The sequence below is a fragment of the Burkholderia sp. Bp9142 genome, from assembly GCF_003853415.1.
GTDB lineage: Bacteria > Pseudomonadota > Gammaproteobacteria > Burkholderiales > Burkholderiaceae > Burkholderia.
In genome coordinates this window covers 56,986-114,656 of the sequence record NZ_QTPP01000002.1, presented here as the reverse complement: position 1 = coordinate 114,656, position 57,671 = coordinate 56,986, and the positions used below count along the sequence as shown (strand labels likewise).

The window sequence follows — 57,671 nt, the reverse complement described above, 5'->3', positions numbered from 1 at the left end:
GCGTCGCGATCTCGCTTGCATTGTCCGCGCACGCCTGGGCCTCGAGCGCGTGGTCGGCGTTCTGCTTCACGGTCGCGGTCAACTGTTCCATGCTCGCGGCGGTCTCCTGCAGCGCGGATGCCTGCTCCTCGGTGCGCTGCGACAGGTCGGTGTTGCCGGCCGCGATCTGGTGCGTCGCGGTCGAGATCGCTTCGGAGCCCTGGCTGACCTGGCGCACCGTATCGGCGAGGCTGCGCTGCATGCCCGTCACGCCCTCGACCAGCTCGGCCATCTCGTCGCGCGACGACCAGCGCACCTCCGACGTCAGGTCGCCGTCCGACAGGCGACGGAAATGCGACAGCAGCCGGTTGACCGGTTGCGTGATCGCGAAATGCAGGCCGACGGCACAGCCGAGGCACGCGGCCAGGCCGAACGCAATGCCGGCGATCGCGCCCGCGCGCATCCAGCCGTAATAGGTCTGGGCGGTGTCGTAGACGTCCTTGCCGCGTGCGGCCTGATACGCGTCGAGCGCATCGGTCGCCTGCGTGAGCGCAACCGACAGCGGCGGCGCGACGGTCATCAGCAGCCGGTCGGCGTCGTCGCGACGTCCGTCGCGGATCGCGTCGACCAGCGGCTTCAATCCCTGCCCGATCAGCGCCTGGCGCGCGGCGTCGAGCCGGGTCGCGAGCGGACCTTCGTCGCCGTCGTGCGGCATGGCCGCGTAGATGCGCCACGCGGCGTCGGCCTTCGCGAGATAGCTCTCGGCCTTCTTGACGAGATCCGGCACTTCCTGCGCCTCCGGATGCAGCAGCGCGCGGTCGAGCGTCGTGCGCACGATCGTCAGGTTCAGGCTGGCGGCGGACAGCGCGTTCTTCGCGGCCAGCTGGCGCGTATAGGCCTCGTCGAGCGCACGATTCGAGCTCTGCATGCCGGTGAGGCCGATCAGGCCCGACACGACGAGCAGCACGGCGACGAGGCCGAGCGTGGAAAAAATCCGCGTACGGATCGAGAAACGGGAAAACAGGGCGTTCAGGTTCATGACGGCACGTGAGCGATGAAAAGTGCCGCGGCAATCGGTCCGCGGCATTCTGGATTACGGTTTGCCTGCAAAAAACTTGAGTCCGGCCCTCTTGCGGACTGATCGCGATCAATTTCCGCGCCGGCAATCTCCCGTTACCGATGCAACAAATCGAGGCCCGGCAGAAATTGACTGGTCAATCAATTGCCTCTATATTCCGGTCAATTCCCTGCCATGGCAGATATCTCAATGAGAACCGATACCCTCTCTGCTCCGCCGGCCGCCGACGCGGCCCGCCGCGACGCGCCGACCGGGCTGATCGTCGCCGCGCTGCTGCTCGTCATGCTGCTGTCCGCGCTCGACCAGACGATCGTGTCGACCGCGCTGCCGACCATCGTCGGCGAGCTCGGCGGCCTCGACCAGCTGTCGTGGGTCGTCACCGCGTACCTGCTGTCGTCGACGGTCGTGCTGCCGCTGTACGGCAAGCTCGGCGACCTGTACGGCCGCAAGATCGTGCTGCAGGCCGCGATCGTGCTGTTTCTCGCCGGCTCCGCGCTGTGCGGCGTCGCGCAGGACATGACGCAGCTGATCGTGCTGCGCGCGCTGCAGGGGCTCGGCGGCGGCGGGCTGATGGTCGTGACGATGGCCGCGATCGGCGACCTCGTGCCGCCCGACCGCCGGGCACGCTATCAGGGAATGTTCGGCGGCGTGTACGGCCTCGCGACGATCGTCGGGCCGCTGCTCGGCGGCTTCCTGGTCGAGCATCTGTCGTGGCGCTGGATCTTTACGATCAACCTGCCGCTCGGCTTGCTCGCGCTCGCGGTGATCGGCATCGCGTTCCGGCCGCACGCCGCGCACGTGAAGCACCGGATCGACTACATGGGCGCCGCGTTCCTCGCGACGGCCCTCACCTGCGTGATCCTGTTCACGAGCGAAGGCGGTTCGCTGCTGCCGTGGTCATCGCCGCAGCTGTGGATGACGCTCGTGCTCGGCGTGGTCGCGGTCGGCGGCTTCGTCTACGAGGAGCGGCTCGCGGCCGAGCCGATCATGCCGCTCGAACTGTTCCGCCAGCGTACCTTCGTGCTGATGAGCCTGATCGGCTTCGTCGTCGGCATCGCGCTGTTCGGTTCGGTCACGTTCATTCCGCTCTATCTGCAAGTCGTGAAGGGCTCGACGCCGTCGCAGGCCGGGATGCAATTGCTGCCGATGATGGGCGGGATGCTCGCGATGTCGGTCGCGAGCGGCCGGCTGATCTCGCGGCTCGGCACGTATCGCCCGTTTCCGATCGCGGGGACGCTGATCGGCGGCATCGCGATGGCGCTGCTGTCGACGCTGTCGCTCGACACGCCGCTGCACACGATGTACGCGTACATGGCGCTGCTCGGGATCGGGCTCGGCATGGTGATGCCGGTGCTGACGCTTGCCGTGCAGAACACGGTCGAATTCCGCCACATGGGTGTCGCGACGTCGGGCGCGACACTGTTCCGTTCGATCGGCGGCTCGCTCGGCGTCGCCGCGTTCGGCGCACTGTTCTCGCACGGGCTGCAGTCGCGCATCACGCAGGCGCTGCCGGCCGGCACGGAGCTGCCGCCCGCGCTCGGCCCGGCGGCCGTGCACCAGTTGCCGGATGCGGTGCGCGATACGTACCTGCATGCATTCGCCGGGGCGCTGCATGTGGTGTATCTGGCGGCGGCGGGCGTGATCGCGATCGCGTTCGTGCTCGCATGGTTCGTCGAGCGTGCGCCGCTGCGCACGCAGCGCTGATTCGCGGGCGGGCGGCAGCGCGGCGGCGCCTGCCCGCGAGCGAAGCCGCGCGGCGACCGATCTCGCGATCCGCAGTCGCCGCGCCGGCCGCCGTCACGGCACCAGCACCACCGCGCCCGTCGTCTGCCGCGACTCCAGCAACCGGTGCGCGTCGGCCGCCTGCCCGAGCGGCAGCCGCGCGCCGATCTCCACATGCATCCCGCCGGCGAGCCGTTCGAGCGTCGCGCGCGCCGCTTCCCGATACCCTGCCACGTCGCGCGCCATGAAGCCGAGCACGCTCGGCCGCGCCAGCGCGATCGAGCGGGCCGGGCCCAGTTCGTCGAGATCGATCGTCTGCCGCGCGCCGATCGCGGCAACCTGCCCGATGCTCGCGACCATCCCGAACGGCCGGACCGCGCCGAGCGTACGCGTCAGCACGTCGCCGCCGATCCCGTCGATCGCATAGTCGACGCCCGCGCCGCCGCCGAACGCGCGGGCCGCTTCGACGAAATCCGCCTCGCGATAATCGACCACCGCTTCCGCGCCGTGCGCGCGCACCAGCGCCGCCTTCGCGGCCGAGCCGACCGTGCCGATCACCCGCGCGCCGAGCGTGCGCGCCCACTGCGTCGCCAGCAACCCGACGCCGCCGGCCGCCGCGTGCACGAGCACGGCGTCGCCGGCGCCGACCTGCCGCACGCGGTGCAGCAGCATGTAGACGGTGATCCCTTTCAGCAGCCCGGCCGCGGCCGCGTCGTCGCTCACGCCGTCGGGCACGGCCACCACCCGCTCGGCGGGCAGCGTGCGCAGGCTCGCGTAGCTGCCGGTCGGCAGTCCCGCATAGGCGACGCGCTGGCCCGGGACGAGCGCCGTCACGCCAGGGCCGACCGCGTCGACCACGCCGGCCGCCTCGACGCCGAGCGCGTCCGGCAGCGCCGGCAACGGATGCGCGCCGGTCCTGAAATAGATGTCGACGAAGTTCACACCGATGGCGGTCTGGCGAATCCGCACCTCGCCGGCGCCGGGCGGCACGACGGGTGCATCGACGCGGCGCAGCACGCCGGCGTCGCCGTAGCGGTCGATGCCGATCCGGGTGGCGGTAACAACGTGGGGCATGACGTTCCTCACAATCGAATGAAGTGACACGATCATCTCATCGTGCATAATCGATCGGAATTCCTGTTGTGCGCCCATCTACTGTGCAAAATTCGACCGATCCGACGCCAGCATCCGCGCTGCCGATGAGCTGGGACGACCTCCGCTATTTCCTCGCGGTAATGCGCGGCGGCAGCCTGTCGGCCGCCGCGCGGGCGCTTCAGGTGCAGCATTCGACGGTCGCCCGGCGCATCGACGCGCTGGAATCCGCGCTCGGCATCCGGCTGTTCGACCGGCTGCCGCGCGGCTGGCCGCCGACCGACGAAGGGCTGCATCTCGCGGAGCACGCGGCCCGCGTCGAAGCCGACGTGCATGCGTTCGCGCGCGCCGCGCAGGGGGCGGCGGCGCTCGACGGCGTCGTGCGCGTGTCGGCGTCGCCGGTGTTTGCAAGCCACTTCCTCGCGCCGCGGCTCGCCCGCGCGCAGCGCGCATGGCCGGCACTGCGGATCGACCTGATGGGCGAGATGCACGCGGCCAACCTGTACGCACGTGAAGCCGACCTCGCGGTGCGCCTGTCGCGGCCGAGCGAGCCGGGTCTGGCCGCGCGCCGGCTCGGCACGATGCGCTTCGCGCTGTGCGCGTCGCCCGACTGGGCCGGCGCGCCGCCCGACACCTGGGCATTCCTCGGCTACGACGACGCACTCGCGCAAATGCCGCAACAGCAGTGGCTCGAACGCTTCGCGGCCGGGCGCCGCTTCGCGTTCGTCGCCAACGATCTGGCCGCGCTGCATCGTGCGTGCGTGGCCGGCGCGGGGGTCGCGTTGCTGCCGCGCTTTCTCGTCGACGCACCGGCGACGGACGCAAGCACACCGACCGCGGCCGATCCGTCGCTGCCGGCCGCCGCCGCGCTCGTCGAACTGACGTCCGTGCCCCGTTGCGATGTCGAGCGCGAGATCTGGCTTGTCGTCCACCCGGACGTGCGGCGCTCGCCGCGCGTACAGCGCGTCGCGGACGCGATCGCCGACGCAGTTCGCGACGCGGACGGCCACCTGTAGGCCCGTACGCCCGGCTCTGCAGGCGCGCGCCGCGACCAACGCCTTTACGGCGGCGCCCCACCGCCGGCATAGTAGCGATTTCATCCGCCCGCTCCGCCACCATGCCCGCCGCTCCCGCTTGCGTCGTCCGCGATGCGACCGATGCCGATCTCGCCGCCATTCACGCAATCTACGCGCACCATGTGCGCCACAGCGTCGCGTCGTTCGAGGAGACGCCGCCCGACGTCGACGAACTGCGTGCGCGCCGCGACGCCGTGCTGCGTCACGGGCTGCCCTATCTCGTCGCGCAATGCGACGGCCGCCTCGCCGGCTACGCGTATGCGACGCCGTATCGCACGCGCAGCGCGTACCGCTACACGATCGAGGACTCGATCTACATCGACGACGCGCAGCGCGGCCGCGGCATCGGCCGCGCGCTGCTCGCGGCGCTGATCGCGCGATGCGAGGCCGGCCCGTGGCGGCAGATGATCGCAGTGATCGCCGACGGCGGCACCGGCGGCTCGACGTCGCTGCACCGCGCATTCGGTTTCGAGCCCGCGGGCGTGCTGAAGGCGGTCGGTTTCAAGCACGGCCGCTGGATCGATACGGCGCTGATGCAGCGCGCGCTCGGCGACGGCGCACGCGCGCTCCCCGCCTCGCCCGAGCCTGTCGCGTCGCGCTAGAATGGCCGCATGTCAAAACAGACTCCCACCACGCCTGACGAGGCCGCAGCGGACGCCCGCAACGAGTACACGGTCGACGAACTCGCGCGCGTGTCGGACACGACCGTGCGCAACGTTCGCGCGTACCAGGATCGCGGGCTGCTCGCCCCGCCCGAGAAGCGCGGGCGCGTCGGCATCTACGACGACACGCACGTTGCTCGCCTGAAGCTGATCAACCACCTGCTCGCGCGCGGCTACACGCTGTCGAACATCCAGGACCTGATCAAGGCAATCGACGAAGGCCACGACCTGCGCTCGATCCTCGGCCTCGAAAACGCGATCGGCGGCCGCTGGTCGCACGAACTGCCGAAAACCTATTCGCTCGCCGCGCTCGCGCAGATGTTCGGCCCGCAGACGGCGTCGCAACTGTCGCGCGTGACCGAGCTCGGCCTGCTGGAACGGCGCGGCCTGTCGTTCGTCGCGAAAAGCCCCGCGCTGCTCGAGGCGGCGGCCGCGATGACGAAGGAAGGCATCCCGCCGCGCGAACTGCTCGACGTGATCAGCCTCGCGCGACCGCATTTCGACGCGATCGCGCGGCTGCTCGTCGATCTCGTCGTCAAGCGCCTCGACCGCTATGACGAAGGCACGCTGCCGCCGGTCACCGACGTGCCCGCGCTCGTCGATGCGATCTGGCGCCTGCGCCCGCTCGCGGCCGTGTTCGTCGAAGGCGAGACGAACCGCGCGCTCGAGAACGCGGCAAGCGCGTATCTCGGCGGCCGCGTCGCGACGATCCTCGACAAGAAACTCAGCGACGAAGCCGCGCGACAGGCCGGCACGTCCGATACGTCCGATACGTCCGACACGCAAGGCAACGGCGACAAAGCATAGGGCCGCCGCCGTCATATTCATATCGGCAATGCTTCGTTTGCGGGCTCGATCGCCCGTGCGACGATTCTTCCAACCGAGCGGCACGCGCCGCTCCCCGAAGACGTTTCGCATGGAGTCCGTTCGATGATTCGTTTCACCCGCTGGATCACCCGCCTCGCCGCGACGGCACTCGTCGCCGTCGCCGCCACGTCGGCCTTCGCGCAGGGCAGCGCCGACAAGGTCGTGCGCATCGGTTACCAGAAGGCCGGCTTGCTGTCGGTCGTCAAGACGCAGGGCTCCCTCGAGACACACCTCAAGCCGCTCGGCTACCGCGTCCAGTGGTTCGAATTCCCGGCCGGCCCGCAACTGCTCGAGGCGCTGAACGCGAACAGCATCGACTTCGGCTATACGGGCGCGCCACCACCGGTGTTCGCGCAGGCGGCCGGTGTGCGCTTCGTGTACGTCGGCGCGGAGCCACCGTCGCCGCACAACGAGGCCGTGTTCGTGAAGGCCGATTCGCCGATCCGCTCGCTTTCCGACCTGCGCGGCAAGAAGGTCGTGCTGCAGAAGGGCTCGAGCGCGAACTACCTGCTGCTCGAAGCGCTGAAGAAAGCCGGCGTGCGCTACGACGAGATCCGTCCCGTGTACCTGCCGCCCGCGGACGCGCGCGCCGCGTTCGAGAGCGGCAACGTCGACGCGTGGGCCGTCTGGGATCCGTACTACGCGGCCGCCCAGAATTCGCTGAAGATCCGCACGCTGTCCGACTATACGGGCCTCACGCCCGCGAACAACTTCTACGAGGCAACGCGGGATTTCGCGGAGCAGCATGCCGACGTGGTCGGCGCGATCCTGAAGCAATTGCGCGAGACCGGCCTGTGGGTCAACGGGCATCCGGCCGAGACGGCCGCGCTGATCGCGCCGAAGGTCGGCCTGCCGCTGCCGCTCGTGGAAACGTGGATCAAGCGCGTCCCGTTCGGCGCCGTGCCGGTCGACGAGAAGATCGTCGCGGTCCAGCAGGGTGTCGCCGATGCGTTCTTCGCGGCGAAGCTGATTCCGCAGAAACTGAACGTGGCCGATAACGCGTGGACCGACAAGGCCGTGGCCAGCGCGCTCGCGGCGAAGTAACGCGCGGACGCAGCGCGAAGCAGTCGAAACGGGCCGACGGGCACCCTGCCCGCCGGCCCGTCTTGTTTGTCGGAAACGCTTGTTCCCGACGGGCGCTCGACGCGCCGCCGGCGTGGTAGGTGCCCGATTTCCGCATCCCGGTCCTGGCGGGCCGCCCCCTTCCTCTTCCGCCGCAACCGTGACGAACCGCACGCAACATGCGCGGCCGGGATCGCGTCGTAGAAGGGTTCGCCGGTTTTCACCCAGCCGTTCTTCCGGATAATGGCCTGCAGCCGCGCCCACGACGGCGCGTCATCCACCGCAGACAACAACAATCCGGAGACACCCGCCTTGATCGCCACGCTTCCCGCCACCTATCGCCGGCTCTGGCCGCTCGCCGTCGCCGCCGCGCTGCTGTACGGACTGTCGCTCGCCGCCGCGCCCTATCCCGGCCAGGCCGCCGCGAAAGCCGCGATGGGCATCCTGCTGCTCGCGGCCGGCAGCACCTGCGCCGCGCCGCGCGAGCGCGCGTGGCTGTGCGCGGCACTGGCGACGGCCGTGCTCGGCGACGTGCTGCTCGCGCTGCCCGACTGGCCGCTGTCGTTCGTCCTCGGCCTCGGCGCATTCCTGCTTACGCACCTGTGCTACTGCGCGATCTTCGTGCGCTGGCGCGCGCGGCCGCAGGGCTGGCGCATCGTCGCGCTGATCGGGCTGTGGATCGCCGCGCCGGCGTTCTACGCGGCATTTCTTCCGCACCTGGGCGCGTTGCTCGCGCCGGTCGCCGTCTACCTGCTCGTGCTGTGCGCAATGGCGAGCTTCGCGCTCGCGGCCCGCACGCGCGGCCCGCTGGTCGCGCTCGGCAGCCTGATCTTCGTCGGCTCCGACACGCTGATCGGCGTCGGGCGTTTCCTCGGCGGCTTTCCCGGCATCGACTACCTGATCTGGGGCCTCTATGCGCTCGCGCAGGTCACGATCGTGGCCGGGGTTTTCCATGAGACGGCCGCCCGCTCGACCCGTCCCTGATAGCGTTTCAAACAGGCCGCCGCACGGCGGCGGCCTCGTCTCCTGCCGCTCCCGCCCTGCCGACGGCCGTTTCCGCGCATTCCGCCATGCGGAAACCACGTCGTTCCAAACCCCGCTCAGCCTTTTCCCGCGCGGCTCCCGGCCCTTAGAGCGCCGCTTCTAGCCTCTTGCGGTTTCCGGGTTCACCCACTATCGTTACATCAACCAATGTAACATTAAAAAATGAGCCAAATCGGAGACACCCGGATGAATGCTCGCACGTTGCCTTTCGGCCCGCCCGGCCACGACGGCCTGGACGAAACGACCGACATCGCCATCATCGGCACCGGCTTCGCCGGTCTCGGGATGGCCATTCGCCTGCGGCAGACAGGCGTGACCGACTTCGTCGTCCTCGAGAAGGCCGCGTCGGTCGGCGGCACGTGGCGCGACAATCATTACCCCGGGTGTGCCTGCGACGTGCAATCGCATGTCTATTCGTTCTCGTTCGCGCCGAACCCGCGCTGGACGCGCATGTTCGCGCCGCAGCCGGAAATTCGCGCGTATCTGGAAGACTGCGTGCAGCGCTTCGGCGTCGGCCCGCACCTGCGCATGAACCACGCGTTGCAGCGCGCCGAATACGACGAAGCCGCGCAACGCTGGCGCCTCACGTTCGCGAACGGCAAGCGGCTGTCGGCGCGCGTGCTGGTGTCGGGGATGGGCGGGCTGTCGCGCGCCGCGCTGCCGGCGATTCCCGGCGTCGAGAACTTCAAGGGCCGCGCGTTCCATTCGCAGCAGTGGGATCACGACTACCCGCTCGAAGGCAAGCGCGTCGCGGTGATCGGCACCGGCGCGAGTGCGATCCAGTTCGTGCCGCAGATCGCGCCGCGCGTGAAGGAACTCGCGCTGTTCCAGCGCACGCCGCCGTGGATCATGCCGAAGCCCGACCGCAACCTGACCGGGTTCGAGAAATGGCTGTTCCGCACGCTGCCGTTCACGCAGAAGGCCGTGCGCAGCAGCATCTACTGGATGCTCGAATCGCGCGTGCTCGGCTTCGCGATCCATCCGTCGCTGATGAAGAACGTGCAGAAGCTCGCACTGCGCCACATCCGCAAGCAGATTCCCGATCCGGAACTGCGCAAGACCGTCACGCCGGATTACATGCTCGGCTGCAAGCGCGTGCTGATCTCGAACGACTACTACCCGGCGCTGTCGCGCAAGAACGTCGACGTGATCACGACCGGCATCGACCATATCGAAGCCAACGCGGTCGTGACGACCGACGGCCGCCGCCACGAAGTCGACTGCCTGATCTACGGCACGGGCTTCCAGGTCGCCGATCCGTATCCGCGCGGCGCGATCATCGGCCGCGGCGGTCTCGACATCGTCGACGCCTGGCGCGACGGCGCGCACGCGTATCTCGGCACGACGCTGCCGGGCTACCCGAACTTCTTCATGATCGTCGGCCCGAACACGGGCCTCGGCCACAACTCGATGGTGTTCATGATCGAGTCGCAGATCGAATACATCCTCGGCGCGCTGCAGGCGATGCATCGAGAACGCGCGGAGGCGATCGAGGTGCGCCCGCTCGTCGAGGCGCAGTTCAACAGCGACCTGCAGGGCCGGCTCAAGAAGGCGATCTGGTCGACGGGCGGCTGCAAGAGCTGGTACCTCGATCCGCGCACCGGCAAGAACACGACGCTGTGGCCGGGCTTCACCTGGCGCTTCCGCCAGGCGACCGCGCAGTTCTCGATCGCCGATTACCACGCGTATCGCGCGCCGCAGCACGACACGACCGCGCGGCCCGTCGCCGCGCCCGCCGCTTCCGCTTCCACGTCCGCCGAAGCAGCCTGAGTCAGACAAGGAGCCACCGACATGAGAGATTTCGCCAACAAGGTCGCCGCGATCACGGGCGCGGGCTCGGGCATGGGCCGCTCGCTCGCGGTGCAGCTCGCGCAGGCCGGCTGCCAGGTGTCGCTCGCCGACAAGAACGCCATCGGCCTCGCCGAAACCGAGCGGATCGTCCGCGCGATCGCGCCGAACGTGCGCGTCTCGACGCGCGTGCTCGACGTCGGCGACCGCGACGCGATGTTCGCGTGGGCCGACGACACCGCGCAGCAACACGGCAAGGTCAACCTGATCTTCAACAACGCGGGCGTCGCGCTGTCGAGCACGATCGAAGGGATGGAATACAGCGATCTCGAGTGGATCGTGAACATCAACTTCTGGGGCGTCGTGCATGGCACGAAGGCGTTCCTGCCGCACCTGAAGGCGTCGGGCGACGGCCACGTGATCAACACGTCGAGCATTTTCGGGATCTTCGCGCAGCCGGGGATGAGCGGCTACAACGCGACCAAGTTCGCGGTGCGCGGCTTCACCGAATCGCTGCGGCAGGAACTCGACATGATGAAGTGCGGCGTGTCGGCGACCTGCGTGCATCCGGGCGGCATCCGCACCAACATCGCACAGTCGAGCCGCGTCGCGAAGAACATGGTCGGCTTCATCGTCGAGAGCGAGCAGCAGGGCAAGGACAGCTTCGAGAAATTCTTCATCACGACCGCCGACGACGCCGCGCGCACGATCCTCGCCGGCGTGCGCAAGAACAAGCGCCGCGTGCTGATCGGCCGCGACGCGAAAGGCGCGGACTGGATGGCGCGCGTCCTGCCGGCCGCATACCAGGCGCTCGTCGTGCTCGCGACGCGCCGCGAGGCCGCGAAGGCCCGCCGCGCGGCCGCCCGCCACGGCACGCCGGCGGCCGCGCCGCTGCACGCCACTTACAACAACGCAGGCAATCAGGGAGGAGAACAATCATGAGGACCCCGAACATGATGCCCGTGCGGCGCGACATCCGTTTCGCGCTGCCGCCCGAACGCGCGAAGGACTGGCACGTCCAGGGCGTGCCGGTCACGCACTTCATGAACGCGCTGTCGCTGCTGTTCCCGGCCGGCGAGCGCTTCTTCATGGATTCGGTGCGCAACTATCGCGACCGCATCGAGGATCCGGCGCTCAAGAAGCAGGTGCTCGGCTTCATCGGCCAGGAAGCGATGCACACGCGCGAGCACATCGAATACAACGACCTGCTGCAATCGTCCGGCCTGCCCGCGCACAAGCTCGACAAGCGGCTGTGGACGATCCTCGGCTTCTTCAAGAAGACGCTGCCGCATTCGATGCAGCTCGCGATCACGATCGCGCTCGAGCACTACACGGCGATCCTCGCGAACCAGCTGCTGTCGGGCCACGAGCACCGGATCGACGGGTCGGTCGAAGGCTATCAGCAGATGTGGATGTGGCACGCGATGGAGGAAACCGAACACAAGGCGGTGTCGTACGACGTATGGAACGCCGTGATGAAGCCGGGCCTCGGCAGCTACCTGCTGCGCACCGGCACGATGCTGACGACGACCGTGCTGTTCTGGACGATCGTGTTCGACTTCCACGTGCGTCTGATGCTGTCGCACCGTCGCAAGCACGGCGGGTTCGGTGGCATGTGGCGCCTCGTGAAGTACCTGTACAGCCCGAGGACCGGCGTGTTTCCGAGCATCGCGGGCGAATGGCTCGACTATTTCCGTCCGGGCTTCCATCCGTGGGACCACGATAACCATCGGTACCTGCAGGGGCTCGACACGCTGCTCGCGAACATCGACGCGACCAACGCGCGCTACGCGGCGCAGGCCGCCCCGCGCCGCGTGCCGCTGCATCCGGTTGCGCAGGCATGACGTCATGGCGCGCGCCCACGAGATGCTGACCGTCCGCTCCGGAGACGTGAAACTCGCCGTCCATGTCAGCGGCCCGCGGCGCGCGCCGCCGCTGATCCTCGTGCACGGCTATCCCGATTCGGCCGCCGTGTGGGCGCCGGTCCGCGCACGGCTCGCGCAGCGCTATCGCGTGATCGCCTACGACGTGCGCGGCGCCGGCGCGTCCGATGCGCCGCGCCGCCGCGCCGACTACGCGCTGGCGCGCCTCGCGGAGGACCTGAAGGCCGTCGCCGACGCGACCTGCGGCAACCGGCCGTTCCATCTGGTCGGCCACGACTGGGGGTCGATCCAGTGCTGGGAGGCCGTGACCGATCCCGCGTTCCGCGGCCGGATCGCGTCGTACACGTCGATCTCCGGCCCGTGCCTCGACCACGTGTTCCGCGCGAAGATGCGGCTCAAGCAGAGCCTGAAGTCGTGGTACATCGCGTTCTTCCACCTGCCGGTCGTGCCGTCGCTGGTGTGGCGGCTCGGCGGCGCCGCACTGTGGCCGCGCTGGCTGCAGCTGACCGAGCGCGTGCGGCCCGAGCGCGATCCTGCACAGTTGAAGAACGCGCTGAACGGCTTGCAGCTCTACCGCGCCAATTTCGTCGCGCGGGCGAGAAAGCCGCGCGAGCGGTATGCGCAGGCGCCGGTGCAGATCATCGTGCCGGTGCGCGACCGCTACGTGACGCCCGAGATGTCGGTCGGCCTCGATCGCTGGCTCGGCGAGCACGTGCGCGAGGAAATCGATGGCGCGCATTGGGTCGTGATGCGCGATCCTGATTTGATCGCGGCGCGGATCGACCGGTTTGCCTCGGCGCATGAACGACCGGCCGTCACGACAGCGGGCGCGGCCGTTCAGCGCAACGGCGGCAGGCGCTTGAACAGCGTTTCGTAGTCGATCACGAGCCCGTCGGCGTCGATGTCCATCTCCGCGGTGAAATTCCGGAAGATGCCTTCGTAGCGGTAGCGCCGGCCGGGCTCGATGCACGCATAGGCCTGCTTGACCGGCGTCACGGTCAGGTCCGGCGTCGAGATGTAGGCGACGTCGATCGGCCACCGCTCGCCGCGCGCGAGACCGAGGCGGCCGATCGGCAGCGAATTCGTGAACGGCGTCGCCGCGATGTCGATGTCGACGCAGCCATCCAGTTCCGGCAGCGCGCGGCCTGAACCGTCACGCCAGTGCCCGGCGCCGTCGCCATGCAGTTCGAGCGTGCCGCCGCCCATCACCCTGAGCACCGCAACCCTGACCCGCCACCGCGGATCGCACTCGACCCTGTACGCAAGCCCGTACGCGCGGCCGTACCGCTGGCCGACCACGGCGCTTTCGACGACGATGCCGGTGTCACTCCGGTCGAACGTCAGGTGTTCGATTCCGTCGCCCTCGAGCGACGCCCAGCGCAGTTCCCGCATCGTTCCGCCTCCTCGTTGCCCGACAAAACGCTAACGCGTCAGCCTGCATACGAAAGCATTAGCCTGCATACGAAAGCATTAGCGATGACCAAAATTTGCTACCAAATTGCCAAAGTCTCACGAAAACGCTAACACACGTGTTCCGAACAGGCGCCGACCGCCTCGCCGCGCCCCAATTCAGGGCACTCGCCACAAATCCCGACTATCCAGAATTCCCTATTCCGGTGCATGGGATTGTGTCCTATGCTCGCGGCTCGTCCAGTTCCGCCGCCGCCATGCCTACCGTCCGCCCCGCTTCGCCGTCGATCGACCTGCGCATCCTGCTGCGCAGCATCGGACAGATCGTGCTGCAGGCGAACGCGTTCACCGGCGCGATGCTGGTCGCCGCACTCGCGCTGACCGACCTGCGGCTCGCGTGCGCGGCGCTGGTCGGCGCGGCCGCCGCCAACCTGACCGCGGTGCTGACCGGCGCGGCGCGCCGTGACGTCGAACCGGGTCTGCACGGCTTCAACGGCGCGCTCGCCGCGCTGGTGGCAGTGCGCTTTGCGCCCGCCCCGCTGGCGGCGCTCGTGCTGGTGCCGCTCGCCGCGATCGGCGCCGCGCTCGTGCAGCGCGCGATGCGACTCCCGCTCGCGAAGTGGCGCCAGTGCCCGTATTCGAGTCCGTGCCTGGCGGCCACCGCGCTGTGGCTGCCGTTTGTCGCGGTGCAGCATGCGAGCGATACCGCGACGGGCGCGGCACTGACACTTTCCTCGGTCGCCGCAGCACTGCTGTCGGGCGTCGCACAAACCACCTTCGCACAAGGCGCGTGGGCCGGTATGCTGATCGTCGCCGGCATCGCGGCCGCGTCCCGCCGCGCAGCCGCGTTCGCACTCGGCGGCGCGATCGTGTCGACCATGCTGCTGGTTGCGCTCGGCGCAAGCGGTGCCGGATTCACCGACGGCCTGCTCGGCTTCAACGGCGCACTCGCCGCGCTCGCGCTGATGTCGCGCGGCACGCGCGCGGCGTTCGCGGCCGCGGCGCTGGCCGCACTGATCCAGTGGCTCGCGATGCGCGCGGGCCTCACCGCGCTCACGGCCCCGTTCGCGCTCGCGTCGTGGATCACGGTGGCCGTCGCGCGCCGCCTTACCCTCGGAGAACCCGATGTCGTCATTCGCACACCGTCCTGACACCGTGAAACCCGGCGGCCCGATCTCGGACGCCGAGCGCCGGCTGCGCGTCGATCTCGCCGCCGCGTACCGTCTCGTCGCGCTGAACGGCTGGGACGACCTGATCTACACGCATCTGTCCGCAACGGTGCCCGGCGAGCCCGGCCATTTCCTGATCAACCCGTTCGGCCTCGCGTTCGACGAGGTTCGCGCATCGAATCTCGTGAAGATCGACCTGGCCGGCAACCGGATCGGCGACAGCGCACATGCGGTCAACGTGACGGGCTTCGCGCTTCACGCGGCCGTCCATGCCGCGCGGCCGGACGCCGTCTGCGTGATGCATCTGCACAATACGCCCGGCATCGCCGTGTCGATCCAGCGCGACGGGCTGCTGCCCGCATCGCAGCACGCGCTGCGGTTTCACGGCGACCTCGCGTATCACGACTACGAGGCGCTCGCGTTCTCGCCGGCCGAAGGCGCGCGGCTGACCGCCAGCCTCGGCGCGAAATCCGCGATGCTGCTGCGCAACCACGGCACGCTGACGGTCGGCCGGACCGTCGCCGAGGCGTATGTGCTGATGGATACGCTGATCAAGGCGTGCGACATCCAGGTGCGCGCGCAGGCAGGCGGCGGGCCGCTCGTGCTGCCCGAGCCGGCCGTCGCCGATCGCACCGCCGAACAGTTGCGCGACGGCGGCGCGATCGAGGGCGAGCTGGAATGGCCGGCGCTGCTGCGTCGCCTCGACCGGATCGATCCGTCGTATCGCGACTGAAGTCGCCGCCCCCCAAACGAACTTCACTTTCCCCAACCATCGGAGCATCCAGTCATGCCGACTTTCAATATCCAGTTGTTCGAAGGCCGCACGGTCGAGCAGAAGCGCGCATTCGTCGAAGCGATCACGCGCGTCACGTGCGAGACGCTCGGCTGCGACCCGGGCTCGGTCGACATCATCCTCGCCGACGTGAAGAAGGAGAACTGGGCGACGGCCGGCAAGCTGTGGAGCGACGAGCGCTGATACCGGCCCGTCCGGCGGCGGCGGAACCTCCTGTGCGATACGGGCTCGAACCGCGGTGACACCCGTACGAACGCGCCACGCGATGCGGCGCTCGAAGGAGACCGCATGATCGACGACAAACGTATTGCCGCCGCACTGAACGACATGATCCTGTCGATGGGCGCGCAACTGGATCAATCGCTTCGGCAGGTCGACGAGACCTGTCCGCGACACGAATTCGTCGCCTATCGCGAATTCGTGTCGCAACTGCTGACCACGATGCTGCTCGACTTCATGAACCCGCTCTACGCGCGCCACCCCGACCTGAAGCCGCCGGACCTGGCTTGACCCTCTCCTGCAACGCCGGGCACGCGCGTTGCAGGCAGCCGCCCTTCCCTGCTCCCTGTTTTGCGCCCGCACATCGCGCCGTCACGCAACCGGCGTATCAATCGGCGCATAATGCCGAACACACGCAGCAGCCAGTGGCAAACCGACCAGGAGACCGCCATGGAAGCGAAGAACGAAGAAGTCGTCGCACACCTGCTCTCCGATGTCGTCGAATGCGCGCGCGGGCGCCTGCCCGAGGCCACGTTCCGGATCGTCGAACCGTTCCTGCGTCATTACTACGATTTCGTCGACGCCGATGATCTGCAGAATCGCAGCATCGCCGACCTGTACGGCGCCGCGATGGCGCACTGGCAGACCGCCCGGAAATTCGTGCCCGGCAGCGAGCGGCTGCGCGTATACAACCCGATCCTCGAACAGCACGGCTGGCACTCGGACCACACGGTGATCGAGATCGTCAACGACGACATGCCGTTCCTCGTCGACTCGGTGACGATGGCCGTGAACCGCCTCGGGCTCGCGCTGCACTCCGCGCTGCACCCGGTGTTCCGCATCTGGCGCGGCAGCAACGGCGGGATCGAGCGCGTCGAAGCCGGCGGCGCGACGCCCGGCGACGGCCAGTCGCAGCTCGCGTCGTTCATCCATTTCGAAGTCGACCGCTGCGGCGACGCCGCGCTGCTCGACACGCTGCGCGACGACATCGCGCGCGTGCTCGGCGACGTGCGCGCATCGGTCGAGGACTGGCCGAAGATCGTCGACATCGCGCGCGCGACGATCAAGGACATGAAAGCCCGCGAATCGACCGCGGAAGACATCGAGGCGCGCGCGTTCCTCGAATGGATGGCCGCCGACCACTTCACGTTCCTCGGCCAGCGCGATTACGCGCTCGTGTCGGACGGCACCGGCTTCGGGCTGCGCGGCGTCGAAGGCTCGGGTTTCGGCCTGCTGCGCGAATCGCTGCGCCCGCCCGGCGCGTCGGACGTGACACCGCTGCCGCCGGCCGCCGCCGAGATCATCACCGGCCCCTGGCCGATCTTCGTGACGAAAGCGAACTCGCGCGCGACCGTTCACCGGCCCGGCTACCTCGACTACGTCGGCGTGAAACTGGTCGGCGCCGACGGCAAGGTGAGCGGCGAGCGCCGCTTCATCGGTCTCTACACGTCGACGGCCTATTTCGGTTCGTACACCGAGATTCCGATCGTGCGCCGCAAGTGCGCGAACATCGTGCAGCGGGCGGGCTTTTTGCCGAAGGGGCATCTCGGCAAGTCGCTGGTGACGGTGCTCGAAACCTATCCGCGCGACGAGCTGTTCCAGGCCGACGAAGACCAGCTCTACGACATCGCGCTCGGCATCCTGCGGCTGCAGGAACACCAGCGCACGCGCCTGTTCGTGCGGCGCGACCGCTTCGACCGCTTCGTGTCGTGCCTCGCGTTCGTGCCGCGCGACAAGTACAACACCGACCTGCGCCGTCGCATCGCGAAGCTGCTCGTCGACGCGTACAACGGCGTGAACGTCGAATTCACGCCGCTGCTGTCGGAATCGGCGATCGCGCGGATTCACTTCGTCGTCCATGCGGAACCGGGCACGATGCCGGACGTCGACACGCGCGAGCTCGAAACGCGGCTCGTGCAGGTCGCGCGCCGCTGGCAGGACGATCTCGCGGACGCGCTGCTCGACGCGTTCGGCGAAGAGCAAGGCAACCGGCTGCTGCAGCACTATGCGGAATCGTTCCCGGCCGGCTATCGCGACGACTATCCGGCGCGCACGGCCGTGCGCGACATCGAGCTGATCGAGCGCGTGAAGGAGTCGGGCCAGCTCGCGATGAACCTGTACCGCCCGATCGAGGCCGGGCCGCGCGCGTTCCGCTTCAAGGTGTATCGCGCGGGCGACCCGATCGCGCTGTCGCGCAGCCTGCCGATGCTGGAACACCTGGGCGTGCGCGTCGACGAGGAGCGGCCGTACCGGATCCAGACGCAGGATGCCGCGCCCGCGTGGGTGCATGACTTCGGCCTTGAACTCGCCGACGATACCGAGTTCGACATCGAGCGCGTGAAGGGCCTGTTCGAGGATGCGTTCGACCGGATCTGGAACGGCCGGATCGAGAACGACGACTTCAACCGCCTCGTGTTGCGCGCACACCTGAGCGCGCGCGAGGTCACGATCCTGCGTGCGTATGCGAAATACCTGCGGCAGGTCGGCTCGACGTTCAGCGACGCGTACATCGAGCGCGCGCTGACCGGCAACCCGGCGATCGCACGGCAGCTCGTCGAGCTGTTCCTGCTGCGCTTCGACCCGGCCACTGGCGGCACGCGCGACGTGCAGGCCGAACGCCTGCTGAAGGCGATCGAGACAGCCCTCGACCAGGTGCCGAACCTCGACGAGGACCGGATCCTGCGCCAGTTCCTCGGCGTGATCAACGCGACCGAGCGCACCAACTATTTCCTGCACGACGCGAACGGCGAATCGAAGCCGTACCTGTCGTTCAAGTTCAATCCGGCGAAGGTGCCCGGCCTGCCCGAGCCGAAGCCGATGTTCGAGATCTGGGTGTACTCGCCGCGCGTCGAGGGCGTGCACCTGCGCGGCGGGCGCGTCGCGCGCGGCGGGCTGCGCTGGTCCGACCGCCGCGAGGATTTCCGCACCGAGGTGCTCGGGCTGATGAAGGCGCAGATGGTGAAGAACGTCGTGATCGTGCCGGTCGGCTCGAAAGGCGGCTTCGTCGTGAAGAACCCGCCGCCGCCGAGCGATCGCGAAGCGTGGATGCGCGAAGGCATCGCGTGCTACCAGACGTTCCTGCGCGGCCTGCTCGACCTGACCGACAATCTCGCCGGCAACGCGATCGTGCCGCCGCCCGACGTGGTGCGGCACGATCCCGACGATCCGTATCTCGTCGTCGCGGCCGACAAGGGCACGGCCACGTTCTCCGACTATGCGAACGCGATCTCGCACGAATACGGCTTCTGGCTCGACGACGCGTTCGCATCCGGCGGCTCGGTCGGCTACGACCACAAGAAGATGGCGATCACCGCGCGCGGCGCGTGGGAATCGGTGAAGCGGCACTTCCGCGAAATGGGTGTCGATACGCAGACGACCGCCTTCACCGTGGTCGGTGTCGGCGACATGTCGGGCGACGTGTTCGGCAACGGCATGCTGCTGTCGCCGCATATCCGGCTCGTCGCGGCCTTCGATCACCGGCACGTGTTCCTCGATCCGAACCCCGACCCGGCGGCGAGCTTCGCGGAGCGCCAGCGGATGTTCGCGCTCGAACGCTCGAGCTGGGCCGACTACGACGCGTCCGTGATCTCGGCGGGCGGCGGTGTCTACCCGCGCACCGCGAAGACGATCCCGCTGTCGCCGGCCGTGCAGGCCGCGCTCGGCATCGACGCGCATGCGCTGCCGCCGACCGAGCTGATCCGCGCGATCCTGCAGGCGCCGGTCGACCTGCTGTACAACGGCGGCATCGGCACCTACGTGAAGGCCGCGCGCGAAACCCACCAGCAGGTCGGCGATCGTGCGAACGACGCGGTGCGCGTGAACGGCGCGGACCTGCGCTGCAAGGTCGTCGGCGAAGGCGGCAACCTCGGCTGCACGCAGTTCGGCCGCATCGAGTTCGCGCAGCGCGGCGGGCGCATCAATACCGACGCGATCGACAACTCGGCCGGCGTCGACTGTTCGGATCACGAAGTCAACATCAAGATCCTGCTCGGGCTCGTCGTCACCGACGGCGAGATGACCGAGAAGCAGCGCAATGCGCTGCTCGCGGAAATGACCGACGAAGTCGGGCTGCTGGTGCTGCGCGACAACTACTACCAGACGCAGGCGCTGTCGATCGCGGGCCGCTACAGCGTCGAGCTGCTCGACGCCGAGGCGCGCCTGATGCGCTGGCTCGAACGCGCGGGCCGCCTGAACCGCGTGATCGAGTTCCTGCCGACCGACGACGAGATCGCGGAACGGCAGGCCGCACAACAGGGCCTGACGTCGCCGGAGCGCGCGGTGCTGCTCGCGTACAGCAAGATGTGGCTGTACGACGCGCTGCTCGACTCCGACGTGCCCGAGGATCCGCTCGTCGCCGCGATGCTCGTCGACTATTTCCCGAAGCCGCTGCAGCAGCGCTTCAGCGAACCGATGCAGCGCCACCCGCTGCGCCGCGAGATTCTCGCGACGCACCTGACCAACGCGCTCGTCAACCGCGTCGGCTGCGCGTTCGTGCACCGGCTGATGGAGGAAACCGACGCGAAGCCGGGCGACATCGTGCGCGCCTGCATCATGGCGCGCGACGTGTTCGATCTCGATGCGGTGTGGCGCGACATCGACGCACTCGACAACCGCGTCGCCGACGATGTGCAGGCGCGCATGTTCGTCGACGTCGCGCGGCTGCTGGAGCGCGCGGCGCTGTGGTTCCTGCGGCACCTGCAGTCGGGCGCGGTGGCCGACGGCGGCGTCGCCGGACTGATCGCGCGCTGCCGCGACGCGGTGCAGCGCATCGCGCCGCAATTGCCGTCGCTGCTGCCGGCGAGCGATCTCGAAGCGCTGTCCGAACGGCAGCGCGTATTGGTCGACGCCGGCGTCGACAGCGCACTCGCCGGGCGCGTCGCGAACGGCGACATCTCCGCCGCGCTGCTCGACATCGCCGAAGTGGCCGCGACCTGCGACCGCAGCCTCGAACTGGTCGCGGGCGTGTACTTCTCGCTCGGCACGCTGCTGAACTACGGGTGGATCGGCGAACGCGCGGCCACGCTGCCGACCCCGACGCACTGGGACATGCTGGCGCGCGCGGCCGCGCTCGCGGAAATCGCGCGGCTCAAGCGCACGCTGGCGGCCAGCGCGCTCGCCGAATCGGCCGACTCGACGGCGCCCGAGACGATCGTCCACGCGTGGCGCGAACGCCGCGAGGCCGCGCTGCAGCGCTACGAGCATCTGCTTTCCGACCTGCGTGCGTCGGGTGGCGCGAGCCTCGCGGTGCTGCTCGTGGTCGTGCGCGAGATGGCCGTGCTGGAGCGCGCGTGACGGGTAACCGCCGGGTTACACCGTCGCGACCAGCAGCTCTTCCGCGTTGTTCGGCGGGCGCAGGCCGTCGCTACGACCGGCGAAGTAGCGGCGCGTGAGCGCTGCGGCCGACACATGCCCGGCCTGCGCGAAGCCGGCGTGCGTCGCGAGCGCGCGGATCTCCGCCGGCATGAAAAAGCTGATGAACGGCGTGCCGCTCGCGCGCGCCCTTCGCGGCCATTTCGAGCCCCGGGCGCACGTCCGGATCCGCATGCTCGAGCGGCAGCAGGAAGGTCATCGCGAACGTCGAGCCCGGCGCGAGCGACGCGGCTTCGCGCAGCGCCGCCGCGTTCGCGTCGCGCGTCAGGTACATGCTGACGCCGGTGGACACGACGACCGCCGGTTTGCCCGCATCGAAGCCCGCGCGCACGAGCGCGTCGCGCCACGACTGCTTCGCCTCGAAATCGACCGGCACGAACCGCAGCCAGTCCGGCACGCCGAAGCCGAGCCCGGCAAGGCGCCGGCGCTTCCACGCCTGCGGCGCGGGCGGATCGACTTCGAACACGGTCAGCCGCGACGCCATCTCGGGCCGGCGCTGCACGAAACTGTCGAGGCCCGCGCCGAGGATCACGTACTGGCTCACGCCCCGCGCGGCCTCCGCGACGACGAGATCCTCGATGAAGCGCGCCCGCGCGACGATCGACGCGCGAAACGGCCGCGTGAAGCACGGATCCATGTCGCCGCGCTGCTGCCAGCCGGGCGCAGGCGCGAGCAGGCGCAGGCCGACTTCGTCGGCGAGCACGTGCGGCGGCGCATCGAGTTCGACGTGCAGCGCGCGCCACAGCGCGACGCGCGCGGCCGTGCTGTCGGGGGCGTCCTGATGGAGGCCGGTCATCGCCGCGGCCTCACGCGCCCGGTGTGCCCGGTGTGCCCGGCGCCTGCAGGCGCCACACGCGGCCGTCGGGATCGCGCACGGTCATGTCGCGCGTGCTCCAGTGCGTATCCTCGAACGGCGTGGCCACGTCGATGATCGGCCGCGGCCGGGCCGCCTGCCCGCAACGTATTCATATCGTGTTCGCCCGCGCCGCCACCCGCGCGAACAGCGTGTCGAGATCGAAGCCGGTCGTATCGACGCCGATCGTATCGCGCAGGCATGCGCCCCACGCGGCGGCGTCGCCGAACGTGACGGTGCGCCCCGCGCCCGCCGCGTCGCGCAGCGTCAGCGTGGTGTTGAGCAGCGCCGCGCGGCCGTCCGGCAGCACGCGGCACGCGATCAGGTCGTTCACGAAGATCGATTCGGGATACGTCGACGTGAACCAGTTCGCGGCCTCGTAATCGATCCACTCGGCCGGTTTCAGCGAGAAGCGATAGGTCGTCTGCCAGCCGTCGGGGATCTCGAACTGCATGTCGAACTCGCCGTCGACCGGCGCACCGACGACGCGAAACGCGCCATGCGGCGTCAGTTGCCGCTCGCCCGGCACGAAGCGCAGCGGCGCGGTCAGCGTCGCGCTGCCGAAGCCGATGTCCGCGAGCCACGTCGCGCCGTCGAGATCGATGCGCAGCAGCATGTGCGTCTGCGCGGTGACGACCTCGGGCGGCCGCATCCAGCGCACGCGAGCGATCAGCGGCGTCACGCGAAAACCGATCGTCGTGAGCGCGGTGTGGAAGAGTTTGTTGAGTTCGAAGCAGTAGCCGCCGCGGTGCCGCCCGATCACCTTGTCGACGATCGCGGGCAGGTCGAGCGCGACACGCGCGCCGGTCAGCGGATTGAGGTTTTCGAACGGAATCGCCTGCGGGTGCAGCAGATGCAGCCGGCGCAGCACGTCGAGCGTCGGCTCGGCCGGGCCGTCGTAGCCGATGCGGGCGAAGTAGCGCGGGAGGTCGAACGAGTCAGTCATGAACCGGCACCGGGAACGGGGAACACGCCACGATAGCATCGAGCGAAATCCCCATGTTGCGCGGGGCCATCCCGGATCGCCGCGCGCGCTGCCGGCGCCGCGGCGCGCGGGTCCGGCAACGTTACGGCAGCAGCTTCAGCGCGGACGACGCGACCGACGGCACCGAAATGCCCTGGCTCGTCGCGAACTGCACGGCCTGGCTGAGCGTCGACGCGAGCGACTGCAACTGGCCGGGCGCGCTTTGCGCGATATACGACGCGGCCTGCATGTTCTTCGGATCCAGGCCCGCCTGCAGCAGCGATGCGGCGCTGGTCGAACCGAGGCTGCCGACCCCCGACTGCAGCTGCGAGTACTGCGTGAGGCCCTGGCCGAGCGATGCAAGGCCGTTGCTGAACGCCTGCTTGTCGATCGGGCCGTGCGTCGCACCGCCGCTCGCGAACGCCTGGCCGAGCGCCTGCGACACCGACTGCTGCGCGCCGCCCATCTGCGACAGCACGGCCGGCGTCAACGCATTGCCGCCGCCGAGCAAGCCGGCGGCCTGCTGCGCCTGCCCGGCCGCGCCGGTGAGCCCCATCGCCGACGCGAGCGACGACTGGCCGGACAGCACCTGCTGGTTCGCGCCGACGTACGCCTGCATCAGTTGCGCGACCCCGCCCTGCGCGGGTGCGGCCTGTTGCTGTCCGCCGCCGAGCAGCGCCGAGCCGATCGACTGCAGGTCGAGCTGAGCATGCGCGGTGCCGTTCATGCCCAGCAGGATGCCGAATGCGATGCCCGCCGATGCCAGGTGCTTGCCCGTCGCGCGAATATGCTTCATCTGTTTCCCTCGTGCCCGAATGATTGAGGCCGATATTGTCGAAGCGCGCCGCGCGCCGCCGCAACGACTGAAACACATCGAAACGAAATCGCGTGCCGCGGCCGCTTGCAATTGCGCCGCCGTCTCGCGTCGCCACGGGCATTGATCCGCGTTTGCCGTGCGATATCAGGCGCGCGTCAGGATTCGTTCCTGTTCCGCATCAATATCGCCTGTTCCGGGTCTCGGGAATCGATGCCGCACCGCACGCTACGCAGCCATCCAGTCCGGCAGCCGCTGGCCGACCCAGTCCGCCGCCTGCTCGTAGCCGCGCGCGAGCTGCAGCACCGCCAGATCCGCGCGCGGCCGGCCGATCAGCTGCATCCCCATCGGCAGCCCGGCATCGTTGAAGCCGACCGGCACGCTGATCACCGGGCAGCCGGCCAGCGTCCACGGCACGACCGTTTCCATCCAGCGGTGATAGGTGTCCATCGTGCGGCCCGCGATTTCCTTCGGCCAGCGCTGGTCGACATCGAACGGGAACACCTGCGCGGTCGGCGCCGCGATGAAGTCGTAGCGATCGAAGAAACTCAGCACGGCCTGGTGCCACGCGGTGCGCTCGACGCTCGCGTCGAACACCTCAGCACCCTGCATCGCGAGCAGCCCTTCGACCTCGTAGATCGCCTCGGGCTTCAGCAGCGCACGCCGCGCCGGGTCGCGATAGTGCGCGAGCAGCCCGCCGCCGGACAGCAGGTGCCGATGCGCGAGCCACAGGCGCCAGATTCGGTCGGGCGCGAACGCCGGCAGCGCCGCATCGACGTCGCAGCCGATCTCGCGCAGCGTCGCGAGCCCCTGTTCGCACTGCGCGAGCACGCCCGGCTCGGTCGCGAGATAGCCGTTCCAGTCGCCGACCCACGCGATGCGCTCGCCGCGCAGGTCCGTGTCGAGCGGCTTCGTGAACACCGCCGGATCTTCCGCGAGCGACAGCGGATCGTTCGGGTCGTAGCCGGCCTGGATCGCGAGCAGTTGCGCGACGTCGCCGACGGTGCGGCCCATCGGCCCTTCGATGCCGAGCTGCTGCATGAACACGTCGACGCCCGGCCAGCGCGGCACGCGGCCCCGCGACGGACGGAACCCGTAGATGTTGCAGAACGCGGCCGGATTGCGCAGCGAGCCGCCGAAGTCGCTGCCGTCCGCGACCGGCAGCATGCGCGCCGCCAGTGCCGCCGCCGTGCCGCCGCTGCTGCCACCCGCGCTCTTCGTCAGGTCGTACGGATTGCGCGTCGCGCCGTGAACTTCGTTGAACGTGTGCGAACCGAGGCCGAACTCCGGCGTGTTGGTCTTGCCGATGAAGATCGCGCCCGCCGCGCGCATCCGCCCGACACCGACCGAATCGGCCTGCGGCACGTTATCGCGAAAGATCGGCGAGCCGTAGGTCGTCCGCAGCCCTTTCGTCATCGCGAGATCCTTCGGCGCCTGCGGCATCCCGTGCAGCCAGCCGTGATACTCGCCGCGGGCCAGCGCCGCGTCCTTTTCCGCGGCTTCGGCGAGCAGCGTGGCGCGATCGCGCAGCGAGATCAGTGCGTTCACCGCACCGTTCACGCGCTCGATGTGATCGAGATACGCACGCATCGTCTCGACGCAGGAAACCGCCCTGCCGCGGATCGCCGACGCGAGCTCGCCGGCCGGCAGGCGTACGATCGGGTCGACGGTGATGGAAGCGGGGGCGAGAAGCTGCGGGGCGCCGTGCGGCATGCGAGGTCTCCTGGAACCGGAATGGAATGGCGGGCCGCGTGGTGGCGGCGCTCCGTCCCGAATGGCCGGGAAGTGACCGGGAGGAAGCCGCGCGGCGGCCGATGCTCTACTCTACGCGACGCCGGATCGCCGGCCTCCGATTTTTTCCGCCGCGATTCATTGAGGATCCGACTGAATCGGTATTGGGAGACATCAAAGTCTGCCGCAAAAAAACGGTCGAAACGCCGCAGCGACCCTTGCGCCAATAATCTGAGGAAATTCACGAAGTCTGCGCCTTCCGACATGGCGCCGTAGAAGGCCGGCTCCCGTCAACAGTCCATTTCCAAACCAGTGAGTTCAGTTTTCCATTGACGAGCAAAAAACACCCAAATACTATACCGAACCGTTTGGTTTAGTTATGAGTGTTTGCGTCAATTTTTTGTTCAGGAACCCGCCATGCGCCTCACCCCGCACGTTCTGTCGCCCCTTCTTGCCGCGGTTGCGGCCGCCGTCCTGCTTGCTGCCTGCGGTAAGGCACCGGGCGGCCCGCCCCCTGCGGAAGGCACGCCGGTGGTCGGCGTGATGACCGTCCAGCCGCAGCGCGTGGTGCTCGACACTGAACTGCCCGGGCGCACCGTCCCGTTCCTGATCGCCGACGTGCGACCGCAGGTCAGCGGCATCGTCAAGGCACGCAAGTTCCGCGAAGGCGGCGACGTCAAGGCTGGTGACCCGCTGTACCAGATCGACCCGGCCACCTACCAGGCCACCTACGACAGCAATGTGGCCGCACTGGCCAAGGCCCGGGCCAACCTCAAGACCACACGCCTGAAGGCCGAGCGCTACAAGGAGCTGGTGGCGATCCAGGCGGTCAGCCAGCAGGATTACGATGACGCCGATGCCGCATTGGCCCAGGGCGAAGCCGATGTGGCCGCCGCCCGCGCGAATGTGGAAACCAGCCGCATCAACCTCGCCTACGCCCGCGTGGATGCGCCGATCTCGGGGCGCATCGGCAAGTCAAGCGTGACGCCGGGCGCGCTTGTCACGGCCAACCAGACGACCTCGCTGGCCACGATCCAGCAGCTCGACCCGATCTATGTCGACGTGACGCAGCCCAGCGCCGCACTGCTGCGCCTGCGTCAGGCCATGGCCCGCGGCGACCTGCAAAAGAGCGGCGCGAACGCGGCCGCCGTGCGCCTGCTGATGGAAGACGGCAGCGCGTATCCGCTCGAAGGCAAGCTCGAGTTCTCCGACGTGACGGTGGACCAGAACACCGGCTCGGTGACGTTGCGCGCGGTGTTTCCCAACCCGAACGCCGCGTTGCTGCCCGGCATGTACGTACGCGCCGTGCTGCAGGAAGGTGTGAAGGACGACGCGCTGCTGGTGCCGCAGCAGGCCGTGGCGCGCGACAGCACCGGCAAGCCGTTCGCGTATGTGGTGAGCGGCGAGCACAAGCTGCAGCGCCGCGCACTCGAGACCGAGCGCGCGGTGGGTGACCAGTGGCTGGTGCGCAGCGGCCTGCAAGCCGGCGACCAACTGATGGTGGACGGCCTGCCACGCGCGACGCCGGGCGCCGAGGTCAAGACCACGCCGTGGACGGCCAAAACGGCCACGCGGAGTCCGGCTGCGCCCCACGCGACGCCGGCCTCGCAGGTGGCCGCACCGTCGCCCGTCAAGCAGACCGCAGTCGCCGCCAACTGATCCCGGAACTCCACCATGGCACGCTTTTTCATCGACCGCCCCATCTTTGCGTGGGTTCTCGCCATCATCGTGATGCTGGCCGGCGCGCTGTCCATCGCGACGCTGCCAATCGCGCAGTACCCGAGCATCGCGCCCCCGGCCGTCGCCATCACGGCCACCTATCCGGGCGCATCGGCCAAGACGCTGGAAGACACGGTCACCCAGATCATCGAACAGAAGATGAAGGGGCTGGACCACCTGAGCTACATGGCATCGACCAGCGAATCGTCCGGCACGGCCACGATCACGCTGACCTTCGAGAACGGCACCGACCCGGATACCGCGCAGGTGCAGGTGCAGAACAAGCTCGCGCTGGCCACCCCGCTGTTGCCGCAGGAGGTACAGCAGCAAGGCGTGCAGGTCGCCAAGTCCGCCACCAACTTCCTGAACGTGCTGGCGTTCACGTCCGAAGACGGCAGCATGAACGGCTCCGACCTCTCCGACTACGTGGCCGCCAACGTGCAGGACGCGATCAGCCGGGTGGAAGGCGTGGGCGACACCACGCTGTTCGGCTCGCAGTACGCGATGCGCATCTGGCTGGACCCGAACAAGCTGTCGAACTTCAGCCTCACGCCGCTGGACGTGAAGAGCGCGATCCAGACCCAGAACGCGCAGGTGTCGGCCGGCCAGCTCGGCGCGCTGCCGGCGCTCGGCGACCAGCAGATCAACGCCACCATCACGTCACAGACGCGCCTGAAGACCCCCGAGGAATTCGGCAACATCCTGTTGCGCACGCAGACCGACGGCTCGCAGGTGCGCCTGCGCGACGTGGCCCGCATCGAGCTGGGCAGCGAGAGCTACAACACCGTCGCCCACTACAACGGCAAGCCCGCCGCGGGCCTGGCCATCAAGCTGGCCACCGGCGCCAACGCGCTCGATACCGTGAAGGCCGTCGACGCCCGCATGGCCGAGCTGGAGCACTTCTTCCCGCCAGGCATGAAGGTGCAGAAGCCCTATGACACCACGCCGTTCGTGCGCATCTCGATCGAAGAGGTGGTGCGCACGCTGGTCGAGGCGATCGTGCTGGTGTTTCTGGTGATGTACCTGTTCCTGCAGAACTTCCGCGCCACGCTGATTCCCACCATCGCGGTGCCCGTGGTGCTGCTCGGCACGTTCGGCGTGCTGGCCGCGTTCGGCTTCACGATCAACACGCTGACGATGTTCGCGATGGTGCTGGCGATCGGCCTGCTGGTCGACGACGCGATCGTGGTGGTGGAGAACGTCGAGCGGGTGATGAGCGAGGAAGGCCTCTCGCCCAAGGAGGCCACGCGCAAGTCGATGGGGCAGATCACGGGCGCACTGGTCGGCGTGGCGCTGGTGCTGGCCGCGGTGTTCGTGCCGATGGCCTTCTTCAATGGTTCCACCGGCGTGATCTACCGGCAGTTCTCGATCACGATCGTGTCGGCGATGACGCTGTCGGTGCTGGTGGCGCTGGTGCTGACGCCCGCGCTGTGCGCGACCTTGCTCAAGCCCGTCGAAAAAGGCCATGCGCAGGTCACGACCGGTTTCTTCGGCTGGTTCAACCGCACGTTCGACCGGGGCAACCGCCGCTATCAGGGCATCGTGCGCCATATGCTGGGCAAGGGCCGGCGTTACATGCTCGTGTACGGCGTACTGTTTGCGTTGGTGGTCGTCGGCTTCATGAAGCTGCCGGTCGGCTTCCTGCCCGATGAGGACCAAGGCTCGCTGTTCGTGCTGGCGCAACTGCCGCCGGGCGCCACCCACGCGCGCACGGAGGACGTGCTCCGCCAGGTCGAGCATCATTTCCTCGTCGACCAGAAAGAAGCGGTGTCGGGGGTGTTCTCGGTGGCCGGCTTCAGCTTCGCCGGCAGCGGCCAGAACATGGGCTTCGCGTTCGTCAAGCTGCGCCCGTGGGACGAACGCAAGGGCGACGCGCTCAGCGTCAACGGCGTCGTGGCGAAGGCCTTCGGTTTCTTCGCCACCCTGCGCGACGCGCGCGTGTTCGCGTTTGCGCCGCCCGCCGTGGCGGAGCTCGGCAACGCCACTGGCTTCGACCTGATGCTGCAGGACCGCGCCAACCTCGGCCACGCGGCGCTGATGCAGGCCCGCAACCAGTTGCTGGGCGCGCTCTCGCAGGACAAGCGCCTGGTGGCCGTGCGCCCCAACGGGCAGGAAGACACGCCCGAGTTTCAATTGCAGATCGATGCGCACAAGGCGGAGACGCTCGGCGTGTCCGTCTCCGACATCAACAACACGCTCGCCACCGCGTGGGGCAGCAGCTACGTCAACGATTTCATCGATCGGGGCCGCGTCAAGAAGGTCATGCTGCAGGCCGATGCGCCGTTCCGCATGAACCCGGCGGACGTCGACAAGTGGTACGTGCGCAATAGCGCCGGCACCATGGTGCCGTTCACCGCGTTCGCCAAGGTGGACTGGAGCTCGGGCTCGCCGCGGCTGGAGCGCTACAACGGCGTGCCGTCGCTGGAAATCCTCGGCATGGCGATGCCGGGCAGCGCGTCCAGCGGCGAAGCGCTGGCGATCGTCGAGGCCGCGGTGGCCAAGCTGCCGCCCGGCATCGGTTATTCCTGGACCGGGCTGTCGCTGCAGGAAAAGGCCTCCACCGGGCAGACCACCCTGCTCTACACGCTGTCGATCCTGATCGTGTTCCTGTGTCTGGCCGCGCTGTACGAAAGCTGGGCGATCCCCTTCTCGGTGATCATGGTCGTGCCGCTGGGCGTGCTGGGCGCGCTGCTCGGCGCGATCCTGACCTGGAAGATGAACGACGTGTACTTTCAGGTGGGCCTGCTGACCACCATCGGCCTGGCCTGCAAGAACGCGATCCTGATCGTGGAATTCGCGAAGGAGCTCAACGAGCACGGGAAGAGCCTGGTCGAAGCGGCGATGGCCGCGGTGCGCATGCGCCTGCGCCCGATCCTGATGACTTCGCTGGCGTTCATCCTCGGCGTCGTGCCAATGGTGATGGGCACGGGCGCCGGCGCCGGCGCGCAGCACGCGCTGGGCACCGCCGTGATTGGCGGCATGCTCACGGGCACGGTGCTCGCCATCTTCTTCGTGCCGCTGTTCTTCGTGCTGGTGCGCAGGCTGTTCCAGCGTCGGCCGGCCATGCTGGCCCCCGCTGAACAATCGGCCGACACGGCCGTTTCCTAAGGATTCCAGACATGACCCGCTTCCCCTTTTCTCCGGCCGCGCTCGCGCTGGCAGCCATGCTGGCCGGTTGCACCCTGATGCCCGCATACCAGCGCCCCGCCGCACCGGTGCCGGCCGCCTTCGCCGGCGCGTCCGGTGCCGAGGCCGCCGGGGGCGCCCAGGCGTCCACGCCGGTGGCCGAGATTGGCTGGCGCGACGTGTTCACCGATCCGTCGCTGCAGCGCGTGATCGACATGGCGCTCGCCAACAACCGCGACCTGCGCGTGGCCATCCTCAACATCGAGAAGGCGCGCGCGCAGTATCGCGTGCAGGACGCCGCGCTGTTCCCCACCGTCAAAGCCAGCGGCAGCGAGAGCGCCAGCCGCACGCCGGCCGACCTGTCGAGCACCGGGCAGCCGCTGGTGTCCCATACGTACAGCGCCACGCTGGGCTTCAGCGCGTATGAACTGGACCTGTTCGGCCGCGTACGCAGCCTCAACGAGCAGGCGCTCGAGGAGTACTTCTCCACCGCAGAGGCGCGCCGCAGCAGCCAGATCAGCCTGATCGCCGAGATCGCCACCGCCTACCTGACGCTGGCCGCCGACCAGGACCTGCTCAGGCTCGCGCAGGACACCCTCGCCAGCCAGAGCGACACCTACCGCCTGAACCAGCGCAGCTACGAGCTGGGCACGGCTTCACGGCTGACGCTGCGCCAGTCGCAGACCAGCGTCGACTCGGCGCGTGTGGACGTGGAGCGCTACACCGCGCAGGTGGCGCAGGACCGCAACGCGCTGGTGCTGCTGGTGGGCGCCGGCGTGCCCGACGAACTGCTGCCCAGGTCGCTGCCCGACACCGCCGCCGCCAACGCCAGCGTGCTGGCGACCATCCCTGCAGGCCTGCCGTCCGACCTGCTGCAGCGCCGGCCCGACATCCTGCAGGCCGAGCACGACCTGAAGGCCGCCAACGCGAACATCGGGGCCGCGCGCGCGGCATTCTTCCCGACCATCAGCCTGACCGCCACGGCCGGCAGCTCCAGTGCCAGCCTGTCCGGCCTGTTCAAGGGCGGCTCGGGCATCTGGAACTTCGGGCCGCAGATCACGTTGCCGATCTTCGATGGCGGCGCCAACCGCGCCAACCTTGACATCGCCAGAACGAGCCGCGATATCTCGCTGGCACAGTACGAGAAGGCCATCCAGACCGCGTTCCGCGAAGTGTCCGACGCGCTGGCCCAGCGCGGCACGCTGGGCCGCCAGCTCGAAGCGCAGCAATCGCTGGTCGACGCCACCGCCGACAGCTACCAGCTTGCGACCGCGCGCTTCAGGCGCGGCGTGGACAGCTACCTGAACGTGCTCGATGCGCAGCGCTCGCTCTACACGGCGCAGCAGAACCTGATCAATACGCGCCTGTCGCGCTTCACCAACCTGGCGACCTTCTACAAGACGCTGGGCGGGGGCTGGGTCGAGACCACCAACACGAGCGTTGCGCCCGCAACGGCCCCGCTCGCGACGCATTCCTGATGTGCCGCGGACAGGAGCATGGGTGGCAAGACAAACAAAAGCCGGTGCCGCGCAGACGCGCGCTCGCGTGATCAAGGCTGCCATCGAAGTGTTCTGCGAGCGCGGCGTGCGTCACGCGACGCTGGAGGAAGTGGCGGCTCGCGCCGGCGTCACGCGCGGAGCCGTATACGGGCATTTCTCCGGCAAGCCCGCATTGGTGGCGGCGATCGTGGACAGCGTGCACTGGCCGCTCGCCATCGGCGACGCGCTGTCGGCCTATCCGGCGCACGCCCAGCCGCTGCGGCACTTGCAAGCCCAGTTGCACACGCAGATGACGCGCTGCCTGCAAGACCCGACGCAATGGCCGGTGCTCACACTGATGCTGCGCGAAGCGGGTTGCCCGACGTGGCCGACGGCCGTGATTGAGCCGACGATGCGCATGCAGGTCAACGCGCTGACCGATCTGTGCCGGGTGATGGTCATCGCGAGAGAACGGGGGCAACTGCGCCGGGGCATTGCGCCGGTGGCCGCGGCGCGCTGCCTGCACGTGGTCGGAGTCGGAATGCTGTCGGACCACGCAAGCAAGCTGGCGCACGATACACGCGTCGACATCCGGCAATGCCTGCAGCTCTTCTTTGCCGGGATAGCCGCCCCCAACGAGGCGATCGAAACCGCCTGACACGCGCACGCGCCATTGGTGGTCGCCCTCCGTGCGCATCCGATGACATACACTCTCGTTTTGCCGCACTGGTGCGGCGCAGGTTCAGGAAGCATGCATGCGCAAGAAGACTGAAGAAAAGCGGCAGGCGATCATCGACGCTGCGTTCCAGACATTCAAGGAGGTCGGCTTCCACCAGGCCTCGATGTCGGACATTGCCGCGCGTTCGGGCTCGTCCAAGGCGACGCTGTACAACTACTTCAGATCGAAGGAGGAGATGTTCGCGGAGATCATGAGCGGCACGGCCGCGGACGAGATCCGCGCGGCATTCGCGCAACTGAATTCGTCCGGCCCCATCGCCGACAAGCTGACCGTGTTCGGCGAGCACTACCTGAACGCGATCCTGCGCCCCTCCGCGCTCTCGATCAGACGCCTCGCGATCGGCGAAGGTGATCGCTCCGACTTGGGGCGCGCGTTTTACCAACGCGGACCCAAGATCGGGTGGACCATGTTGACAAACGCGCTCGACGCAGCGATGGAAGCCGGTACGCTCAAGCGCGCCAAGCCCGAGATTGCCGCCGCCCACCTTCATGCCCTCTACGAGGCCGAATGCGTGGAATTTTGTCTGCTGGGCGTCGCGGTCGAGATCGGCCATGCCAGGATTTCCGAGGTCGTCGCTCGCGCGGTCGCCGTATTCATGGCGGCATATGGCCCACCTCAGACAGAAGACAGCGCACGCTGACGCCGAACACCAACACTCGGCTCTGTCCAGAAAACCCAAGCGGTTCACATACGGCTCACGATCTCCCGCGCTCCGACCCAACCCGTGGGGCGACGCGGTTCTGCTGTTGGTCAGCGCAAGAGTGGCAACCAGACGTTGTCACTCGGTACGTTGCGCACCGGGGTTCTGTTCTTTCAATTGACAGGACTGCCTTAAGGCGAGGGCCGCGCTACTCGAATGAGTAGTCAGCGGCCCAGGCGTCCCCCGGTGACGTACACGATTACTTGATGTACCAGCCCCAAGGCTCTTCCGCGCCGTATGCAGTAACCTGCTTCGTTTCAAGGTAGTTTTCCAGCCCCCACGGCCCGAGTTCGCGTCCAATGCCCGACTGCTTGTAACCGCCCCACGGTGCCTCGGGGAAACCCGGTTGCGAGCAGTTGATCCACACAATGCCCGCGCGCAACGCATCGGCCACGCGCTCCGCGCGGGCTGTGTCCTTGGTCATGACCGCCGCAGCAAGCCCAAACCGGCTATCGTTGGCCAGTCTGATGGCGTCTTCCTCCGTATTGAACGGGCGCACGCACACGACCGGTCCGAAAATCTCTTCCGTCCATGCGCTGCTATCGAGTGGCACGTCGACGAGAACCGTGGGTTCGAAGAAGTAACCATCGTCGAGTCCTGCTGGCCGGCCGCCGCCAGTCAGTACGCGGGCACCGTCGCTGCGAGCCTTCTCAACCGCGGCGCTCACACGTTCGAGCTGGATCGCGGACACCAACGGGCCGAGAAGCACACCCTCTTTCATACCATCTCCGATGGTGATCTTCTTCGCCTGTTCGACCAGTCGCTCGAGGAATCGCGGGTACAAAGCCTCTTGCACCAGCACGCGGGAAGTCGCGGAGCAAACCTGCCCCTGATTCCAGAAAATTCCGAACATGACCCATTCGACAGCCTTGTCCAAATCGCTATCGTCGAAGACGATGAACGGAGACTTACCCCCGAGCTCCAGCGTGACCCGTTTGATGTCCTTGGCGGCAGCCGCCATGATTTTGGACCCAACCGCTCCGGAACCGGTGAAAGCAAGCTTGTCGACAAGCGGATGATCAACAAGCGGTTGACCGGCGTCCGCTCCGAAGCCGGTAACGACATTCAGCACACCCGCCGGAAGCCCGATTTCTGCCGCGATCGCCGCCAATTCCAGCGCCGACAACGGCGTAGCTTCTGCCGGCTTGAGAACAACCGTGCAGCCAGCCGCGAGAGCCGGCGCGACCTTCCATGCCGCCATCAACAGCGGATAGTTCCACGGAATGATGGCCCCGACGACGCCCAGGGGTTCGCGCACCACCTTCGTCTTGAAGCGTGCGTCCGACACGCTGATCGGCTGACTTCTCTTCTCGTCGAATTCCTCGGCGAGCTTCGCGTAGTACTCGAAGCAACCGGCCGAATCGCCGAGATCCATTTCCGCCTCGGGACGCGGCTTGCCGTTGTCCCGAACTTCAATCTCCGCCATTCCTGATTGCCGGGCACGAAGCGCATCCGCGAATTTCTGAAGGTAGCTCCCGCGCTCACGGCCAGACAACTTCGACCATGCGCCGCTATCAAATGTGCGGCGTGCGGCCCTGACGGCTCGATCGATGTCCTGTGCGGTTCCCGCGGCAACCTTGTGAAACACCTTGCCGGTCGCCGGATTAACGACGTCCAGTTCTCCGCCGAGTGCCGGTGAGACCCATTGACCATCGATATAAAGTTTGGTTTGCATAGCTTTACGAGATTAAAGAGAGAAAAGCGTAGGCCGGAATGGTGCTCTCATGAACCGGTACGTATGACTCAGTGATACGCGCAGCCGCCGATTACGCCAGTGTCAGGAATCTTTTCGGGAACGCACCTCGGAAAACGCGATCCAGCACGATCGCGAGCAGCACGATTGCGATACTGGCGCGCATGCCAAGTCCGAACTCCATCCGTGAAAGACCACGGGTCACTTCAGCGCCGAGCCCGCCTGCGCCGACAAGTCCCGCCAGAACAACCATGCCCAGTGAGAAAAGGACACACTGGTTCACGCCCACCAGCAGCGTCGGCATAGCTGACGGCAATTCGATTTTCCAGAAGATCGAACGCTTGCTTGCGCCCATGGCATGACCCAGTTCCACACGGCTCTCGGGAATCTGACTCATTGCCAGAATGGTAAGCCGGACCATCGGCGGAATCCCGTAGATGATCGTGGACAGCAACGCGGGAACAACCCCAAGTCCAAACAGAATCACCGCCGGCACCAGGTATACCCAGGGCGGGAGCGTCTGCATGACATCCAGCACGGGACGAGCGGCAATCCTGAGCTTTTCGCTTCTGGAAAGGAGAACGCCGACGGGTACGCCCGTCACCACGGAAAACACGACCGCCAGTGCGATCACCGCGAGCGTCTCGACAGTCGCCGCCCACATTCCCAGCCCCAGACAGAGCGCGAGGCCGGCCGCGCAGAGCAAGCCGCCCCGCCAGCCGGCGACAATCAGTGCGATCACCGCAAGTGCCCCGATGATCGCGGAAGGCGGCGCCAGCGTAAGCACGTGAACGATGGCTGAAATCAGGCTGTTAAAGAACGCGGCCACCGCGACGAACGCGTCGTGATGGTGAACGTTCAGGTATGACAGGACGGGCGCGACGACCGCCCCGGGTGAAACGTGCAGTGACTCCATCACGCGCTCCGTATCGCTGACCGAGCCGTTGCGAAAAACGGTCCAGTACGATGGTGACAACAACGATTGCGATCCCTGCGTTCACCGCATGGTCGATTTCCAGTTTGCGAACCGCATCGTAAATTGCCTGGCCCAGCCCGCCCGAACCGGCGATGCCTGCGATGACCACCATACCGAAGCTCAGCATCAGACTCTGGTTGATTCCTGCGAAGATCGACGGGCGCGCGAATGGCACACGAATCTTGAAAAGGTGATCGAATACGTTCATACCCACAGCCGTTCCCAGTTCCCTGTACTGGATCGGCGTCATACGTACGCCATGTGCCGTAAGACGCATTGCAGGTGGAATCGCGACGATCCATGTGGCCCACATTGCGGTTGCCGGACCGTAACCCAGCAAGGCGATACCCGGAAGCAGGTAGATATACGGCGGCATTGTCTGGAGAAAGTCGAGAAAGACCTCAACGCCCTTGATGGACCGTGAGGTGAGACCCAGCAGGACGCCCGCAGGGATCGCGAACGCGAGTGCAAGCAGCGTTGAACTGAACACGAGTGTCAGCGTGCTCATGGTTTCAGCCCACAACCCCATTGCCTGACATAGCCACAACCCGATCAATGCCGTGATGGCAAACGTGCGACCGACGAATCGCCAACCGCAAACTGCCGCGACCAGAGCCACGACCCACCATGGCACAAACGTCAGGGATCCATTGATACCGTTGAACGCCGCGTTGAGAACGTAACTCAGGCCGTTGAAAACGTTCGTGGCGTGATCGGTCAGCCACCCGAGGCTGTTATCGACAGCCCCATCAAAGACTTCTGTCATGCTTGCCATCGCATCACCATCCATCAATTGGTTGCAAGGGCGCCCGAGCGCTCGGTTCGCACATCGATGCCGCGTACGGCTTTCAGGATTGCCTCCCGGCTGACCGTACCGACCACGCATCCATGCTGGGTGACTGTCAGGCTCTCGCTACCCTTCGCGAGCGACAGGTCGATCATCTCTTCCAGGTCGGCGTTGATATCCACGCTCGCCTGCGATTCAGCCGGCTGCCGCCCCGCAGCGAGCGGTTGCATTACCGAGTTTGCCTTGACCAGCTTGAGGCGCGAGCTCCCTTCCATGAAACTGGTGACGTAGTCATCCACCGGGCTTAGCGCGATCTCTTCTGGCGTACCAATCTGAACGATCTTTCCTTCGCGCATGATCGCAATGCGATCGCCGATGCGGATGGCCTCTTCTATATCGTGCGTGATGAAGATCGTCGTTTTCTTGAGCTTCGTGGATAGCTGCTTGAATTCGATCTGGAGCTGCTTGCGGATCAGTGGATCAAGCGCGCTGAACGGCTCGTCCATCAGCAACAGTTCCGGATTGGCCGCGAGCGCGCGTGCGATGCCGACGCGTTGCTGCATGCCCCCCGACAGCTCTCTCGGATAGCGATCTGCCCAGCTGCCGAGCCCGACGGTGGCGAGCGCCGCCTGACTTTTCTGCCGACATTCGGACGCCGACAACCCCTGCACTTCGAGCGGAAGCATCACGTTCTGGAGCACGGTGCGGTACGGCAGTAACGCCACTTGCTGGAATACCATACCGATACATGAAGAGCGCAGCTTGCGCAGTTCCGGGTATGGGAGCTTGCAGATGTTCTTGCCCCGTACGATCACCTCGCCACTGGTCGGGTCGATGAGCCGGTTGAAGTGACGGATAAGGGTTGACTTGCCACTGCCGGACAGACCGATAATGCAAAATGTCTCGCCTTCAGCCACCGAGAATGTCACATCGGCAACGGCGGCAATGCAACCGTGCCGTTTAAGCAGTTCGTCCTTTCCGAAGCGACCACTCTTTGCGGCTTCCATGGCCGACGGACTTTCGTTGCCGAAAATCTTCCATACACCGCGGCACTCCACGATCGCCGACTGCTTCCCGTGGGCAATGTCGTTCATCATGTTCATACTTCCATCCGAAGTGAAAGGCTCTCGTGGGGTGCCAATTGCCGGAGGCAGTTCTCGGACATCAACCGGCCGCCGGCCCCTTCCTCTTGCGTTTACTTCGACATCACGGACCACTTGTTGACCAGCACCTGATGCTGCTGCCACCATTCGTTGACAGCCTGATCCATGGTCAAACCGTCTTTCATCCGGACAGTCATCGTTCCGACGTCTTCGATCGGCACGAACATACTCGCCAGGACTTCACGGGCATGAGGGTTGGCTGCAGCGAAGCCCTTTTTGGCGATCCAGTAGTAGGTCTGCGTCGGTGCGAAAACATGCTTCGGATCTTCGAGCATTTTCACGGGAAACTTCTTGAACTGCCACGACGGGTCCCAGAGGATCACGGCGATCGGCTGTTTGCGCTCGACGGATGACTGCAACTCGGCGGTCATCGCTGCGGTGCTCCCGTCGACAAGGTTGTACTGCAGACCGTACTGGGTCACCGCCTGATGCGCTTCGCGCATGGCACCGGAGCCCGGCTCAATGCCAATAATCTTCCCGCCCATCTGATCCTTGATCGAATTCAGCTGATCGATCGACTTGATGTTCACATAGTTGGGCACCACGATGCCCTGAATGTTGCCGTGCGATACCGGAGCAAGCTTCTCCAGGCGATCCTTGTTCTTCGCCCAGTAGTCCGCCGTGACGTAGTTGATATGGGAGATCATCACGTCCACGTCACCGCGTGTGAGTGCGGCGAATGCGACGCCCCAGTCAGCGAACGTCGTAACCTTGACGGAATAGCCCTCCTTCTCGAGGAAGCGCTTGCCAATCAAGGAGATCGTTCCAACATCTTCCCAGCCGAGCGTGCCGATCTTGAGTTCCTTTGTTTCGGCCGCATTCACATATGCGGTAAAACTGAACATCAACGCGACGGCGAATAACAGATTCCATAGCTTGCGCATGATTTGTCCTTCTGTAACGCGGGTTAATGACCTTGGTTTGGTGGCGAATGCGGCCGACTGTCAGAAGATATCGCCGCCGATCAACCGAGCAGCGGTGCGAGCGCCTCCTTCAGCGCCTTTTCTTCCTCGGCGTTCAGCTTACGCAGCGGGCGACGCACATTGCCTGTACCGAAGCCGCGCAGGTGCGCCGCATGCACGACGGAAGGAAGGTAGTTGTTGCGCCAGACGTAGAGGATGGAGGGCAGCATCTTCTTCCAGAGCTGCAGCGCTTCGGTGATCTTCTGTTCCTGAACCAGGTTGTACAGCGCCACCGCTTCCTTCGGCATGAAGTTGGCCGCGCCCCAGATGGTGCCCACGGCCCCAGCCATGAATGCATACGGCGCGATCGGGTCTGCACCGTTCAGAACGTTGACGTTGGTCTGGAGGTATTCCTGGTGCGTGACCAGATCGCCGCCACTATCCTTGATGTACTTGAAATTCGGCAGCTGAGCCAGACGCTTGAGTAGCGAGGTCGAAACCGAGATTCCGGTCGACTGCGGGATGTTGTAGCCAACGATATCGACCTTGATCGCAGAGTCAACGTCCTCGTAGAACGCAAGCAGGCCGTCATCATCAGCGGGGCCTTCGAAGTACGGCGGAAGCACCATGATCGCGTCTGCTCCAATGGCCTCAGCGTGCTTCGACCGACGGATCACTTCATCCACGATCAGGGCCGACGTCTGGCAGATGATGTTGCAACGACCGTTGATACGCTTGACACCGACTTCGTACAGCTTGTTGCACTCGGCCTCGGTGAGATACGGGTGTTGACCGGTCCCTGCGCCGAGCACGAGTCCGTGAACGCCGGCGTCGATGTATTGGTCGATGAGCGCTTCGAAGCTATTGAAGTTGATCGAACCGTCCGCGTTGAACGGGGTTTGCATTGCGAGATTGATACCTGCCAGCAGCTTTGCCATTTAAGACCTCACTTGATGAATTTAAACTTCGATGCCTGCTTTCCTGAACCGCCATCCCGTCACGACATTGACGCCTGTCGAGGTGATGAACTCGGGGTATGCCCGACGCGGCGGCGCCTTCCTTCTCAAGATTTCAATCGACCGGCTGCTTTCGCCTGCAGCGAGCTCCGCTACGGCCTTTCCGAAGGCGGTCCCGCGTGCGACGCCCGTGCCGTTGCAATAGGCCGCTCCGTACACATTCGGCGCGAGCTCGCCCCACACCATTCCCCCGTTCTGCGACAGGGTGAACATGCCTCCCCAGCTCGCCTCAAAGCCCATCTTTGACAGTTCAGGCCAGCGGCGTCTGAAGGAAACCTGCTGCTGCTCTCGCGCACTCATCACCTTGTCCAGCGTCGCGGTGAAGTGGTCTGCATAGTTGTAGACGTTGCGCAAAAAGAGACGATTGTCGAAAGTGCGGCGTACTGTGGTGCCGAAGCTATTCGCGGGAATCAGTCCGTAAGTCCGCTGGTTTCCCACTTGCTCGAGTTCACTCGCCGTGAGCGGCCGCGTCATGCTCGCGTAGGTGTAGACAGGGATTGCCGTGTTCGGATAGAAGCCGAAGTTCTGCAAATGAGCAGCAGTACAAAGGATCACCTGCCGAGCCTTGATGGTGCCATTCGGCGTTTCGAATGTATGGCTTGACTGACCAAACACAGCCGATGTGACCGGCGTGTTTTCATACACCGTGACGTTTGCCGGCAGCTTGCGAGTCATGTTCTTGAGATATTTGGCCGGGTGAAGGAGCACGGTGCCCGGCTGATGAATCGCACGAATGTAATGCTTGCTTCCGGTAAGCGCCTGCATCTCCTCGCGGCTTACCCAGCTGTACGGCTCTTTGAGGCTGTCGAGCGCCTTCGCGAAGGCAACAAGGTCGGCGACGCCACTTTCTGTGGCGGCTGCATGATATTTGCCTTGCGGGTCCCAGTCACAGTCAACACCGAGTTCTTCGACGGCTGTTCTCAGATACTCGGTGCCTTCCGAATTGACGTGAAATTCGTCCCGATTGCCCTGCTCGTCCTCGAGGAAATCACGCTTGCGCGGGTTGTGCGAAAGGTTGATCGCAAAGCCCATACAGCGGCCGGATGCATTGTTCCCGATTCGTCCCGCATCGACGAGCACCACCTTCGCCTGTGGCCGGATTTCAGCATAACGACGGGCAGCGTGGAGGCCCATCCAGCCCGCGCCGATCACCAGAACGTCACAACTGACGTCACCCTTCTGCGCATTCAGGGGAAGGTCTGGGCCGGAGGTCAGGTACCAGCCCGACGGCGTTGCTTCCGGCTTCGGAGGTTCGACTGCGATGCGCTTGTTCAATGTTCGAGCAACCACGATTGATCCCCTTGATATCAACTCGCGTAGTCTGATTTCTGCTTGTCCAGGAATCTCTTCACACTTGCGAAGTGAAGCCGCGCTGTATCGTGCGCGCACGCACGTTCGGCCTCTGCAACCTTCCGGACGATGTCCAAGTCAACCGGTACGGTCTTGCGCCCGGTGCTCATCGCTTTCACCTGCGTCTCGGCGGCCCGTTCGAGGTAGTAGAGGTCGTCCCAGGCTTCCGCGATGGTCGGCGCGCCAACGGTCACGCCGTGGTTTTGCATGAAAGCGATCGCCTTCGTCCCCATCGCTTTAGCGATCCGGTCGCCCTCGTCCTCGCTCAGGGCGAAGCCGTTGTAATCACGGTCGATTGCAATACGGTCGTAGAACTTCATCGAAGTCTGCAAAGACCAGTCGAACGGATCCGCATCGATCATGCAAAGGCTGGTTGCGTACGGCATGTGCGTGTGGAACAACGCCTTGATGTCAGGGCGCAGCATGTGAATGCGCGCGTGAATCCAGAAAGCCGTCGCCTCCGGACGCGCTGCCCCCGCAAAGACGTGGCCATTGAAGTCGCATACCGCGATCGACGACGCCGTCACTTCCCGAAACGCGAATCCGTAGGGGTTGATCAGAAAGAGGTCCGAACGGCCCGGCACCACTGCGGAAAAGTGATTGTCGATTCCCTCGCCATATCCGTGAAAACCGCTGATCTGCAGTGCCGCGGCAAGATCGACTCGCGCCTGCCAGATTTCCGCTGTATCGACGCTGATGTTCGCGGTGGACGCACCTTCATTTTTCACAACAAGTTCGACTGCCATAGCCGTTTCCTCGCTTCGCTGGCTGTTAAAGGTCAAAGAGACCCTTGTTGCAATGCGCCGGGGCGCTTGCATCACCCGGCTTCCTGCTGCATTCAATCAACAATGCATACGTGTATACAATCGTGACAGAATACACGTGTCAAGCGGCGGGCGAAAAATCACCGTAGTGGTTAACGCGCGGTTCACGGGTAAACACCGGAGTCCACGTAGAAGAGGCGCGTGTTGCAAGCACATGCTTAACAGCCGCCCGCATTGCACGATTGCATCCATGTATACAATCGTGAGAATCTGGACTATGCTGATCCGCGTCGGAGTCGGTGCCAAGTGGCAATGAGAGAGAAGCGATGAATAATCGAGCAACCCCGGTCTGGGAGCCTGTGCGGGCTCGCACGATGGTTGATGCGGCTGTAGACGCGATAGTTGCCGGGGCAGCGCGAGGGCTGATCTTGCCGGGTGATCGAATTATCGAGTCCCAGATCGCCGAAAAGCTCGGGGTGAGTCGCGTACCCGTGCGGGAAGCGCTACGGATGCTTGAGATGCAGGGCATCGTAAGCAGCATTCCCAACAAAGGCATCCGGCTGACACCTGTTACGCGGGAACGAGTCAGGGATCTACTCGAAGCACGCATTGCGCTTGAACTGGTTGCGCTGCGCCGGATGGTCGAAGGGGGAAAACAAAAGTCACCGGAGTTTCTAAAGCGCCTTCGACATCGCATTGACGTCATCGAGTTGATGGTGACGCGCCAGGACTACTATGAGCTCGCACTGGCGGACGTCGCCTTTCACAGGGAAATTGTGGACATCGCTGGCAATGAGGCGGTCCGACATCTCTGGGAAGGTACCGCACGACAGTTGGTCATCATTCTTGGATTGACGACCGGCATGGCTGACCTGCGCAAGACAGTTGATGAGCACCGTGAGGTTTATGACGCAGTCGAGAAAGGCGACCTGGCCGAGCTCGAACGCGTATGGACAGAGCACATAAACAAGCAGAGCCTTGAGATCGATTACGAGAAGATCATCTCGGAACGCCGCGAACAGATGAGTGCGGGCTGACGCGCATCATTGGCGCAATGGAGCAAGCGTCGAGCACAGCCCACCCGCTACCGTTCAGCCGATAATGATTGCACCATCGTTAACAGGCGGCGTTTATATTCTTTAGCGTTACTAATTTATGAGTTTGAAATGAGCAAGATCGTCGTAATAGGCGCGACAGGAACTATCGGAAAAGCCGCGGTCGCTGCGCTACGGCCTCGGCATGAGATTATCGAAGTCGGGGCAACGAGAGGCGACAGGCGGGTGAACGTCACCGATCCGAAGGACATTCAGCGTCTCTTTGAGTCGATCGGCAAGGTCGATCATCTCATCGTATCGATGGGTGCCGTGCATTTCGGGCCCTTTGAACAGATGACGTCCGAAAATTTCTTGATCGGCCTTCACGACAAGCTCATGGGCCAGGTCAATACCGTGCTCGTTGGCCAGTCATGGTTGAACGACGGTGGGTCGTTCACGCTGACGAGCGGTATCTCGGCTCACGAGCCGGTTCGCGATGGATCGAACGCCTCGTGTGTCAACCTCGCACTGGAGGGTTTTGTACGAGGTGCGGCCGTCGACCTAAAGCGCGGGATGCGGATCAATCTGGTCAGCCCGACCATGCTCGAAGAGTCGGTTGAACTGTTCAGCGCAGCCTTCCCCGGTTTCGAGCCCGTCAGTTCAGCCCGCGTTGGACTTGCGTACGTGCGTAGCGTTGAGGGCCCGGAGACGGGACGCGTTTATCGAGTCGGCTACTGCTAATTTGCGCGATGGACATGTCGGTTGCACGGCCCCTGCGGTCGAATTCTGTTGCTGCCGCCCGGCGTCCGCCCACGGGACAAGTTGTAGATCGGCAGATCCATTCGGGACATCGAACTCAAGCCGTTTTCATAACTATCCTAGTGTGAGTACTCAGCGGCAATCTCCGTGAGACTTTTGCCTTTTGTCCCGTGACGATGGTAGCGGGGGGACGTCTGGATTTGCAGAGCGCCTAGTCCACAAATATTGCCGCGACGCAGCATGTTTTATCCCGTTGCCGCAGACTTTGTTGCATTCGAACGGCAGGCCTTACGTTCCCGCAGACCTTGTTGTACGCCCATAGCCGACTGGCCGACCGGATGATGAAAACGTTTATGCGCATAAACTTGAAATTTCTTATATTTCTAGTAGGCGCGCCACGCAACGGCCTACGTTGACGACATTTTTATGCGGCCGCGCGATCTCTTTAGGTCGGGCGTTCCGGCGGCGCGCTACGCTGGAAACATCTCGACTCCGGGGCATCGTCCATGCTCAAGCTGCTGGTTCCTGTCGGTCATTCGCCCCGCTCGCTGCAGGCGGTCCGCCACGCGACCTTCCTGTATCGCGAACGGTGCGCGTCGGAGATCGTGCTGATCAACGTACAGGCGCCGCTCGAAGCGACGCGGCTCGAGGCATTTCACCCGCTGTCGCGGCTGCGCTCGATCGAGGACAAGTTCGCGTGCGACGATCTGGCGATGGCCGAGCGGGTGTTGCGGGAGGCCGGTGTCCGATACAGCATCGTGAAGAAGGTCGGGCCGGTGGCCGACACGATCGCGGCCGTCGCGGCCGAGACCGGCTGCGACGAAATCGTCGTCGTCGCGCCGCGGCACGATCCGTTTCACGCGCTGCTGTCGATGTTCCGTCGCAGCGTGATGGACCGGCTCGTGCGGATCTCGAATGTGCCGGTGACGGCGGTGCATTAAACGGCTGAACGCCGCCACATCGCCGTCGCGGTGGCGGCACCGCGCCGCAGACCTCGATGCGCGCAGCGCGACCAGGTCGTCATGGACCCGCTTCGGCGGGTCGTTTCATTTGGGGCGACGCAACGATGCGTCCTGCACGACGCCAAGCCGTCGTGTGCCATGCACGAACGCCGCGATGCGCCACACGTGCGCCTTCGCACGGCGCCGACATGGTTACTTGATGGCCTTGCGCACGAAGACGAGATAGGTCGCCAACGAAGACGCGCCCAGCAGAATTACCCACAACGGCGCCATGCTGATCAGGACGGAAGAGACGTTGAGCATTTGGATTCCTCACTATTTCGACAGGGATGTTCGATACGAGCCTGCTTCACCCGGAACCGGTGCGTCCATCGCTTGCAGCACATCGCGCTCCGTTAAACATGCATTCATGCTATCGCTTTGACCGGTAGCGCGACCGTCTCGCCCTGCCCGCACACTGACATTCGTCAAACTCGCGTCAATCGCCCGCCGGTCCGGCCGACTGCCACCCTTTTTCCCTGCTCGCGCAGTTAAAAAAGGATGCGATCAGCCCGGCCAGCCGGTCTTTCAACAGACGTTTACCGGGGGAAGCCCCAAGTGCTTCGCCGAACGTGTCCGCGTTACGCTCGAGCGACGAGGAGACGAATCATGAGACGCGCCGTACACATTGCTTTTTTCGCATTGCTGGCCTACCTGATCGGCGACCGCGCGCTGCTGCACGCGCAAGGCCGCGACGCCAGCCCGACGGCGTGCTCGCAGGGCGCCGAGCAGGTGAAATACGACGCGCTCAGCCGGGGCTTCGGCAACGCGGCCGCCAGCAGCCAGAGCGAGGCCTTCATGTCCGGCTGCCTGGTAAGTGGGCGCGGCAATCAGGATGTCGCGATGGCGAAGCACTGACGCGGTTCGGCATGCGGTGCAGGTTGCCGGTACGTCATGCCGCCCGAGTCGACGCCGCGCCGGTTTCCGGTGTTTGCCGTCATTTTCCCGATCGATGCTTCGACTGACGTAGCTGCGCGGGCGCAGCTACCGGCAACGTCGAACGTCGGTTCGCGATCCTCGATGCAATGAACCGCGATCGCCCCGCTCCGCCGCCTACATCGCATGCGGATCGAAATAGGCTTCCCATGTGAGGGGATCGGCCGTGAACGCCGCACCACGCTTCAATACGGCCCGCGCTTCGTTCATGCTCGAACGCTCGAGCATCGCGACAAACGGGTTGAAATACGTGTTTCTGTCCGTCGATCCCAGGTGGATCGCCTCCACCAGGTACTCGCGCGCTTCGGCATGCAGTCGAAGGCCGCACAGCACCGCCCCCAGGCAGGTCAACACGGCGACCTCGTCGGGATTGTCGTCGAGCGCCCTTTCGAGCAACGCCCGGGCTTCCCCAAGCAGCGCGTCGTACGGCACCGGATCGTTCGTCCAGGTTCGATCGACCAGGGTTCGCGCCGCCGTCACAAGCATCCTGCACTGAGCGTTCACAGTCACCTCGCTCGACATTCGGCGACGCATCGAATCGTCGTGTCGAATCGGCTTTCACCGACGTCCGGACACAACCGGCACCGGGCGTTCGCCATTCATGCCCCCTCGTGCCGGATCGTCGATTCATTGAACCCGGTGCCCGCATCGGGTTCACGGGAGAAGCGATGCGCGGGCAACAGCACGAGCAGGATCTCGGCGGTCGTCCGCACCACGCAGCCGCTCGCGACGTGTCCACCCGACACACGGCCCTGTGCGTCGGACACCGACATGTGCAGGTGCGCGCCGTCCGGCGAGACCGAACCGGCCAGCGTCAGGATCTCGAGGTCGCCGCGCAGTTCGGTCGGTGCGTCGACGCCGGCAAAGCGCAATTGCGCGACGTTCAGGCTGCCGATCCCCTGGATCACGAATGCCGCGTGCGCGCCGAGCCGACGCAACGCCTGCTCGATGGCAGCGCGCAGATCGTCACCGGGAGAAAGGCGCAAAGGATGGGCTTGCATGGTCGAAAACCTGCTGGTGGGCCTGGGTTCCGACCAAGAGTACGTTCGACCAGGCAATCCGGCAAGCGGCCGCCTGCCGGATGGAACGTCGCGCGTGCGTCACCGCCACGCGCGACGCCCGCCTTACACGGTGAACCGCTCGCTCGCGAACTGCGCATCCGGCATGCCGGCCGCAACGGCGACTTCCCGCGCACCTTCGACGAGCGGCGGCGGCCCGCATACGTAGACATCCGGCAGCACGTCCGCCTGCGCAAGCGCCGCGCGCAACGCATCGACCGGCGTCCCGCGGAACCCGGCCCATTCGATGCCCGGTCGCCACACGCACAGATCGACCCGCAGCTGCGGCAACTCGGCCCGCAACCGCTCCAGCTCGTCGAGCATGAACAGTTCGCTTTCCTCATTGACGCCGAAGAACAGCCGCGCGTCGTCCATCTCCTGATACTCGGCCATGCGCCGCAGCATCGACAGGATCGGCGCGAGCCCCGTGCCACCCGCGACGAACCAGCGCGGCCGCAGGCTGTCCGCGAACAGGCCGAACCCGCCCATCGGCACGCGCACGGTCAGCGGATCGCCGGGCTGCGCGCGCTCGCGCAGATAGGTCGAGAACCAGCCGCCCGCCCGCAGCCGGATCAGGAATTCCAGACGGCCGTCCCAGTTGCTCGTGTTCGCGAGCGAATACGGCCGGCGCAAGCCGCTGCCCGGCACCTCCAGTTCCGCGAACTGGCCGGCCTCGAACTCCGCCGCCGCGCCGAACGCGTCGTCGGGCTCGATCTGCAGCTCGACGCGCAGCGTGTCGGGCGCGATCGTATCGAGCACGGCGATCCGCGCGGTGCGCACGGGCACCGGCTGCAGCAGCACCTTGGTCCGGTCGTACGGCGCGGCAACCCGCAGATCGCCGAGCGGCGTCGTCCGGCACAGCAGCACCGCGCCGGGCTGGCCGGCCGGCAACGCGTCGGCGCTGTGCGCCTGCATCTCGTACGGGCCGTCGACAACGGTCGCCTGGCATGCGCCGCAGCTGCCGCGCCGGCATTGCGACGGCAGCGTGATGTCGGCTTGCGCGGCCGCCGCGAGCAGATCCTGGCCGGGCTCGCAGTCGAAGCCGAACGGCACGCCGTCGCGCGTCGTGATCTCGATCCGGTAACTCATCGCACGATCCCGCTCACGCAGCCTGGCGCGCGAGCGCCGCGGCCAGGTCCGTCCGGGCGTCACCGATCGGCTGGATCCCGAACTGATCGACCAGCACCGCGAGCACGCCCGGCGTGACGAACGCCGGCAGCGTCGGTCCGAGCCGGATGTTGCGAATGCCGAGCGCGAGCAGCGTCAGCAGCACGGCCGCCGCCTTCTGTTCGAACCACGAGATGACGAGCGACAGCGGCAGGTCGTTCACGCCGCATTCGAACGCATCGGCGAGCGCGGTCGCGATCCGGATCGCCGAATAGCTGTCGTTGCACTGCCCGACGTCGAGCAGGCGCGGAATGCCGCCGATATCGCCGAACGCGTGCCGGTTGAAGCGGTACTTGTTGCAGCCGAGCGTCATCACGACCGTATCGTCGGGCGCCTGTTCCGCGAACTCGGTGTAGTAGTTGCGCCCCGGCGCCGCGCCGTCGCAGCCGCCGATCAGGAAGAAGTGACGGATCTGTCCGGCCTTCACCGCGTCGATGACCTTGTCGGCTACGCCCAGCACCGCATGCCGGCCGAACCCGACGGTGATCGTCTCCTCCGGCGCGGTGGCCGCGAACCCGGGCAGTGCCTGCGCGGCGCGGATCAGCGTCGAGAAATCGTGATGCTCGAGATGGCGCACGCCCGGCCAGCCGACCGGCCCCGTCGTGAAGATGCGCTGCCGGTATTGCGGCAGCGGCTCGATGATGCAGTTGGACGTCATCAGGACCGGCCCGGGGAAATGCGCGAAGTCGCTCTGCTGGTCCTGCCACGCGCCGCCGTAGTTGCCGGCCAGATGCGGGAACGCCTTGAGCGCCGGATACGCGTGCGCCGGCAGCATCTCGCCGTGCGTGTAGACCTGGATGCCGGTGCCCGCCGTCTGTTCGAGCAACGCGTGCAGATCGCCGAGATCGTGACCCGACACGAGGATCGCCTTGCCTGCCACCGGCGACACGCGCACGGCGGTCGGCTGTTGCACGCCGAAGCGGCCTGTGTTCGCGTTGTCGAGCAGTTCCATCACCGTCAGGTTCAGCCGGCCGAGATCGAGCGCCTGCGCGAGCAGCGCGTCGACGCCGGTGGGATCGCTTGCGAGAAACGCGAGTGCGGCCTCGACGCCTTCGTAGATGTCGTCGCGCTCGTAGCCGAGCACTTTCGCATGATGCGCATACGCGCACACGCCCTTCAGCCCGTACAGCACCAGCGCGCGCAGCCCGACGATATCCGCGCCCACCGTGTCGCGGCCCGCGTCGATGCCGACGGTCGCCGCCTGCTTCAGCAAGCCGGCCAGATCGTCGGCCGGCTGCCATGCGGCCGGCCCCTGCAGCACCGGCACGGCCGTGCCCGCGGCGCGTGCATGCGCTTCGCACGCGGCCTTCACGCGATCGCGTGTCTGCGCCGCCTCACGCAGCAGCGCGACGAAGCGCGCCGCATGGAAGTTCACGTTGGTCAGCGTGGTGAACATCGCGTACAGCACGAACCGGTCGGCTTCGCGGTCGGGCACGCCCATCGTGCGCGCGATCGCGCCGTACTGCGCGATGCCCTTCACCGCATGGATCAGCAGGTCCTGCAGGTCGGCCGTCGTCTCGTCCTTGCCGCAGTTGCCCTTCGCCGACGCGCAGCCGGGCCGTGCGCCGGTCCGGTCGGTCTGTTCGCATTGATAGCAAAACACGGTGTTCTCCTTTGTCGATCATGGGGGCGCGGGCCGGCTCGGACGACAGGCTGGAAGCGTGTTCCAGGCCGCCGGGCATCCCGCCCGCTTCAAGATGCTTGCTTTATGCATCTTTTCGCATGATGTTTCGGCGCACCTTCGGCCGCCGTGACGCAGATCAACAAACCACCCGCGCACGGTGAGACAACTTGTCGCTACGACTGCCCGCCCGCCGGCGCTGCCGTTGCCTTTTCGCTTTCGTCATCCTCGCAATCGATGCCCCAGGCGCCGTAGCGATACCAGTCCTCGCCGAGCAGTTCGCACGGGTGCTGGGTCCGGCTGGAGCCGTTGCCGCAACGCATCGCCTGCGTCGGGCAGTAGTTGTCGCATCCCCAGCAGATCCGCTCCGGATGGTTGGGATGCAGCGGAAATTTCTTGGCCATGATTCGTCGTCTTCCCGGTATCGTTGCGTCCGCTACCGTTCGACTCTAGTCCACCGCGAAACGTTGCCGATGCGACATTCGTTCGCAGCGGAGGCGCCGCATCACCCGCGTCGATCGCTCGCGCGCAACCCGTGCAGCGCGCGGTCCGCCACTCCGTCGCCGACGATCCGGCCTTCGTGCAGCAGCCCTTCCCTGACGAAGCCGAGCCGCTCGCGCATATACCCGCCGCGCCAGTACCGGCGACGCAGGCCGAAGCCGATCTCGGCTCGCCGGCGTTGCTCATGCGCATGAAACGGCACGCATTCGCCCAGACACAAAAGGCCCGGGCAGTTCAATTGCCCGGGCCTTCCATGTCCGCCGTTGCAGCCGGCCGCGCTTACGCTTCCAGCGCCTCCAGCACCTTGCCCTTCGTCTCGATCCCGACGAAATGAACGGTCAGCGCCGCGATCAGCGGCACGATGCCGATCAGGTAGAACGCCGGCGCGAGATTGCCGCCGATGATCGCGTGCGGCACGATCATCGGTGCGGCGAACGACGCGATCTTCAGCCACGCGCTGCCGAGCCCGCAGCCGGACGCGCGGATGCTCGTCGGATACTGCTCCGGCGTATAGACGTACGCGGTGATGAAGCCCGACGCCATCAGCCCGAGCGACAGCGAGCAGAAGGCCGCGACGACATACACCGACGACGCGTGATAGATGCCCGCGAGCGCCAGCGACAGCGCGCACAGCACGAACGACCACACGATCACCGGCTTGCGGCCGAGCTTGTCGACCAGCAGCGCGGACGCGAGCGAACCGAGCACCCCCATCACCGAGCCGATCACCGCGAGATTCAGCGCGAGCTGCAGCGGCGCGTGATAGAAATTCTTGTAGATCGTCGGCAGCCAGGTAGACAGCCCGTACTGGATGAACCCGCAGGTCGCCCACAGCGTCGCCACCGCGAGCGTGCGCTTGCGATACGCGGCGCTGAACAGGTCGCTCATCCGGCGCTTCGGATGCTGGCGCACCATCTCGTCGTATGCGGCCACCTGCGTGACCGGCGGCAGTTCGCCGCGCACCGACGATTCGAACGTCGCCACCGCGCGCCCGGCATCCGCGAGCCGTCCGCGCGACGCGAGCCAGCGCGGCGACTCCGGCACAAGGCGCGTGAGCACCAGCGCGAGGATCAGCGGCAGCCCGCCGACGAAGTACATGATCTCCCAGCCGAACCGCGGCACGAGCCAAGCACCGAGCGCCATCGATACCAGCAGGCCGATCGGGAACACGATTTCATACAGCAGCACGAAGCGGCCGCGGCCGTGCGCGCGCGTGATTTCGTTGATGTACGTCGCCGCGACCGGCAGTTCGCCGCCGAGCCCAAGCCCCTGCAGGATCCGCAGCAGCACGAACACCTCGAACGTCGGTGCGAAACCGCACGCGATGCTGGTGATGCCGATCACGGCGGAGCTCCACGCGATCGCCTTCACGCGGCCATGCTTCTCCGCGAGCGCGGGAAACAGGAACGCGCCGATCAGCTGGCCGATCGCGCCGGACGCGATCAGCATGCCGATCTGCGTCGGCGACAGCCCCCACTTGTGAATCAGCAGCGGCAGCGTCGCCGCGATCGTGATCACGTCGAAGCCGTCGAAGAACGTCGCGGTGCCGATCAGCACGCGTGCGCGGATCTGCATCGCGTTGGCCGGAAGCCGCTCGAGCCGCGCGATGATCGCGCCGGGCGTGGAGGCGGCAGCTTCCATCGTGGCCCTGCCGGCCACGACGTTGTCGAAAGTGCTCATGCGGGTTGTCTCCTGGATCTTTTGGCCGTCCTGGCCGGTCAGGCAAGCGCTTTGGTCGTGTCTGCCAGGGCTTCCGTATCCACTGCCCGGCCCTGGTTCATCCACTTGCGTGCGAGCTTCAGCTCGCGTGCGTTGTTGATGGCGATGACACCTCTCACATGCCCATCGCCCACGAAAAACAGCGTCGCGCGGCGCGCGGCAAGATCGCCGCGCACGACAAGCTGCGCATCGGCCGGCAGATCGCCGAGGATCTGCAGGTTCACGTCGTATTGATCGGACCAGAACCACGGAATCTCCGCGTACGGGGCGCGCACGCCGAGCACCGCCTTCGCGGCCGCGATCGCCTGGTTCTGCGCGTTCGCCCACGATTCGAGCCGCACGCGCCGCTTCAGCCAGCCGTTGTGATGGTTCGCGACGTCGCCGCACGCGAAGATCGCCGGATCGCTGGTCGCGCCGAATTCATCGACGACGATGCCGTCGTCGATCGCCAGCCCCGCGTCGCTCGCGAGCGTCGCGTTCAGCGCGAGGCCGATGCCGGCCACCGCGAAATCGGCGTCGATCGTCGTGCCGTCGGCGAGCGTCGCGCGCACCTTCGATGCGTCGTCCGGTTGCGTGTCGAGCGATGCGAGCGCCGCGCCGAGACGCACGTCGACGCCGTTCGTGCGATGCAGGTCGAGCAGGAAATCCGACACGATCTGTGGCACCGAGCGGCCGCACAGCCGCGGCGCGCCTTCGACGACGACCGCTTCGACGCCGAGCTTGCGCGCGGTCGCCGCGACCTCGAGGCCGATCCAGCCGCCGCCGATCACGAGCACGCGCCGGCTCGCGCGCAGCTTCTCGCCGAGCGCGGCCGCTTCGTCGAGCGTGCGCAGGTAATGCAGGTTCGGCGTCTTGACGATCGTCTCGGGCAAGCGCCGCGACGTGCCGCCGGTCGCGATCACGAGGCGGTCGTACTCGATCTCGCGGCCGCTTTCGGTCTTCACCACGCGACGTGCACGATCGATCGATGCCGCGCGTTCCGGCTGCCACGCCTCGACGTTCAGCGCGTCGAATTCGTCCGGGCGCACGACCCGCACGGTCTCGATGTCGGCGTCGCCGGCCAGCACGGCCTTCGACAGCGGCGGACGCTCGTACGGCAGGTGCGGCTCGTCGGCGATCATGACGAGGCGCCCGGCGAACCCTTCCGCGCGCAGCGTCTTCAGCACCCAGCCGGCGGCCTGGCCGCCGCCGATCACGACGACCGTGCCCGGCGCGGCCGATTCCTGCGGGTTCGCTTCGCTCACGATTTGCGCTCCGTCATGAACTTGCCTTCCGGCGCCTTCGCGTTCTTCTGCCGGCGCGTGTTGCCGTCGAGGCCACCGTCGACGGCCCATTCGGCGAACACGGTCGGGCCCGGTTCGAATTCGCGCGGCTGCCACTCGGGCGTCAGCACGTCCTCGTCCGCGTAGTACTCGATCAGCGCGCCGGCCGGATTCTGGAAGTACCAGAAGTACGCGGACGACACCGGGTGGCGACCCGGGCCGAGCTGCGTTTCCCAGCCGCAGCGGTCGATGTGCATGCCGCCGCCGAACACTTCATGGATGTCGCGCACCGTGAACGCGACGTGGTTCAGGCCGCGTTTGCCGTTCGGCAGCGCGAGCAGGAACAGGTCGTGGTGGCCGCCGTGCGGCGCGCAGCGCATGAACGCGCCGCGGCCCGGATAGCGGTCCGACGTCTCGAAGCCGAGCAGCTCGTGATAGAACTTTTCCTGCGCGTCGAGGCAGTTCGTGAAGAACACGACGTGCCCGACCTCGACCGGCTCGGCGCGCGCATAGATCGCGCTCGGCTGGTCGACCCGCACCGTCCGGCCCCACACGTTCGACGGCGAGCCGGTGATGTCGAGCGCGCGCTTGCGCGTGACCTCGACGCGGATCGCCATCCCGTTCGGATCGATGCAGCCGACCGCATCGTCCTGCGCGTAATAGCCGGGCTGGCCGGCCAGCTTCGTGCGCAGCGCGTCGACTTCCTGCTGCGTCGCGACGCCCCACGTGACTTCACGCAGCGTCGGGCCCGCTTCGAACGCGGGCGGCAGCGACGGATCGTCGGCCTTGACGACCAGCACGGTGCAGCCGTTCAGCGTCTCGAAACGTGCGCGCGTGTCGTCGTGCACGACTTCCTTCAGCCCCCAGTCGGCGAAAAAGCGCCGGCACGTCGCGAGGTCGTCGACACCGTACGTGATCTGCTCGATACCCAAGATGCTCATTGCGTCATTCCCCTTCGCTCAGTTCGCCCACGGCAGCGGCGCGTCGTTCAAGCCCCAGTAGAGGCTCTTCTGCTGCATGTACTCGCGGATGCCGAGACGCCCCTTCTCGCGGCCCATCCCGCTCTCCTTCCAGCCCGAGAACGGTGTGGAGATCGAGAACAGCTTGTACGTGTTGATCCAGACGGTGCCCGTCTCGAGCGCGCGCGCGGTGCGCCATGCGCGCTTGTAGTCGCGCGTCCAGATGCCGGCGGCGAGGCCGAACACGCTGTCGTTGGCCTGCGCGATCAGCGATGCCTCGTCGTCGAACGGCATCGCGACCAGCACCGGCCCGAAGATTTCTTCCTGGCAGATGCGCGCGCTGTTCGGCAAGCCTTCGAGAATCGTCGGCTGGTAGAAGAAGCCGTCCTCGCGCCCGTCGCCCGTCGGCCGCTCGCCGCCGCACAGCAGGCGGCCGCCTTCCTCCAGCCCGAGCGCGACGTAGCGCTCCACCGATTCGCGATGCTTCGCGGTGATCAGCGGACCCATCTGCGTGTCGGGCCGCGTCGGGTCGCCCACGCGCAGCCTGCGTGCGCCGGCCACCAGGCGCTGCATGAATTCGTCGTACACCGCGCGCTGCACGAACAGCCGCGAACCCGCGATGCACGCCTCGCCCGACGAGCTGAAGATGCCGTACAGCACGCCGTTGACCGCGTGATCAAGATCCGCGTCGTCGAACACGATCGTCGGCGACTTGCCGCCAAGCTCCAGCGACACCGGCATCAGCTTCTCCGCGGCGATGCGCGCGATGCCGCGACCCACTTCGGTGCCGCCGGTAAACGACACCTTCTTCACGAGCGGATGCCGCACCAGCACGTCGCCGATCACCGAGCCCTTGCCCGGCAGCACGCTCAGCACGCCCTTCGGCACGCCGGCTTCCTCGCAGATGCGGGCCAGCGCGAGCGACACGAGCGGCGTGACCTCGGCCGGCTTGAGCACCACCGCGTTGCCGCCGGCGAGCGCCGGCGCGAGCTTCTGCGCATCGGATGCGATCGGCGAGTTCCACGGCGTGATCGCCGCGATCACGCCGATCGGCTCGTGCACGCTCATCGTCAGGTAGTCGCCGCGCGACGGCGTCAGTTCTTCGTCGAGCGTCTCGAGGCAGGCCGCGAAATAGCGGAACGTATTGGCCGCGCTCGCGACCAGCACGCGCGTCTCGCCGATCGGCTTGCCGTTGTCGCGGCGCTGCAGGTTCGCGAGCGCCTCGTGACGCTGCATGATCAGGTCGGCGATCCGGTACAGCACCAGCGCGCGCTGGTGCGGCTTGAGCCCGGCCCAGTCGGCGCGACGCCATGCGGCGTCGGCGGCCACGACGGCTTCGGCCGCGTCTTCCGCGTTCGCCGTCGATACTTCCATGTTCAGCGACTGGTCGGCCGGATAGAGGCTCGCGTAAGGCGCGCCACGGCCGCGCCGCCACTCGCCGCCGATCAGGATGTCGCCGTCGGGTACGAGGCGCGTATCGAATGGAGTCATGTCACAAGTCCCACAAATCTGTCTCTGCGCAGCCGCCCGTGCCGTGGCGCAGGCGGCCGTTCAATGGCCCGGATGGCCGGACCGGCCGGGTTGTCCGTTCAGATCACGCAGCGGGCCGCGCGATTGCGCAGCGCGCGGATCGCGCAGTACGCGGTCAACGCGGACGTCTTCGGGTTGTCGGGCAACGGCTTGCCGCTCATCTCGAGCGACATCTCGCCGAATGCGCCGCGTGCGGTGATGCGGTGCACGTTGCGCGCGACGGCCGGATCGGCGATCAGGCGCACGCGCGTCGCGTCGAGGCCGAGGCCCGCCAGCGCGACGGTTGCCGCGACGTTCGCGTTCTTCGGATACAGCCGCGCGGCATCGCGTGCGGTGCCTTCGAAGATCACCTTCTCTTCGGTCATCGCGCGCAGGTCGCACAGTGCCTCCGCGGGCGTGCCGAGCCAGCCGAGCGGCGGCTTGCGGCCGACGTACAGCACCTCGTCGAGGCCGCCCTGCTTCGCCGACGCCAGCGCGTCGATCCCGCCGATCGCGCCGGACAGCAGCGTGAGCGTCGCGTCGCCTTCGTCGGCGGCCTGCGACAGCACGTCGAACAGCGCGAGATCGGACAGCGCGCCGATCGATGCGACCGCGCAATCGGTGCCGGCCTTCAGCAGCGGCACGACGTGATCGACGAGCGCGCTGTGGCCCGCGCATTCGAGCGCGAACTCGGGACGGCGGGCCAGCGCGTCGACCGACGACACGACCTCCACCGCCCCGCCGAGCTCGTGCTGCACCGCGTCGCGCTGGTGCTCGGGCACGATCACGTGCGCGACGCGCAACGACGCGTCGTGCTCGACCGCGTGATACACGGCGGCACCGATCGCGCCGAAGCCGATCATCACGACGTCGACGGGCGCATGCGCGTGTGCGTGGCCCGGGTTGCGTCCGTTAAGCATATTGGCGCTCCGACGGCGTTTCCTCCTTCTTCACCGGGGGACCCGCGAAGGCCGATGCGAACGAGCCGACCGACAGCATGTCGACCTCGACCATCACCGGTCCTTCCTTCGCGATCCCTTCGCGCACGATCGCTTCCGCCTGGTCGAGCGACGTGATCCGGTAGTGCGTGAGGCCGAAGCTCGCGCAGAACTGCGCGAAATCGGGCTGGTGCAGCTGCACGAAGCAGCGGCGGCCGCCGTAGTGCGCATCCTGGATGTTGCGGATCACGCCGTAGCACTGGTCGTTCATCAGCACGATCATCACGTTCGCGTTTTCCTGCACGGCCGTCACCAGCTCACCGACGTTGACCATCAGGCCGCCGTCGCCGACCAGGCAGACCGTCTTCGCGGCCGAACCGGCCAGCGCCGCGCCGATGCCCATCTGGATACCCTGGCCGATGCCGCCGCCGAGCGCATGCACGCCCGCGCGCGGCTCGAAGATCTTCAGCAGGCGGTTGCCCCACGTGCTGTTCGAAATCGTCACGTCGCGCACCCAGTTGTAGTCGCGGCCCACCGCGCCCTGCAGCGTGTCGACCAGCGTCTTGTACGGCCCGAGGCCCTCCGCCACGCTGGCGACGGCCTGCTCGCGCGCCGCCGCGAGATCGACCGCGAACTGCGGATCGACGGACAGGCGGCCTTCGAGACGGTCGGCCAACTCGGCCAGCACGCGCTTCGAATCGCCGTGCACGAACAGCTCGTTGCGATAGCCGCGGTTGTCGGCAAGCGCATCGGCGTCGACGCGGAACAGCGGCCGCGGCAGCGCGAGCTTGTACTTCAGCGTCTCGTTGCCGCGCAGGCGCGAGCCGACCACGACGAGCGCATCGCAGGTCTTGTAGAACGCTTCGACGGCCGAATGCACGTTGAACGCGCCGAGCGTCGCCGGGTGGTCTTCCGGCAGCACGCCGCGGCCCTGCACGCTCGTCACGACGCCGAAGCCGAGCTTCACGAGGCGTTCGACTTCCGCACGCGCATGGCGCGCACCGCCGCCCAGCCACAGCAGCGGACGGCGCTTGGCCGCCAGCGCGTCGGCGAGCTTCGCGACGCGTGCGTCGTCGTGCTCGCGCACCGCGACGTGCGCCGGCGCGAGGTCGTCCGGCCATTCGATTTCGGCGGCCTGGATGTCGATGGGAATCTCGACCGACACCGGGCCCGTCGGCGCGGTCTGCGCGATGCGCACCGCTTCGCGGATCGTCGGCA

Annotated in this window: 49 protein-coding genes and 3 pseudogenes (2 of these 52 only partly in view); 24 read left to right on the top strand and 28 right to left on the bottom strand. The window is 66.6% G+C overall.

Annotated features, from left to right (window positions below):
- On the bottom strand, positions 1–1,018 hold the 5' portion of the coding sequence (locus DIE22_RS03255; RefSeq protein WP_124497824.1) for a methyl-accepting chemotaxis protein. It extends 542 nt beyond the left edge of the window; the window shows 1,018 of its 1,560 coding nt (coding positions 1–1,018); its start codon is at positions 1,016–1,018; its stop codon lies off the left edge, out of view.
- 228 nt (positions 1,019–1,246) lie between these two features.
- Here DIE22_RS03255 and DIE22_RS03250 point away from each other — a divergent pair, with 228 nt between their 5' ends.
- On the top strand, positions 1,247–2,761 hold the full coding sequence (locus DIE22_RS03250) for an MDR family MFS transporter (RefSeq protein ID WP_124604514.1): 1,515 nt from the start codon (positions 1,247–1,249) through the stop codon (positions 2,759–2,761).
- Between the two features lie 93 nt (positions 2,762–2,854).
- Here the strand turns inward: DIE22_RS03250 and DIE22_RS03245 are convergent, their stop codons facing one another.
- Entirely contained in the window at positions 2,855–3,853 is a 999-nt protein-coding gene (locus DIE22_RS03245; RefSeq protein ID WP_124604513.1) for a quinone oxidoreductase, read from the bottom strand.
- 125 nt (positions 3,854–3,978) lie between these two features.
- Between DIE22_RS03245 and DIE22_RS03240 the strand changes: the two genes are divergently transcribed.
- The 9 genes from DIE22_RS03240 to DIE22_RS03200 all read left to right on the top strand — a co-directional run bounded on the left by DIE22_RS03240 (position 3,979) and on the right by DIE22_RS03200 (position 13,130).
- Entirely contained in the window at positions 3,979–4,887 is a 909-nt protein-coding gene (locus DIE22_RS03240) for a LysR family transcriptional regulator (protein WP_124604512.1), read from the top strand.
- 101 nt (positions 4,888–4,988) lie between these two features.
- The gene (locus DIE22_RS03235) at positions 4,989–5,549 is read left to right on the top strand and encodes a GNAT family N-acetyltransferase (protein ID WP_124604511.1); all 561 of its coding nucleotides are present in this window, start codon (positions 4,989–4,991) and stop codon (positions 5,547–5,549) included.
- 9 nt (positions 5,550–5,558) lie between these two features.
- Complete coding sequence (locus tag DIE22_RS03230; protein ID WP_124604510.1) at positions 5,559–6,416, top strand: MerR family transcriptional regulator; 858 nt, start codon at positions 5,559–5,561, stop codon at positions 6,414–6,416.
- 123 nt (positions 6,417–6,539) lie between these two features.
- Positions 6,540–7,520, top strand: a complete 981-nt coding sequence (locus DIE22_RS03225) for a sulfonate ABC transporter substrate-binding protein (RefSeq protein ID WP_124497830.1) — start codon at positions 6,540–6,542, stop codon at positions 7,518–7,520.
- Between the two features lie 330 nt (positions 7,521–7,850).
- Positions 7,851–8,522 (top strand): lysoplasmalogenase, encoded by a 672-nt coding sequence (locus DIE22_RS03220; protein ID WP_124604509.1) that lies wholly within the window; start codon positions 7,851–7,853, stop codon positions 8,520–8,522.
- A gap of 246 nt (positions 8,523–8,768) precedes the next feature.
- Positions 8,769–10,352 carry a flavin-containing monooxygenase gene (locus DIE22_RS03215; RefSeq protein WP_124604508.1) on the top strand — a complete coding sequence of 528 codons (1,584 nt, stop codon included), beginning with the start codon at positions 8,769–8,771 and terminating at the stop codon, positions 10,350–10,352.
- Positions 10,353–10,373: 21 nt separating this feature from the next.
- The gene (locus DIE22_RS03210; protein WP_124497833.1) at positions 10,374–11,312 is read left to right on the top strand and encodes an SDR family NAD(P)-dependent oxidoreductase; all 939 of its coding nucleotides are present in this window, start codon (positions 10,374–10,376) and stop codon (positions 11,310–11,312) included.
- Entirely contained in the window at positions 11,309–12,214 is a 906-nt protein-coding gene (locus tag DIE22_RS03205) for a metal-dependent hydrolase (RefSeq protein ID WP_124497834.1), read from the top strand. The genes DIE22_RS03210 and DIE22_RS03205 overlap by 4 nt, the downstream gene beginning before the upstream one ends.
- Before the next feature lie 4 nt (positions 12,215–12,218).
- Entirely contained in the window at positions 12,219–13,130 is a 912-nt protein-coding gene (locus DIE22_RS03200) for an alpha/beta fold hydrolase (protein WP_124604507.1), read from the top strand.
- Here DIE22_RS03200 and DIE22_RS03195 read toward each other — a convergent pair.
- Positions 13,091–13,645: a putative glycolipid-binding domain-containing protein gene (locus DIE22_RS03195; RefSeq protein WP_124497836.1), complete on the bottom strand. Its 555-nt coding sequence runs from the start codon at positions 13,643–13,645 to the stop codon at positions 13,091–13,093. The genes DIE22_RS03200 and DIE22_RS03195 overlap by 40 nt on opposite strands.
- Positions 13,646–13,920: 275 nt before the next feature.
- Between DIE22_RS03195 and DIE22_RS03190 the strand changes: the two genes are divergently transcribed.
- From DIE22_RS03190 to DIE22_RS03170, 5 genes are all read left to right on the top strand, one after another.
- Positions 13,921–14,814 carry an urea transporter gene (locus DIE22_RS03190; RefSeq protein WP_124497837.1) on the top strand — a complete coding sequence of 298 codons (894 nt, stop codon included), beginning with the start codon at positions 13,921–13,923 and terminating at the stop codon, positions 14,812–14,814.
- Positions 14,789–15,565, top strand: a complete 777-nt coding sequence (locus DIE22_RS03185; RefSeq protein ID WP_124497838.1) for a class II aldolase/adducin family protein — start codon at positions 14,789–14,791, stop codon at positions 15,563–15,565. The genes DIE22_RS03190 and DIE22_RS03185 overlap by 26 nt, the downstream gene beginning before the upstream one ends.
- Positions 15,566–15,619: 54 nt before the next feature.
- On the top strand, positions 15,620–15,808 hold the full coding sequence (locus tag DIE22_RS03180) for a 4-oxalocrotonate tautomerase (protein WP_014898956.1): 189 nt from the start codon (positions 15,620–15,622) through the stop codon (positions 15,806–15,808).
- A gap of 105 nt (positions 15,809–15,913) precedes the next feature.
- Positions 15,914–16,135 carry a hypothetical protein gene (locus DIE22_RS03175; protein ID WP_124604506.1) on the top strand — a complete coding sequence of 74 codons (222 nt, stop codon included), beginning with the start codon at positions 15,914–15,916 and terminating at the stop codon, positions 16,133–16,135.
- A 159-nt stretch (positions 16,136–16,294) separates the two neighbouring features.
- Entirely contained in the window at positions 16,295–21,136 is a 4,842-nt protein-coding gene (locus DIE22_RS03170) for an NAD-glutamate dehydrogenase (RefSeq protein WP_124604505.1), read from the top strand.
- Between the two features lie 15 nt (positions 21,137–21,151).
- Here DIE22_RS03170 and DIE22_RS03165 read toward each other — a convergent pair.
- The 5 genes and pseudogenes from DIE22_RS03165 to DIE22_RS03145 form a co-directional block, all read right to left on the bottom strand.
- Positions 21,152–22,010: pseudogene (locus tag DIE22_RS03165) on the bottom strand (class I SAM-dependent methyltransferase).
- Between the two features lie 10 nt (positions 22,011–22,020).
- Positions 22,021–22,167 (bottom strand): annotated as a pseudogene (locus DIE22_RS03160) (VOC family protein); the annotation flags it as partial.
- Positions 22,168–22,179: 12 nt separating this feature from the next.
- On the bottom strand, positions 22,180–23,013 hold the full coding sequence (locus DIE22_RS03155) for an arylamine N-acetyltransferase (protein WP_124497842.1): 834 nt from the start codon (positions 23,011–23,013) through the stop codon (positions 22,180–22,182).
- A 121-nt stretch (positions 23,014–23,134) separates the two neighbouring features.
- Positions 23,135–23,827 (bottom strand): hypothetical protein, encoded by a 693-nt coding sequence (locus DIE22_RS03150; protein WP_124604504.1) that lies wholly within the window; start codon positions 23,825–23,827, stop codon positions 23,135–23,137.
- Positions 23,828–24,073: 246 nt separating this feature from the next.
- Positions 24,074–25,558: an amidase gene (locus DIE22_RS03145; protein ID WP_124604503.1), complete on the bottom strand. Its 1,485-nt coding sequence runs from the start codon at positions 25,556–25,558 to the stop codon at positions 24,074–24,076.
- A gap of 435 nt (positions 25,559–25,993) precedes the next feature.
- Here DIE22_RS03145 and DIE22_RS03140 point away from each other — a divergent pair, with 435 nt between their 5' ends.
- The 5 genes from DIE22_RS03140 (at position 25,994) to DIE22_RS03120 (ending at position 33,278) form a co-directional block, all read left to right on the top strand.
- A complete protein-coding gene (locus DIE22_RS03140; protein ID WP_124604502.1) occupies positions 25,994–27,235 on the top strand; it encodes an efflux RND transporter periplasmic adaptor subunit in 1,242 nt (413 codons plus the stop codon).
- Positions 27,236–27,250: 15 nt separating this feature from the next.
- Positions 27,251–30,403 (top strand): efflux RND transporter permease subunit, encoded by a 3,153-nt coding sequence (locus DIE22_RS03135; protein ID WP_124497846.1) that lies wholly within the window; start codon positions 27,251–27,253, stop codon positions 30,401–30,403.
- A gap of 11 nt (positions 30,404–30,414) precedes the next feature.
- A complete protein-coding gene (gene adeC, locus DIE22_RS03130) occupies positions 30,415–31,899 on the top strand; it encodes an AdeC/AdeK/OprM family multidrug efflux complex outer membrane factor (protein ID WP_124604501.1) in 1,485 nt (494 codons plus the stop codon).
- A gap of 22 nt (positions 31,900–31,921) precedes the next feature.
- Positions 31,922–32,557 carry a TetR/AcrR family transcriptional regulator gene (locus DIE22_RS03125; protein ID WP_124604500.1) on the top strand — a complete coding sequence of 212 codons (636 nt, stop codon included), beginning with the start codon at positions 31,922–31,924 and terminating at the stop codon, positions 32,555–32,557.
- A 97-nt stretch (positions 32,558–32,654) separates the two neighbouring features.
- The gene (locus tag DIE22_RS03120) at positions 32,655–33,278 is read left to right on the top strand and encodes a TetR/AcrR family transcriptional regulator (protein ID WP_124497849.1); all 624 of its coding nucleotides are present in this window, start codon (positions 32,655–32,657) and stop codon (positions 33,276–33,278) included.
- 259 nt (positions 33,279–33,537) lie between these two features.
- On the opposite strand, the gene DIE22_RS03115 is transcribed toward DIE22_RS03120, so the two are convergent.
- The 8 genes from DIE22_RS03115 to DIE22_RS03080 all read right to left on the bottom strand — a co-directional run bounded on the left by DIE22_RS03115 (position 33,538) and on the right by DIE22_RS03080 (position 41,971).
- The gene (locus tag DIE22_RS03115; RefSeq protein ID WP_124604499.1) at positions 33,538–35,013 is read right to left on the bottom strand and encodes an aldehyde dehydrogenase family protein; all 1,476 of its coding nucleotides are present in this window, start codon (positions 35,011–35,013) and stop codon (positions 33,538–33,540) included.
- A 91-nt stretch (positions 35,014–35,104) separates the two neighbouring features.
- On the bottom strand, positions 35,105–35,947 hold the full coding sequence (locus DIE22_RS03110) for a proline/glycine betaine ABC transporter permease (protein WP_124604498.1): 843 nt from the start codon (positions 35,945–35,947) through the stop codon (positions 35,105–35,107).
- The gene (locus DIE22_RS03105) at positions 35,844–36,773 is read right to left on the bottom strand and encodes a proline/glycine betaine ABC transporter permease (protein WP_260426600.1); all 930 of its coding nucleotides are present in this window, start codon (positions 36,771–36,773) and stop codon (positions 35,844–35,846) included. The genes DIE22_RS03110 and DIE22_RS03105 overlap by 104 nt, the downstream gene beginning before the upstream one ends.
- Before the next feature lie 23 nt (positions 36,774–36,796).
- Positions 36,797–37,891, bottom strand: coding sequence for a glycine betaine/L-proline ABC transporter ATP-binding protein (locus tag DIE22_RS03100; RefSeq protein ID WP_260426599.1), 1,095 nt, complete (start codon positions 37,889–37,891; stop codon positions 36,797–36,799).
- A gap of 98 nt (positions 37,892–37,989) precedes the next feature.
- Positions 37,990–38,841 carry a glycine betaine ABC transporter substrate-binding protein gene (locus DIE22_RS03095; RefSeq protein ID WP_124497853.1) on the bottom strand — a complete coding sequence of 284 codons (852 nt, stop codon included), beginning with the start codon at positions 38,839–38,841 and terminating at the stop codon, positions 37,990–37,992.
- A gap of 80 nt (positions 38,842–38,921) precedes the next feature.
- Positions 38,922–39,797 carry a dihydrodipicolinate synthase family protein gene (locus DIE22_RS03090; RefSeq protein WP_124497854.1) on the bottom strand — a complete coding sequence of 292 codons (876 nt, stop codon included), beginning with the start codon at positions 39,795–39,797 and terminating at the stop codon, positions 38,922–38,924.
- Positions 39,798–39,818: 21 nt separating this feature from the next.
- Positions 39,819–41,150, bottom strand: coding sequence for an NAD(P)/FAD-dependent oxidoreductase (locus tag DIE22_RS03085; RefSeq protein WP_260426598.1), 1,332 nt, complete (start codon positions 41,148–41,150; stop codon positions 39,819–39,821).
- 32 nt (positions 41,151–41,182) lie between these two features.
- A complete protein-coding gene (locus DIE22_RS03080; RefSeq protein WP_124604496.1) occupies positions 41,183–41,971 on the bottom strand; it encodes an aldolase in 789 nt (262 codons plus the stop codon).
- 344 nt (positions 41,972–42,315) lie between these two features.
- On the opposite strand from DIE22_RS03080, the gene DIE22_RS03075 reads away from it, so the two are divergent.
- The 4 genes from DIE22_RS03075 (at position 42,316) to DIE22_RS03060 (ending at position 45,641) form a co-directional block, all read left to right on the top strand.
- Complete coding sequence (locus DIE22_RS03075; RefSeq protein ID WP_124497856.1) at positions 42,316–43,026, top strand: GntR family transcriptional regulator; 711 nt, start codon at positions 42,316–42,318, stop codon at positions 43,024–43,026.
- 129 nt (positions 43,027–43,155) lie between these two features.
- Positions 43,156–43,764, top strand: a complete 609-nt coding sequence (locus DIE22_RS03070; protein ID WP_124497857.1) for a short chain dehydrogenase — start codon at positions 43,156–43,158, stop codon at positions 43,762–43,764.
- A 524-nt stretch (positions 43,765–44,288) separates the two neighbouring features.
- Positions 44,289–44,723, top strand: coding sequence for a universal stress protein (locus DIE22_RS03065; protein ID WP_124497858.1), 435 nt, complete (start codon positions 44,289–44,291; stop codon positions 44,721–44,723).
- 669 nt (positions 44,724–45,392) lie between these two features.
- A complete protein-coding gene (locus DIE22_RS03060) occupies positions 45,393–45,641 on the top strand; it encodes an adhesin (RefSeq protein ID WP_124497859.1) in 249 nt (82 codons plus the stop codon).
- 195 nt (positions 45,642–45,836) lie between these two features.
- Here the strand turns inward: DIE22_RS03060 and DIE22_RS03055 are convergent, their stop codons facing one another.
- The 12 genes and pseudogenes from DIE22_RS03055 to DIE22_RS03000 all read right to left on the bottom strand — a co-directional run.
- On the bottom strand, positions 45,837–46,241 hold the full coding sequence (locus DIE22_RS03055) for a UDP-N-acetylglucosamine-peptide N-acetylglucosaminyltransferase (protein WP_124604495.1): 405 nt from the start codon (positions 46,239–46,241) through the stop codon (positions 45,837–45,839).
- A gap of 77 nt (positions 46,242–46,318) precedes the next feature.
- Positions 46,319–46,720, bottom strand: coding sequence for a PPC domain-containing DNA-binding protein (locus tag DIE22_RS03050; protein WP_124604494.1), 402 nt, complete (start codon positions 46,718–46,720; stop codon positions 46,319–46,321).
- Between the two features lie 123 nt (positions 46,721–46,843).
- The gene (locus tag DIE22_RS03045) at positions 46,844–47,866 is read right to left on the bottom strand and encodes a 2Fe-2S iron-sulfur cluster-binding protein (protein ID WP_124604493.1); all 1,023 of its coding nucleotides are present in this window, start codon (positions 47,864–47,866) and stop codon (positions 46,844–46,846) included.
- Positions 47,867–47,879: 13 nt separating this feature from the next.
- Entirely contained in the window at positions 47,880–49,547 is a 1,668-nt protein-coding gene (hcp, locus tag DIE22_RS03040) for a hydroxylamine reductase (RefSeq protein ID WP_124604492.1), read from the bottom strand.
- Positions 49,548–49,741: 194 nt separating this feature from the next.
- Positions 49,742–49,969, bottom strand: a complete 228-nt coding sequence (locus DIE22_RS03035) for a DUF3079 domain-containing protein (RefSeq protein ID WP_124604491.1) — start codon at positions 49,967–49,969, stop codon at positions 49,742–49,744.
- Positions 49,970–50,070: 101 nt separating this feature from the next.
- A pseudogene (locus DIE22_RS03030) lies at positions 50,071–50,280 on the bottom strand (N-acetyltransferase); the annotation flags it as partial.
- Positions 50,281–50,345: 65 nt separating this feature from the next.
- Positions 50,346–51,746, bottom strand: coding sequence for an MFS transporter (locus DIE22_RS03025; RefSeq protein ID WP_124604490.1), 1,401 nt, complete (start codon positions 51,744–51,746; stop codon positions 50,346–50,348).
- A gap of 38 nt (positions 51,747–51,784) precedes the next feature.
- Complete coding sequence (locus DIE22_RS03020) at positions 51,785–53,029, bottom strand: NAD(P)/FAD-dependent oxidoreductase (protein ID WP_124604489.1); 1,245 nt, start codon at positions 53,027–53,029, stop codon at positions 51,785–51,787.
- Positions 53,026–53,988, bottom strand: a complete 963-nt coding sequence (locus DIE22_RS03015; RefSeq protein WP_124604488.1) for a VOC family protein — start codon at positions 53,986–53,988, stop codon at positions 53,026–53,028. The genes DIE22_RS03020 and DIE22_RS03015 overlap by 4 nt, the downstream gene beginning before the upstream one ends.
- Positions 53,989–54,006: 18 nt before the next feature.
- Entirely contained in the window at positions 54,007–55,497 is a 1,491-nt protein-coding gene (locus DIE22_RS03010; protein WP_124604487.1) for an aldehyde dehydrogenase, read from the bottom strand.
- A gap of 98 nt (positions 55,498–55,595) precedes the next feature.
- Positions 55,596–56,435 (bottom strand): aspartate dehydrogenase, encoded by an 840-nt coding sequence (locus tag DIE22_RS03005; protein WP_124604486.1) that lies wholly within the window; start codon positions 56,433–56,435, stop codon positions 55,596–55,598.
- Positions 56,428–57,671: the 3' portion of a thiamine pyrophosphate-binding protein gene (locus DIE22_RS03000; RefSeq protein ID WP_124604485.1), read on the bottom strand. Its footprint extends 427 nt past the window's final position; 1,244 of the gene's 1,671 nt are visible here — the last part of the coding sequence; its start codon lies off the right edge, out of view; the stop codon is at positions 56,428–56,430. The genes DIE22_RS03005 and DIE22_RS03000 overlap by 8 nt, the downstream gene beginning before the upstream one ends.

What these genes read in the sequence shown, in the direction of transcription:
- DIE22_RS03250 (WP_124604514.1), top strand. Translation starts at nt 1,247, where the DNA reads ATGAGAACCGATACCCTCTCTGCTCCGCCGGCCGCCGACGCGGCCCGC.
- DIE22_RS03245 (WP_124604513.1), bottom strand. Translation starts at nt 3,853, where the DNA reads ATGCCCCACGTTGTTACCGCCACCCGGATCGGCATCGACCGCTACGGC.
- DIE22_RS03240 (WP_124604512.1), top strand. Translation starts at nt 3,979, where the DNA reads ATGAGCTGGGACGACCTCCGCTATTTCCTCGCGGTAATGCGCGGCGGC.
- DIE22_RS03235 (WP_124604511.1), top strand. Translation starts at nt 4,989, where the DNA reads ATGCCCGCCGCTCCCGCTTGCGTCGTCCGCGATGCGACCGATGCCGAT.
- DIE22_RS03230 (WP_124604510.1), top strand. Translation starts at nt 5,559, where the DNA reads ATGTCAAAACAGACTCCCACCACGCCTGACGAGGCCGCAGCGGACGCC.
- DIE22_RS03225 (WP_124497830.1), top strand. Translation starts at nt 6,540, where the DNA reads ATGATTCGTTTCACCCGCTGGATCACCCGCCTCGCCGCGACGGCACTC.
- DIE22_RS03215 (WP_124604508.1), top strand. Translation starts at nt 8,769, where the DNA reads ATGAATGCTCGCACGTTGCCTTTCGGCCCGCCCGGCCACGACGGCCTG.
- DIE22_RS03210 (WP_124497833.1), top strand. Translation starts at nt 10,374, where the DNA reads ATGAGAGATTTCGCCAACAAGGTCGCCGCGATCACGGGCGCGGGCTCG.
- DIE22_RS03205 (WP_124497834.1), top strand. Translation starts at nt 11,309, where the DNA reads ATGAGGACCCCGAACATGATGCCCGTGCGGCGCGACATCCGTTTCGCG.
- DIE22_RS03200 (WP_124604507.1), top strand. Translation starts at nt 12,219, where the DNA reads ATGGCGCGCGCCCACGAGATGCTGACCGTCCGCTCCGGAGACGTGAAA.
- DIE22_RS03195 (WP_124497836.1), bottom strand. Translation starts at nt 13,645, where the DNA reads ATGCGGGAACTGCGCTGGGCGTCGCTCGAGGGCGACGGAATCGAACAC.
- DIE22_RS03190 (WP_124497837.1), top strand. Translation starts at nt 13,921, where the DNA reads ATGCCTACCGTCCGCCCCGCTTCGCCGTCGATCGACCTGCGCATCCTG.
- DIE22_RS03185 (WP_124497838.1), top strand. Translation starts at nt 14,789, where the DNA reads ATGTCGTCATTCGCACACCGTCCTGACACCGTGAAACCCGGCGGCCCG.
- DIE22_RS03180 (WP_014898956.1), top strand. Translation starts at nt 15,620, where the DNA reads ATGCCGACTTTCAATATCCAGTTGTTCGAAGGCCGCACGGTCGAGCAG.
- DIE22_RS03175 (WP_124604506.1), top strand. Translation starts at nt 15,914, where the DNA reads ATGATCGACGACAAACGTATTGCCGCCGCACTGAACGACATGATCCTG.
- DIE22_RS03170 (WP_124604505.1), top strand. Translation starts at nt 16,295, where the DNA reads ATGGAAGCGAAGAACGAAGAAGTCGTCGCACACCTGCTCTCCGATGTC.
- DIE22_RS03155 (WP_124497842.1), bottom strand. Translation starts at nt 23,013, where the DNA reads ATGACTGACTCGTTCGACCTCCCGCGCTACTTCGCCCGCATCGGCTAC.
- DIE22_RS03150 (WP_124604504.1), bottom strand. Translation starts at nt 23,827, where the DNA reads ATGAAGCATATTCGCGCGACGGGCAAGCACCTGGCATCGGCGGGCATC.
- DIE22_RS03145 (WP_124604503.1), bottom strand. Translation starts at nt 25,558, where the DNA reads ATGCCGCACGGCGCCCCGCAGCTTCTCGCCCCCGCTTCCATCACCGTC.
- DIE22_RS03140 (WP_124604502.1), top strand. Translation starts at nt 25,994, where the DNA reads ATGCGCCTCACCCCGCACGTTCTGTCGCCCCTTCTTGCCGCGGTTGCG.
- DIE22_RS03135 (WP_124497846.1), top strand. Translation starts at nt 27,251, where the DNA reads ATGGCACGCTTTTTCATCGACCGCCCCATCTTTGCGTGGGTTCTCGCC.
- adeC (WP_124604501.1), top strand. Translation starts at nt 30,415, where the DNA reads ATGACCCGCTTCCCCTTTTCTCCGGCCGCGCTCGCGCTGGCAGCCATG.
- DIE22_RS03120 (WP_124497849.1), top strand. Translation starts at nt 32,655, where the DNA reads ATGCGCAAGAAGACTGAAGAAAAGCGGCAGGCGATCATCGACGCTGCG.
- DIE22_RS03115 (WP_124604499.1), bottom strand. Translation starts at nt 35,013, where the DNA reads ATGCAAACCAAACTTTATATCGATGGTCAATGGGTCTCACCGGCACTC.
- DIE22_RS03110 (WP_124604498.1), bottom strand. Translation starts at nt 35,947, where the DNA reads ATGGAGTCACTGCACGTTTCACCCGGGGCGGTCGTCGCGCCCGTCCTG.
- DIE22_RS03105 (WP_260426600.1), bottom strand. Translation starts at nt 36,773, where the DNA reads ATGACAGAAGTCTTTGATGGGGCTGTCGATAACAGCCTCGGGTGGCTG.
- DIE22_RS03100 (WP_260426599.1), bottom strand. Translation starts at nt 37,891, where the DNA reads ATGATGAACGACATTGCCCACGGGAAGCAGTCGGCGATCGTGGAGTGC.
- DIE22_RS03095 (WP_124497853.1), bottom strand. Translation starts at nt 38,841, where the DNA reads ATGCGCAAGCTATGGAATCTGTTATTCGCCGTCGCGTTGATGTTCAGT.
- DIE22_RS03090 (WP_124497854.1), bottom strand. Translation starts at nt 39,797, where the DNA reads ATGGCAAAGCTGCTGGCAGGTATCAATCTCGCAATGCAAACCCCGTTC.
- DIE22_RS03080 (WP_124604496.1), bottom strand. Translation starts at nt 41,971, where the DNA reads ATGGCAGTCGAACTTGTTGTGAAAAATGAAGGTGCGTCCACCGCGAAC.
- DIE22_RS03075 (WP_124497856.1), top strand. Translation starts at nt 42,316, where the DNA reads ATGAATAATCGAGCAACCCCGGTCTGGGAGCCTGTGCGGGCTCGCACG.
- DIE22_RS03070 (WP_124497857.1), top strand. Translation starts at nt 43,156, where the DNA reads ATGAGCAAGATCGTCGTAATAGGCGCGACAGGAACTATCGGAAAAGCC.
- DIE22_RS03065 (WP_124497858.1), top strand. Translation starts at nt 44,289, where the DNA reads ATGCTCAAGCTGCTGGTTCCTGTCGGTCATTCGCCCCGCTCGCTGCAG.
- DIE22_RS03060 (WP_124497859.1), top strand. Translation starts at nt 45,393, where the DNA reads ATGAGACGCGCCGTACACATTGCTTTTTTCGCATTGCTGGCCTACCTG.
- DIE22_RS03055 (WP_124604495.1), bottom strand. Translation starts at nt 46,241, where the DNA reads ATGTCGAGCGAGGTGACTGTGAACGCTCAGTGCAGGATGCTTGTGACG.
- DIE22_RS03050 (WP_124604494.1), bottom strand. Translation starts at nt 46,720, where the DNA reads ATGCAAGCCCATCCTTTGCGCCTTTCTCCCGGTGACGATCTGCGCGCT.
- DIE22_RS03045 (WP_124604493.1), bottom strand. Translation starts at nt 47,866, where the DNA reads ATGAGTTACCGGATCGAGATCACGACGCGCGACGGCGTGCCGTTCGGC.
- DIE22_RS03035 (WP_124604491.1), bottom strand. Translation starts at nt 49,969, where the DNA reads ATGGCCAAGAAATTTCCGCTGCATCCCAACCATCCGGAGCGGATCTGC.
- DIE22_RS03025 (WP_124604490.1), bottom strand. Translation starts at nt 51,746, where the DNA reads ATGAGCACTTTCGACAACGTCGTGGCCGGCAGGGCCACGATGGAAGCT.
- DIE22_RS03015 (WP_124604488.1), bottom strand. Translation starts at nt 53,988, where the DNA reads ATGAGCATCTTGGGTATCGAGCAGATCACGTACGGTGTCGACGACCTC.
- DIE22_RS03010 (WP_124604487.1), bottom strand. Translation starts at nt 55,497, where the DNA reads ATGACTCCATTCGATACGCGCCTCGTACCCGACGGCGACATCCTGATC.
- DIE22_RS03005 (WP_124604486.1), bottom strand. Translation starts at nt 56,435, where the DNA reads ATGCTTAACGGACGCAACCCGGGCCACGCACACGCGCATGCGCCCGTC.